Here is a 57,671-nt window from a genome sequence, read left to right on the forward strand (position 1 = left end):
TGAGCGTCGATGCCGAACCGGTCCTTGCCGTCCTTGCGGAAGAAGCCCGGGCCGAAGCCGATGGTCAGCGTCAACGCCGAGGGCGAAAGGCCAAGGGCCTCACCGGTATCCGCCGGCGGGGCGTAAGGATTGAGTCCGATGGCCCCGTGGGCGACGGCCTCTTCGCCGAGCGTCATGCGCTCGGCCATCTCGGTCCACTTCTTCAGCATCGCCACGACGTCGGCCTTCTTGTCCGTCGTGACGTCGAAGGTGGCGAAGTGCATGCGGTCCTGCGCCGCGGTGACGATGCCGGCCTGGTGAGTGCCGCGGAACGGCACCGGCTTACCCAGGCTGTCCTCGACGACGGCTGCGGAGGAGCGGCCGGCCAGCGCACCGGTGGCGGCGGCGCCGACGACGGCGGCCGTCACCCCGGCAGCGCCGAAGAGCTTGCGCCGGCTGAGCCCTCCGGACGCGGTCACGGTGGGCTCAGCGGCTGCCGGCTGCGGCTCACTGCTTGGCGACGACACCCTGCACCTCGCTGACCTCCTTGCTCAACGCGTCGATCGCTTGCGAAAGTTCTTGCCGCTGCGGCTCGGTCACCTTGTCGTAGGAGATGAAGCCGTCGCCCTCGCGGTACTTGTCGAGCAGCTGCTGGACCTTCTCGAAGGCCGCCTCGACGTCCTTGCCCAGCTGCGGGTTGCGCTCGTCGAGGATCGGGTCGACGGAGCCGACCGCGGTGCGCGAGCCCTCGATGTTGGCCTGGAAGTCCCAGAGGTCGGTGTGGCTGAAGATGTCTTCCTCTCCGCTGATCTTGGTCTTGGCGATCTCGTCCAGCAGACCCTGCGCGCCACCGGCGATCTTGGTGGAGTCGATGGTCCACTTCGGATCCTTGACGCCCGCGTCGAGCTCCTTGACGTCGGCGACCAGCTGGTCGGCCACGGCGCCGCTGTCGGGCTGTAGGCCGGTGACCCACAGCTCCTTCTCGAGACGGTGGAAACCGGTCCACTTGTCGCCCGGTTTCACGTCGGCTTCCCGGAGGTCGATCCGCGGGTCCAGGTCGTTGGGGAACGACTCGGCGACCGGCTCGATGCGCTCGTAGAACGTGCGGGCCTTCGGGTACTGCGCCTTGGCGGCGGGGACGTCGCCCTTCTTCACGGCGGCGGCGAACGCCTCGGTGGCGGGCACGAGGGCGGTGGTCTGCTCGACGACGTACTTCTTGTAGAAGTCCGCGGCGGCCTTGAACTTGCCCGTGTCGTCGATCTTGACGGTGTCGCCGGTGACGGTGAAGTCACCACGGATGCCGTCGCCGACCATGCCCGGCTTGCACGCGGTCTTGTAGGTGCCGGCTTCGGGCAGCTGCACGATCAGCTTGCGCTGCAGGCCGGGGGAGACGTTCTCGATCTCGCCCATGACCTTGTCGCCGGGGCCGTAGACGTAGAACTCGGTGACCTTGGTGCCGTTGTTGGTGACGACGAACGTGCTCGCGCCCGTCTTGGCCGACGTCGCCGACAGCTTGCAGGCGTTGTCGGTGGCGGTCACGGTGATCTCGCCCGAGGCGGACTTGTTCTCGTCCGACTTGGAGGTGCACGCGGAGACCGCGGTCAGGCCGGCGAGCAGGGCTACCGAGGCAGCTACGCCGGTCTTGACGTTGAGGGCGGCGAGATTCACTTGGCGGACCTTTCGAGGGTGGCAGCAGGGGCGGGTTTGGCTGCGACGGGTCGCAGGAACAGCGTCAGGACGATCAGCAGGTAGGCCAGCCAGCAGACGAACTGCAGGATGGTCGGGGTCGGGCTGACATTGAAGACGCCCTGGATCACCTGGCCGTACCAGGCTGACCAGTTGAATGTGCCGGTCAGGTCGAAGGCCTTGGCGCCCAGACCGGGCAGCCAGCCGACGGTCTGCAGCGCGCCGATGCCGTAGGACAGGATGCCGGCGGCGACGACGACCAGGAAGGCGCCGGTGTACTTGAAGAATTTGGCCAGGTTGATTTTCAGCGAGCCGACGTACATCGCGTACGCGAAGGCGATGGCGATCAGCAGGCCGATCACGAGTCCGGCCAACGGCCACGCGGTCGACGCGTTGGCGTAGCCGACCATGAACAGCGCCGTCTCGACGCCCTCGCGACCGACGGCCAGGAAGGCCAGGGTGGCGACGGCAATCCCGCCGGTCTCCAGGGCGCGCGCCATATCGCTGCGCAGCTCGCCGGAGATGGTCGCGGCGGCCTTTCGCATCCACAGCACCATGGTCGTGACGATGATCACCGCGACCAGGGACGCGACGCCGGCGATGGCCTCAGCTGCCAGGCCGGAGATGGTGTTCTCGCTGAGCTGGATGGACAGGAAGACGCCGATGGTCATCGCGATGGCGCCCGCGACCCCGAGCCAGACCCACTTGAGGGCGTCACGGCGGTCGGACTTCACGAGGAAGGCGATGAGGATGGTGACGACAATCGCAGTTTCGAGGCCTTCACGGAGCCCGATCAGCAAGCTGCCAAATAGCTGTGAGGAAATGCCGGGGCCCGCGGCGACCAGCGCTGTCGAGACCGCGAAAGTGGTGGTCATTCGCAATCCTTAGATAGACTAATCGGCAACACAGGTTTGCCTTGCCAAAGGAAGGCAAGCCAACCTTATCAGCGGATGGGCGACCGTCGTACCGTCGCGCCGGAAAGCTTGCGCTTCGGAGTGCACTCAGCTCGGCATGCGACGATGGCGGGACGACGAATCCGTCGAGAATCTCTGGGTATAGGGGAGTACCGGTGTTGCGAGCGCGTTGGCTGCGGGCGAGCGCTGTTGTCTCCGCGACGGCGCTCCTGATGGCCTCGAGCTGCTCATTTCAGCCCGGCTACCTGCGCGGAGTGCCGCCGCCGCCCGGGCCCGCGGTGCCCCCGATCAACACCCATGTGAAGGGCCGCGGCGCCGATCAGCTGCGTGACTGGGCCGAGCATCTGGCACCGCCACTCGGCATTCCGGTCATGGCGCTGGAGGCCTACGGGTACGCCGCGCGCGTGGCCGAGGTCGAGAACCCCAAGTGCCACATCGCGTGGACGACGCTGGCAGGCATCGGCATGGTCGAGAGCCACCACGGCACCTACCGCGGCGCGACCATCGCCCCGAACGGCGACGTCACGCCCCCGATCCGCGGCGTGCCACTCGACGGCACCATGAACAACCTGCGGATTCCGGACACCGACTCCGGCGGCATGGACAGCGATGACGCCGTCGACCGCGCCATGGGGCCCATGCAGTTCATCCCGGATACCTGGCGCTTGTACGGCGTCGACGCAAACAACACGGGCTTCGCCAGCCCCGACAACATCGACGACGCGGCGCTGTCTGCGGCGGGCTATCTCTGCTACCGCGGCAAGGATCTGTCCAGCCCGCACGGCTGGATGGACGCGCTGCACGCCTACAACCTGTCCGACGACTACGCCCGCGCCGTGCGGGACTGGGCGACGGCGTACGCCAACGGGCACCAGCGATAGGTTGCGATAGGTACCGGTAGCTGCCGCACTTCTACTACGGGCACCGTTTAGGCTGATGGGCGTTCGCACGAGTCCGTGACGCCAGAGGGAGACCCAAGTGCCAATCATCGAACAGGTCGGAGCCCGCGAGATTCTCGACTCTCGGGGAAATCCGACGGTCGAGGTCGAGGTCGCTCTGACCGATGGAACCTTCGCGCGCGCGGCGGTGCCGTCGGGTGCGTCGACCGGTGAGCACGAGGCTGTCGAGCTGCGCGACGGCGGCGCCCGCTACCTCGGCAAGGGCGTCGAGAAGGCCGTCGAGGCCGTGCTCGACGAGATCGCCCCCGCCGTCATCGGCCAGGCCGCCGACGACCAGCGCATCATCGACCAGGCCCTGCTGGACCTGGACGGCACCCCGGACAAGTCGCGCCTCGGCGCCAACGCCATCCTCGGCGTCTCGCTGGCCGTGGCCAAGGCCGCCGCCGACTCCGCCGGCCTGCCGCTGTTCCGCTACATCGGCGGCCCGAACGCCCACATCCTGCCGGTGCCGATGATGAACATCCTCAACGGTGGCGCGCACGCCGACACCGGTGTCGATGTCCAGGAGTTCATGGTCGCCCCGATCGGTGCCCCCACGTTCAAGGAATCGCTGCGCTGGGGCGCCGAGGTCTACCACTCGCTCAAGTCGGTGCTCAAGAAGCAGGGCCTGGCGACGGGCCTCGGTGACGAGGGCGGTTTCGCGCCCGACGTCGCCGGCACCCACGCCGCGCTCGAGCTCATCAGCACCGCCATCGACGCCACCGGCCTCAAGCTGGGCAGCGACGTGGCGCTGGCCCTGGACGTCGCGGCCACCGAGTTCTACACCGACGGAACCGGTTACGCCTTCGAGAAGCAGACCCGTACCGCCGAGCAGATGGCCGAGTTCTACGCCTCGCTGCTCGATGCGTTCCCGCTGGTGTCCATCGAGGACCCGCTGTCGGAGGACGACTGGGACGGCTGGGTCGCGCTGACCAACGCCATCGGTGACCGCGTCCAGCTCGTCGGTGACGACCTGTTCGTCACCAACCCGGAGCGGCTGGAAGAAGGCATCGAGAAGGGCGCCGCCAACGCGCTGCTGGTGAAGGTCAACCAGATCGGCACGCTCACCGAGACGCTGGACGCCGTCGCCCTGGCGCACGCCGCCGGCTACAAGTCGATGATGAGCCACCGCAGTGGCGAGACCGAGGACACCACCATCGCCGACCTGGCCGTCGCCTGCAGCTGTGGCCAGATCAAGACCGGTGCCCCGGCCCGCAGCGAGCGCGTCGCCAAGTACAACCAGCTGCTCCGCATCGAGGAGACCCTGGGCGACGCCGCGCGGTACGCCGGCGACCTGGCGTTCCCGCGTTTTGCGGTGGAAGCCAAGTAGTTTCGCGGGTCTGACCTACCGACATGGCCGAACCCAAACGGCGATCCCCCGCCTCTCGCCCCGCCAAACCCGGCGAGGCGAAGCGGGGGCGTGCCGGGGCCGGCACGTCGGCGGCCAAGGCGGGTAATCGGCCCAAGGCCGAGCCGCGGCGCGTCCCGGAGAACCTGCCGGTTCCGGTCACCGAGCCCATCCGGCAGGCCTATGCGGAGTCGGTCGAGCACCATGCCGAGCAGCGGCTGGGGTCGGCGGCGCGGCGCGCGGCGATTCTCGCCGTCGTAGTGTGCGTGCTGACCCTGACCATCGCCGGGCCGGTGCGGACCTTCTTCGCGCAGCGCACCGAGATGCAGCAGTTGGCCACCGCCGAGTCCCAATTACGTTCGCAGATAGCCAATTTGGAGCAGCAGAAGGTGAAGTTGGCCGACCCGGTGTACATCGCCGCGCAGGCCCGCGAGCGGTTGGGCTTCGTGATGCCGGGCGACATCCCGTATCAGGTGCAACTGCCTCCCGGCGCCGTCACGGCACCCGTCGCGCCCGCGCCGTCGCCCACCGCCAAGAGCAACCAGCCCTGGTACACCGCGCTGTGGCACACCATTGCCGATCAGCCCCACGGACTGACGCCGGCACCGGCCGTCGTCCCGCCCGGTCCGGACGGGGTCACCCCGGACCCTGACGTACCCCCGACCGATGTGCCCGCACCTCAGGCGCCGCCCGGTGGTTGACGCTGCTGATCTCGAAGCCGTTGCGGCCCAACTGGGGCGGGAACCGCGTGGCGTCCTGGAGATCGCCTATCGCTGCCCCAATGGTGAACCCGGCGTGGTCAAGACCGCGCCGCGGCTGCCCGACGGCACCCCGTTCCCCACGTTGTATTACCTGACCCATCCGGCGTTGACGGCTGCTGCCAGTCGCCTGGAGTCGTCCGGCCTGATGCGTGAGATGACCGAACGCCTGCAGGCCTCCGAAGAGCTGGCGGCGGCGTACCGGCGTGCGCACGAGTCGTTCCTCGCCGAGCGCGACGCCATCGAGTCGCTCGGCACGACGTTCTCCGGCGGCGGGATGCCCGACCGGGTCAAGTGCCTGCACGTCGTGATGGCGCACTCGCTCGCAAAAGGCCCGGGCCTCAACCCCTTTGGTGACGAGGCGCTGGCATTGTTGGCCGTCGAACCGGCGATGGCGGGGATTCTGGATCCGAAGGTGTGGGTGTGAGTTCGCGCGTCGCTGCTGTTGACTGCGGCACCAACTCGATCCGTCTGCTCATCGCGGACGTCACCGACGGCCGGTTGCAGGACGTCCACCGCGAGATGCGGATCGTCACCCTCGGTGAAGGTGTCGACGCCACAGGCGAATTCGCGCCCGCCGCGCTGGCCCGGACCGAAGCGGCGTTGGCCGACTACGTCGAGGTGATGCTGGCGCACGACGTGTCCAAGGTGCGGATGGTCGCGACCTCCGCGGCCCGCGATGCCGGCAACCGCGACGAGTTCTTCGCCATGACGGCACGGCAACTGGGCCGCGTGATGCCGGGTGCGGTCGCGGAAGTGATCAGCGGCACCGAGGAAGCTGCGCTGTCGTTCCGTGGCGCTGTCGGCGAATTGGACCCGGCCACAGGGCCTTTCGTCGTCGTCGATCTGGGTGGCGGCTCGACCGAGGTGGTGCTCGGCGGTTCCGGTGCCGAGGCCGCCGACGTGGTGGCCAGCTTCTCGGCCAACATCGGCTGCGTGCGTCTCACCGAGCGGTGCCTGCAGACCGACCCGCCCACTGCCGACGAGGTCGCGGCCGCGCGTGCCGTCGTTCGCGAGAAGTTGGCGGAGGCTCTGGGCGTCGTGCCCATCGAAGGTGCCCGGACGTGGGTCGGTGTGGCCGGCACGTTCACCACGGTTGCCGCCCTGGCGCTGGGGCTACCGGAGTACGACTCCGAGGTGATTCATCTGTCCCGCATCGGAATTCCCGATGTGGTCAAGGTGTGCGACGAGCTGATCGCGATGCCGCGGGCGCAACGCGCCGAACTCGGCCCCATGCACCCGGGCCGGGTGCCGGTGATCGGCGGCGGATCGATCGTCGTCGAGGAATTGGCCCGCGAATTCGGTCAGCGGGCGGGGATCACGGAATTGGTGGTCAGCGAGCACGACATCCTGGACGGCATCGCGCTGTCGGTCTGACGCCGAGCGTGGGGGCTTACGCGGAAAATCGAAGCAAATCCCTCGTCAACCCCCACGGTCGACGGTCGAGATTTCTGGCTAGACCTTGCAGTTCGGGCGGTTGTGGCAGTGGTGTCCGTCGCGGCAGGCGTTGCACTGACAGCCACAGGTCGACACGTTCTTGGTGGAAACCTTCATTACTGATCACCCCTGTTGTCTCGGCTTATCGAGATATGACTACCTCACCATAGTTCGATCGCGGGGCGGAGTGAAGGTCGCAGAGGAGCCCGAACGGTGTCATGACAGACCGACGGCCGGAACCAGTCCTCGTGAGACTGACTCCCGGCCGTCGGCAGGGGGGTGATTCAGTTGGCTGTGTCGTCCGACGCCTGGACCATCGGGGCTGCCGGAGCGGCAGGCGCACCCAGCTGGCGGGCGACGAAGTCAGCGGCCTGGTTGGCCATGCCGTTGAACTTGTAGGCACTGTGGGCGGAACGATCCAGGCCGCCGCCGCAGATCGGGTCGCCGGGGGCGCACAGCTGGATGGTCTTGCCGGCGTAGGCGCTGCCGATGTTGATGGCGGGCGCGGTGCGGTCGGCGACGCTCAGCACGAACGGGCTGGGGGTACCGAACAGGACGACGGCGGCGACGTGCGACGCGACCGAGGCGGGCATCGGGCCGGAGATACCGGCGGGCAGGACGAATCCGGCGGGAACGCTGCTCATGGTGCTGTAGCCGGCGACGGCCGCGCCCTGCGAGTAACCACCGATGACGATCTTGGTGGCGGGGCACGAGGCCGCGATGGACTCGATGCGGTTGGTGGCATCGGCGACGCCGTCGGCGGCTGCACCGAAGTCCAGCGAGGCCGGGTAGTTCACGCCGTAGGCGTCGATGTTGCGGCCGGGCATCCGGGCGTTCAATGCGTCGACGAAGGCTTGGCCGGTGGCACCGACGCCAGGGCCTTCGAAAGTGCCGCGGGCGAAGACGACCTCGACGTTGGCACAGGAGTCGTCGGCGGCGTTGGCCGTGGCGACCGGGCCGGCGATGGCGCCGGCGATGATCGTGAAGGCGGCCACGGCGGTCAGTGCCACCTTGCCGGCCGCGTTACGAATGGCGCTCATGTTGTTTTCCCCGTCCCTTGGAAGTACCAGTTGCCTGGTATAAGCCGAACGAGCGAGCTGCGATTCCGGCGGGCGGTGTGACGTACCGCATACGTAGGGCAACTAAGCATCGGGGATGATCTGCGGGCTCTGATGCGTTGGCCTCGGGCCGCGCAAATCAGGGTGTCGTCGTTCGCGCCACGGCGAGCGCGGCTGGTCGACCCGGTGACGGATAAAAATCAGTCGAACTGTGTGCGCCGAATTGTGAGGATGAAGCCGTGATCGACGACTGGCGCAGCATGAACCTGGCGAACTGGGAGGCGCGGGTACCGCTGCACACGGCGCCCGATGGATACGATCTGGCGGCCTTCGACGACCCCGAATACCTTTCGGCCGTAGTGCGTTACGACCTGCCGCGGCTCGGGCGGTTGGACGGCAGCGACGTGGTGCACCTGCAATGCCACATCGGTACCGACACGGTGTCGCTGGCCCGGCTTGGCGCTCGGTCGGTCACCGGCCTGGACTTCTCGCCGGCCGCACTCGACGCGGGCCGCGCCCTGAGCCGTCGGGCCGATGCGGACGTGCGCTTCGTCGAATCCGATGTGGACAGGGCGGTCCGCGCGCTCGGTGCGGCGTGCTGCGACGTGATCTATACCGGCATCGGCGCCCTGTGCTGGTTGCCCGACATCCGCCGGTGGGCGGCCGTCGTCGCCGACCTGCTGAGGCCGGGAGGCCGGCTGTTCATGCGTGAGGGCCACCCGGTGTTGTGGGCGATGTGCGACCCGCGGCCCGACGGACTGCTGGTTCTGGACTATCCGTACTTCGAGACGGCGGGAACGGTTTTCGTCGACCACGAGAGCTACGCGGGCTCGGGTGTCATCGCGGCGCCGGAGTCGGTCAACTTCAACCACGGTCTCGGGGAGATCTTCACCGCACTCACCGCGGCCGGACTCACCGTCACCGCGCTGGAGGAACACCGCGAGGTGCCATGGAACCCGTTGGGCGAGGCGATGATTCCCAGCCCTGATTTCGCGGAGGAGTACGTGCTCGCCCACGGGCGTGACCGGGTGCCGATGACCTACACCCTGCAAGCAGTGAAACGCTGACCTACTCCTGGAAGCGATAGCCCATCCCGGCTTCGGTCAGCAGGTGCTTGGGGTGCGACGGGTCGACCTCGAGCTTGCGACGTAGCTGCGCGAGATACACCCGTAGGTAGTGGGTCTCCTTGGCGTAGGCCGGCCCCCACACTTCCTTGAGCAGTTCCTCGCGGCCCACGAGCTTGCCGCGGTTGCGCACCAGCATCTCCAACATGCCCCACTCGGTGGGCGTCAGGTGCACCTCATTGCCGCTGCGCGTGACCCGCTTGGCCGCCAGATCGACCGTGAAAGAAGACGTCTCGACGACGGGCTCGTCGGTCTCGGACGCTGCCGCCCCACGGCGCACCGCGGCGCGGAGCCGGGCCAGGAACTCGTCCATGCCGAACGGTTTGGTGACGTAGTCGTCGGCGCCCGCGTCGAGGGCCTCGACCTTGTCCATCGAGTCGGTGCGCGCCGACAGCACGATGACGGGCGCGGTGAGCCAGCCGCGCAGCCCGGCCAGCACGTCGATGCCGGACATGTCGGGCAGGCCGAGGTCCAGGATCACGACGTCGGGTTTGTGCTCGGCGGCCGACTTCAGCGCCTCGGCGCCGGTGGCGGCGACAGAGACGTCGTAACCGCGCACCGACAGGTTGATGCGCAGGGCCCGCAGAATCTGTGGTTCGTCGTCGATGACCAGAACCCGTGTCACGCCCGATCCTTTCCGGCGGCTGCCAGGTCAACCACGACGGTCAGCCCACCGCCCGGGGTGTCGGTGGCAGAAATGGTGCCACCCATCGCTTCGACAAAACCGCGCGCCACCGAAAGGCCAAGTCCCACACCGGTGCTGTTGTCATGATCGCCGAGCCGCTGGAACGGCGCGAACAGCTCCTCCTCGGCGCCACGCGGAATGCCGGGCCCCTCGTCGACGATGGTGATGAGCACCCGCTCGCCGACCTGTCCGGCATTCACGCGCACCACACTGCCCGCCGAGTACCGCAGCGCGTTGTCGATGAGGTTGACCAGCACCCGCTCCAGCAGGCCCGCATCGGCGAGCGCGACGGCGTCGCCCACTTCGACCTTCACCCGGTCGAGCCCGCGGTTCGCGTAACCGGTTGCTCCACGGCTGATTCCGAGCAGCGCCCGCTGCACGACCTCTTCCATGTACACCCGCCGCAGCTCCGGTTTCACCACCCCGGCGGCCAGTCGCGACGAGTCGAGCAGATTGCCCACCAAGGCGGTCAGCTGGTCGACCGATTCCTCGACGGTGGCCAGCAGTTCGGCGGTGTCCTCGGGTGAGAACCCGACGTCCTCGCTGCGCAGGCTCGACACCGCCGCCTTGGCCGCGGCCAGCGGGGTGCGCAGATCGTGGCTGACGGCGCTCAGCAGGGAGCGGCGCAGCTCGTCGGCCTTGGCCAGCGCTTCGGCGCGGCCGGCTTCCTCGGCCAGGGCGCGCTGGCGCACCAGTCCCGCCGCCTGCCGCGCGACGGCGCCCAGCACCCGGCGGTCGCGGGCCTCGGTCTTGCGGCCCGCCATCAGCAGCCAGTATTCATCGTCGCTGACCTCGATGGCGGTGTCGGCGGAATCGACTGTCACACAGGGGTCTTTGCCGACGCAGGCGACGATGCCGTCCTCTTCGTGCAGCAGGCTGACGGCCCGCTGCGCATACGTCTCGCGGACGCGTTCGAGCAGCGTGGTCAGGTCGGCGCCGCGTAGCACGCTGCCGGCGAACAGGGCCAGCAGCTCGGCTTCCTGCGACGCGTGCCGGGCTTCCCGGGACCGTTTGGCGGCGCCGTCGACCAGCGCGGCGACAGCGACCGCGACGGCCAGCAGCACCACGATGGTCAGGGCGCTGTCGGGGTCGGCGATGGTGAAGCTGTACCGCGGCGCGACGAAGAAGTAGTTGAGCAGCAGGCCCGACAGTACGGCCGACAGGGCGGCCGGGGCGACGCCACCGAGCAGCGCGACAACCAGCACGCCGATGAAGAACACCGCGCTCTCGCCGCCGATGTGCAGGAACGGATCCAGCAGCGCGGTGACGGCGGTGATGACGGCGGGCACGACGATGGCGGCCAGCCACGACGCCAGGTGCCGCTGCCCGCGGGTCGCCGTCGACCACGACCAGCCCGGCTGGGACTGCTCATGGGTGACCATGTGCACGTCGATCTTGCCGGAGTTCTGGACGGTCTTGGCGCCGATGCCCTCGTCGAAGAGCCGGGCCCACCGCGACCGTCGCGACGTGCCCAGCACCAGCTGGGTCGCGTTCATCTCGCGCGCGAAATCCAGTAGGGCGCTGGGGACGTCACCGTCACTGCCGCCGACGACGGTGTGCAGCGTGGCGCCGAGGCTGGCCGTCAGCTCGCGCACTTTGCCCATCTGCGGGGCGGAGACGCCCGTCAGGCCGTCGCCGCGGACGACGTGCACCACCATCAGTTCGGCGCTGGATTTTGAGGCGATGCGCGACGCGCGTCGTACCAGTGTCTCGGATTCGGGGCCGCCGGTGACCGCGACGACGACGCGTTCGCGGGCCTCCCAGGTATCCGAAATGTTGTGCTCGGCGCGGTATTTCGCGAGCGCGGCGTCAACCTGGTCGGCCAGCCACAGCAGTGCCAGCTCGCGCAGGGCGGTGAGGTTGCCCTGCCGGAAGTAGTTGGACAGCGCCGCGTCGACGCGTTCCGGTGCGTACACGTTGCCGTGGGAGAGCCTGCGGCGCAGGGCTTCCGGTGTGATGTCGACCAGTTCGATCTGGGCGGCGCTGCGCACCACGGAGTCCGGCACCGTCTCCTGTTGCTCGATCCCGGTGATCTGGGCGACGACGTCGTTGAGGCTTTCCAGGTGCTGGACGTTGACAGTGGAGATGACGGTGATGCCGGCGTCGAGCAGCTCTTCGACGTCCTGCCAGCGTTTGGCGTTCTTGCTGCCAGGCGTATTGCTGTGCGCCAGTTCGTCGACCAGCACCACCTCGGGGTGGCGGGCCAGCACGGCGGGGACATCCAGCTCGGCGAACGTCCCGCCGCGGTAGTCGATGAACCGCGGCGGGATCCGTTCGATGCCCTCCATCGCCTCGGCCGTCTTCTTGCGGCCGTGCGTTTCCACCACAGCCGCGACGACGTCGGTGCCACGTTCGAGGCGACGATGCGCCTCGCCGAGCATCGAGAAGGTCTTGCCCACGCCGGGTGCCGCACCCAGGTAGATGCGTAGCTCGCCCCGCTTGTCCGGCGTTCCCATGTCTCCCATCATCCAATACGGGCTGGGTACTTCTGGTCCAACGCGAGATTCAGCTGCAGGACGTTGACCCGCGGCTCACCCATGAAGCCCAGGGCGCGGCCGGTGGTGTTGTCGCGCACCAGCGCCCGGACCTGGTCGGCGGAAAGGTGTCGCGCCTTCGCGACCCGGTCCACCTGCAGGTCGGCGTAGTCGGTCGAGATGTCGGGGTCCAGGCCACTGCCGCTGGCGGTGACGGCATCGGCCGGCACCTGCGGATCGGCCGGGGCCGCGCCGCGGATGGCGACGATCTGCCCGGCGGTGTAATCCGCGCCGTCCGTGGCGCATTCGACGCGCACGCCCTCGTACGTCGCCAGGAAGGGCACCTTGGTGGTGGCGCACGGCTGATTGACGCTGACCACCTTGGTGGGGTGGGAGACGTTGCCGGTGGCGTCCCGCGGGCCGATCACCGACAGCACCGCGCCCACGCCGTCGGCGGTGCAGAACGGGCGGGCGCCGGCCGCGTGATCCAAGCCCTCGGCGTCGGCGACGGCGTAGCTGCGGGTGCACACCTGGGTCAGCAGGCTCGGCTTGTTGGGCGCATCGACGATGCTCTCGGGGCCGAGATTGCCCGCGCCGCTGGCCATCGGGTCGTACCCGGTGCCGGCATTGGACGGCCGGCTCTGGAAATACTGCGGCAGCGCATTGCCTTTGGCATCGGTGAACAGCTGGCCGATCAGGGAGCTGCCGACGACCTTGCCATTGACTGTGACGAGCGAGCCGTCGGCATTGTCCTTGAGTCCGGGCAGCTGGGCGATGGCCCAGACGAGGACCGGGTAGGCCAGACCGGTGATGACGGTCAGGACGAGCAGTGCGCGCAGGGCGGCACTGTGTACGCGAATCAGGTTGCCGATGTTCATGATTAAGACATCCCCGGGATGAACTGGATGAGCAGGTCGATGAGTTTGATGCCGATGAACGGGGCGATGATGCCGCCCAGGCCATAGACGTAAAGGTTGCGGCTCAAGAGCTTTGACGCACTGCTGGGCGTGTACCTCACACCCCGCAGCGACAGCGGGATCAGCGCGATGATGACGAGGGCGTTGAAGATCACCGCCGACAGGATCGCCGACTGCGGGCTGTGCAGCCGCATGATGTTCAGCAGATCGAGTCCGGGGAACAGGGCCACGAACATCGCCGGGATGATCGCGAAGTACTTCGCGATGTCGTTGGCGATGGAGAACGTGGTCAAGGCGCCGCGGGTGATGAGCAGCTGCTTGCCGATCTCGACGATCTCGATGAGCTTGGTCGGGTCCGAGTCGAGGTCGACCATGTTGCCGGCCTCTTTGGCCGCCGAGGTGCCGGTGTTCATCGCGACGCCGACGTCGGCCTGGGCCAGCGCGGGGGCGTCGTTGGTGCCGTCACCGGTCATCGCGACGAGCTTGCCGCCGGCCTGCTCCTTTTTGATCAGTGCCAACTTGTCCTCGGGCGTGGCCTCGGCCAGGAAGTCGTCGACCCCGGCCTCGTCGGCAATCGCCTTGGCGGTCAACGGGTTGTCGCCGGTGATCATGACGGTGCGGATGCCCATCTTGCGCATCTCGTCGAACCGTTCGCGCATGCCCTGCTTGACGACGTCCTTGAGGTGGATGACGCCCAGCACTTCGGCTTTGTCGGCGAGGATCCGGCCCACCACCAGCGGGGTACCGCCGGCCGCGGAGATGCCGTCGACGATCTCGCCCAATTCGATGGGTACCGTGCCGCCGTGGCCGCGAATCCAGTCCGCGACGGAGTTGGCCGCGCCCTTGCGGAGCTTCTGGCCGTCGTGCAGATCGACGCCGGACATGCGGGTCAGTGCCGTGAACTCGACCCATGTGGCATCGGTCAGTTCGCCCGGGGTGCGCGCTCGCAAGCCGTGGGTCTCCTTGGCGTACACCACGATCGACCGGCCCTCAGGTGTCTCGTCGGCGAGGCTCGACAGCTGCGCCGCGTCGGCGAGCTGCTCGTCGGTGACGCCGGGCACCGGGATGAAGCCCGCGGCCTGCCGGTTGCCGAGCGTGATGGTGCCGGTCTTGTCGAGCAGCAGGGTGTTGACGTCACCGGCGGCTTCCACGGCCCGACCCGACATGGCGAGCACGTTGCGCTGCACCAGCCGGTCCATGCCGGCGATGCCGATCGCCGACAGCAGTGCGCCGATCGTGGTGGGTATCAAACAGACCAGCAGTGAGACCATCACGATGCCGGTGACGCCGAAGCTGTCGAGCGCCTCGGTGTCGGGCACGCCCGGGTTGTTGGCCTTCGAGTAGATGGCCAGCGGCTGCAGCGTCGCGACGGCGAACACGAAGATGATCGTCAGCGCGGCCAGCAGGATGTTGAGTGCGATCTCGTTGGGGGTCTTCTGGCGGTTGGCGCCCTCGACCAGAGCGATCATGCGGTCCACGAAGCTTTCGCCCGGCTTCTGGGTGATCTGCACGACGATGCGGTCGGACAGCACCGTGGTGCCGCCGGTGACCGCTGACCGGTCGCCACCGGACTCCCGGATGACGGGTGCCGATTCGCCGGTGATCGCCGACTCGTCCACGGAGGCAATGCCTTCCACGACGTCACCGTCACCGGGGATGACCTGACCGGCTTCGACGACGACGATGTCGCCCTGCTGCAGCAGGGGAGCGGCGACCTCCTCTTCGGTACCGGCACTGCCCGGCGCCCACCCGACCAGCTTGCGGGCCATGGTGTCGGACTTGGTTTTTCGCAGGCTGGCGGCCTGGGCCTTGCCGCGTCCCTCGGCGACTGCTTCGGCGAGGTTGGCGAAAACGACTGTCAGCCAGAGCCAGAACACGATCAGCCAGGCGAACCAGCTGGAGTTCAGCACGGCCAGGACCGTCGACCAGACGGCGCCGACCTCGACGATGAACATCACCGGGTTGCGCCACAGGGTGCGGGGGTCCAGCTTGCGCAGGGCGTCCGGCATGGACTTCCACAGCATCTTCGGGTCGAGCAGGCCGCCCTTTACAGCGGTATCGGACATCAGTGGATTCCTTCAGCAAGGGGGCCGAGCGCCAGCGCCGGCAGGAAGGTCAGGGCGACGAGGATCAGCGTCACGCCGGCGACCATGCCGACGAACTGCGGACGGTGCGTCGGCAGCGTGCCGATCGACGGGGGCGTGCTGCCCTGTTTGGCCAGTGAACCGGCGAGAGCGAGCACCAGGATCATCGGCAGGAAGCGGCCGATGAGCATCGCCAGGCCCAAAGCCGTGTTGTACCAGACGGTATTGACCGACAGACCCGCGAACGCCGAGCCGTTGTTGTTGGCCGCCGACGTGAAGGCGTACAGCACTTCGGACAGGCCGTGCGGGCCCGCGTTCAGCATCGCCGCGCGCTCACCCGGGAGTGCCATGGCAAAAGCGGTGCCGGTCAACACGATCAGCGGTGTGACAAGGAAATAGCTTGCGGCCAGCTTGATCTCTCGCGGGGTGATCTTCTTGCCCAGGTACTCCGGCGTGCGCCCAACCATCAGGCCGGCCACGAACACTGTGATCACCGCGAGGATCAGCATGCCGTACAGGCCGGAGCCGGTACCGCCTGGCGCGACCTCACCGAGCTGCATGTTGAACATCGTCATCAGGCCGCCGAGGGACGTGTACGAGTCGTGGAACGAGTTCACCGCACCGGTGGAGGTCAGCGTGGTGGCGGTGGCGAAGACCGCCGAATTGGCCACGCCGAAGCGCTGTTCCACGCCTTCCATCGACGCTCCGATGGCGGTGGGCACGGTGCCGTGGTGCTGGTTCTGGAACACCAGCATGAGGCTGCAACTGATGACGGCTAGCACGGACATCACGGCGACGATCGCGTATCCCTGCTTGCGGCTGTCGACCATCCGGCCGAACGTGCGCGGCAGCGAGAACGAGATCACCAGCAACAGAAAGATCTCCACCCAGTCGGTCCAGGCCGTCGGGTTCTCGAACGGGTGGGCCGAGTTGGCGTTGAAGAACCCGCCACCGTTGGTACCCAGCTCCTTGACCACCTCCTGGCTGGCCACCGGACCACCGGTGAGGGTCTGCTGCGCACCGGCCAAGGTGTTGGCGACCTGGTCGTGCAGGTGGAAGTTCTGGATGGCCCCGCCGGCGATGAGGATCAGCGCGGCAATGACGGCCAGCGGCAACAGGATTCGAATGGTGCCGCGCACCAGGTCGACCCAGAAGTTGCCCAGTTCGGTGGCGTGCCGGCGGGCGAACCCGCGCACGAGTGCGACCGCGACGGCCATGCCGACCGCAGCCGACACGAAGTTCTGCACCGACAGACCGGCCATCTGCACCAGGTGGCCCTGGGTGGTCTCACCCGAGTAGGCCTGCCAGTTGGTGTTGGTGACGAAGCTGACGGCGGTGTTCCACGCCAGGTCGGCCGTCATCGGGGTGGCCGGATCGTGCAGGTGCAGCGGCAGTACACCCTGCACCAGCTGGAAGGAGAAGAGGAACAGCAGTGAGACGGCCGAGAACGCGAGCGCGCTACGGGCGTACGCGCCCCAGTTCTGCTCGGCCTCCGGGTCGGCGCCGATCACCTTGTAAATGAGACGTTCTGCACGCGAGTGCTTTTCGGACGTGTACACGCGGAACATGTAGTCGCCCAACGGCACATGGACGGCGGCGAGCGCAACGATCAACGAGAGCAGGAACGCGATTCCCGCGGCGGTGGGGCTCACTAGAACCGCTCCGGAAACAGCAGTGCGGCGACCAGGAACAGTGCGATGACCAGACACAGCACCAGGCCGATGGCGTTGGCGTAGTTCACAGGCGTTCCACCGCCTTCTGGATTACGCCGAGCAGGGCGAAGATCGCCACTGTCAGCACCACGAACACCACTACAGACATGGGTTCTCCCACACGTAAACGGGTCGCCGGCCCTCGGCGACCTCGCCAGCATCGACCCGTGGGAGAGGGCTTCCGGCGATCTTGACGCCTTCTTTACGGCCTGCCCGGCTTCCTTTACGGAATTCCGCTTCGGTCGCCGGCGCCAGGATGCGCGCGGCGCGACAAACGCCTGGTCATGTGATGTTTTGCACAACGCGAGCAGGCGGTGCCAGGGCATTTACGGGCAGCCCGGCCGGTGGGAGTCGAAAGCAGTTGATGTCGCGTGAGCGCACAACCGGCTAACGTGCCATGCGTGTGGGGCCGATCACCCCTCGAACCTCGGGAGGCATGTGGTGTTGGACGTCGTCGGTGGAGTGCAGCAGAAGCTGGGCCGCATAGCGGAATCCGCAACCGCGGTACGCAGGCTGTTCGAGACCGGCTTCCTGGACCTCGCCAACCCCGGGGCCATGATCGAGACCGCGAAGAATGCGCCGATATTCGGACCGCAGGCGACCATGGCCATCCAGGGTGGACGTAAGTACGCGGGTCTGCCGGCATTGGTGGATGAACGCGGCACGTTGACCTACCGGCAGGTGAACGACCAGTCCTGGGCGCTCGCGCGCGGCCTGCAGAGCCTGGGCGTCACCGAAGGCTCCGTGGTCGGCCTGCTGTGCCGCGACCATCGTGGCCTGATCCTGGCCATGGTGGCGTGCGGCAAGCTCGGGGCCCGGCTGGTGCTGATGAACACGGGCTTCGCCAAGCCGCAGTTCGCCCAGGTCTGTGAGCGTGAGGGCGTCAAGGTGGTCCTGCATGACAGCGAGTTCCTCGGGCTGCTCGACGCGCTGCCGGCGGACATGCCACGCGTGTTGACCTGGGTGGACGAGGGCCATGACGTGCCCGAGTCGGCGCAGACCCTCGACGCGATCGTCGCGGCCAACTCCACCGAACCGCTGTCCCCGCCGAGCAAGGCGGGTGGCTCCGTCATCCTCACGAGCGGGACGACGGGCCTGCCGAAGGGTGCGCCGCGAAGCTCGGTGTCGCCGTTGGCGACGGCACAGATCATCGACCGAATTCCGTTCCCGCGCAAGGGAACCATGGTGATCGTCTCGCCGATCTTCCACAGCACCGGGTGGGCCACCTACACCGTCGGCGCGGCGTTGGGCAACAAGGTGGTGACCGCCCGGCGGTTCAATGCCGAGCGGACCCTGCAGCTCATCGCCGAGCACAAGGCCGACATGCTCGTCGCGGTGCCCACGATGCTGCACCGGATCGTCGAACTGGGGCCCGAGGTCATCGGCAAGTACGACACCTCGTCGCTGAAAACGATCCTGATCGCCGGGTCGGCGTTGAGTCCGGAACTGTCCAACCGGGTGCAGGACACCTTCGGTGATGTGCTCCATAACCTGTACGGCTCAACAGAATGCGCCATCGCGAGCGTCGCCACCCCGGCCGAACTGCGGCTCGCGCCGGGCACCGCAGGGCGAGCGCCGGTGACGTGTGAGGTGGTGCTGTACGACGAAAACGACAAGCGCATCACCGGCAACAACAAGCGCGGCCGCATCTTCGTCCGCAATGGCGCCCCATTTGCCGGATACACCGATGGCCGGTCAAAGCAGATCATCGACGGTTACATGTCCAGCGGCGACATGGGGCACTTCGACGACCACGGGCTGTTGTTCGTCGACGGCCGTGATGACGACATGATCGTTTCCGGCGGCGAGAACGTGTTCCCGCAGGAAGTCGAGGAACTGCTGGCCGAGCGCGACGACATCTTCGACGCGGCCGTCGTCGGGGTCGACGACGTCGAGTGGGGAAAGCGGTTGCGGGCCTTCATCGTTTCAAAACCGGGCGCTGCGCAGGACGCCGACGAGATCAAGGCGTTCGTCAAGAACAACCTGGCTCGGCACAAGGTGCCGCGCGACGTGGTGTTCATCGACGAACTGCCACGCAACACCACCGGCAAGCTGCTGCGCCGCGTGCTGATCGAGATGGACGTCTAGGGCAGCAATGCCAACCGAACTCAGTGCCGAGCAGGCTGCTGCCCGGCTGGGGCCTGTGGACACCCTGGGCATCACGCTCGGCCCGGGCCAGCCTCCGGCGATACTGAGGGCGCTCGGTGCACGGCAGGACTGGTCGAATCTGCGGGTGTTCGGGGCGCTGCTGGCCGTTGGTACCGAACTGTTTTCGCGGCCGGGCGTGCACTACGTCTCCGGCTTCTACGGGCCGATCGAGCGGGCGCTGCGGGACATGGGCGCCGACATCGAGTTCGCCGCCGCGGACTTCCGCCGGTTCGCGCCACTGCTGGAACGGCAGGCGCCACGGGTGATGACGACCGTCGCCACACCGCCCGATGCCGACGGCTGGTGCTCGTTGTCGCTGCATGCCGGCGGGACGGTCGGCGAGTTGCGCCGGGCCGGGGCGGACCCGCAGCGCCTCCTCATCGTCGAGGTATCCGACTCCTACCCAAGGACTTTCGGGTACGGCTCGCGGCGGCACGCCCTGCACATCGACGAGATCGACATCCTCGTGCGCTCGACCGACGCACCGCTGGCCCTGCCCGGCGGCGACGTGCCGCCGACCGAGGTCGAGCGGTCGATCGCGCGGCACGCCGTCGGCTTCATCGGTTCCGGGGCGACGCTGCAGACCGGAATCGGCGCAATTCCCAACCAGATTGCCACCTTGCTGGCCGAGGGCGACGGCACCGGGTACGGCCTGCACACCGAGATGTTCACCGACGGCTGCATGCACCTGCACCGCGCGGGCAAGATCACCAACACCGGCAAGGGCCAGTACGACGGCGTCAGCGTCACGACGTTCGCGTTCGGGTCCCAGGAGCTCTATTCGTGGCTCGACGGCAACCGCGACGTCGCGTTCCTGCCCGTCGACATTGTCAACTCGCCCGAGGTGATCGCCGCGAACACGGACATGATCTCCATCAATGGCGCACTCGCAGTGGACATTCAGGGACAGGTGATCGCCGACACCATCGACGGGGGACAGTTCAGCGGGATCGGCGGCGCCGAGGACTTCGTGGCCGGGGCCGGGCTGGAACTGTCGGACCGCTCGCTCATCTGTCTGCCGTCGACTTTCGTGAAAGACGGCGAATTGCGGTCGCGCATCGTGCCGTGGTTCGGACCCGGAGCCGTGATCACCACGCCGCGGCAGCAGGTCGACGTCATCGTCACCGAATACGGTGCCGCGGAGCTGGAAGGCAAGACCGTCCGGGAGCGCGGTGAGGCACTGGCCGCGATCGCCCACCCGCAGTTCCGTGACGCCCTGCTGGCGGCAGCACTGCGCGCCGCGAAGGGACGTTCGCCGGTCGGCTAGTCCCGGCTCGCGTTCGGCGGTGTGCCCGCGCAGGCACGCGATCCGTGATTCACTGCCGCCATGACGAGCGACCAGCCGTGGTGGATCTCCGCGCCCGTTGCTGAGCTCGCGGCCGCCATCCTGCCGATGTTCGGGCAGTCGTCGTTCGACAGCGAGCGGGCGGCGATGGCGGACGTCGTGTCATGGCTGCGGACCGGCGCCCGCGCTCCCCGTAGCGCGTTCTCCGCGGGCGTCTCCACGCGCGGTGACGTCTTCCAGAATCCCGACCTGCGGGCCGTCGCGGAGGCCATGCAGTTGCTCGAACGCTCGGGTCTGATGCTTCGGGTCCTGGTCCCGTCGAGCCATTCCAGCTTCGACGTCGGTTTGACGCGCCTCGGGTGGCACGCCGTCCAGACCGGCACGGTCCGGCAGCATCTCGGTTTGGGAGACCGCTAGCCGAACGTGGACTCGATGGTCACGATTGACGATCTTCTTCACGCTCGGCGGTGGAGCGACCCTTGACAATCATGTGGGACCGGAGGTCCCATATAACTGGTCGGGCAACGGTGCTCGCGTGGGAGGTTGATGTCATGGCAGCTACGAAGATGATCGGCCGGTGGCGCGCCGGTATGGACGTACGTGATGACGTCGACTACTGCGCGAACCTGGAGACGCTGTCGGCCGGTTCTGTGCGCCGCAACTTCAATCCCTATCTGGACGTTTCGTGGGATTCGCCCGAGTTCCGGGTGACCGAGAACGATCCGCGCTGGGTGCTGGCCAAGAGCGACCCCATCGGTATGAGCGCGTGGTATCAGGCGCAGCCGCTGGACAAGCAGATCGCGATCGGCATGTGGCGCCAGGCCAACGTCGCCAAGGCCGGCCAGCAGTTCGAGAGCATGCTGATCCGCGGGCTCCTCAGCTACACGTTCTGGGTGCCCAACGGCAGCCCCGAGTACCGCTACTGCCTGCATGAAGCGATCGAAGAGGGCAACCACACCCTGATGTTCCAGGAGATGGTGAATCACGTCGGCGTGGACGTCCCGGGCCTGCCGCGCTGGGTCAAATGGATCAACTGGCTCTTCCCGCTGTTCGCCAGCCCGATGCCGGCGTTCTTCTTCATGATGGTGCTGTGCGGCGAGGAGCCCATCGACCACATGCAGAAATCCATTCTGCGCGAAGGCAGTTCGATACACCCGATCATGGAGCGCGTCATGGCGATCCACGTCGCCGAGGAAGCGCGGCACATCTCGTTCGCCCACGAGTTCCTGCGCCGGCGGATCCCGGAGATGCGGCCGTTCAACCGCTTTGTGCTGTCGCTGTTCTATCCGCTGGGCTTCCGGGTCGCGGCCTCACTCATCGCCAAACCGCCCCGCGTCTTCTGGCGTGAATTCGACATCCCCAAGTCTGTGAAGAAGGAAATCTTCTGGCGGGCGCCCGAATCCAGGACGATGCTGCGCGAGTTCTACGGTGACGTGCGCATGCTCGCCGAGGACACCGGTCTGATGAACCCGGTCGCCAAGGTGCTGTGGCGGATGTTCCGGATCGACGGTCCGTCCTCGCGCTACCGCAGCGAGCCGGTGCGCCAGGCCGTCGTCCCTGTGGCCTGACCGAGGCTGTCGCCGTTCGGCGCTGACACAATGTCGCTCTGAGAGCGTCGCTGAGCCTATATATGCTCAGCGACGCTCTCAGGCGGACGTTGTGTCGCCAAAATCTTTTTCTCGAGCCGTGTCGAAATCCGCCCCGCCCGTTCGACGTGTGTGTGAAGGATTGACACAACGACGAAAGGTCAGGCAATGCGCTACATGGGTTTGGTCATCATGGATCCCAACCAGGGTCCGCCGCCGCAGGCACTGATGGATGCGATGGAGGTCTACGTCGGCAAGAACGCCGCGGACGGTATCTACCTCGACGGCGGCGGTCTGGGGCAGGGTGAGAACCGCATCGGCTACCAGGTCCGTTCCGGCCAGCTGAGCACCACTGATGGGCCGTTCACGGAGGGCAAGGAGATCATCGGCGGGTTCGCCATGCTGGAGTACCGCAACCACGCCGAGACCGTCGAGGGGGCCCGTTCCTTCACTGAACTGCACCGGGAGCACTGGCCCGAGTGGGAAGGGCGGGTCGAGATGCATCTGATCGAGGGCGCCCCCGACCAGGAACCGGGTGCTTGTCCCCGGTAGCCACAGCCGAGGCAGTGACCGCCGCCTGGCGCGCCGAATCGGCGCGCCTCGTGGCGGCGCTGGCCCGCATGACCCGCGACATCGAACTCGCGGAGGACGCCGCGCAGGACGCGCTCGTCGCGGCGCTGGAGGAATGGCCCGCGAGTGGAATTCCCACCAACCCCGCCGCATGGCTCATGACGGCGGCGAAGCGCCGCGCGATCGACCACATCCGTCGCGCGGAGACGCTGCGCCGCAAGACCGAGGAGATCGGACACCGCCTGGAGGAGGTCGACATGCCCGATTTCGCAGGGCAGGCCGACTTCATCGAGGACGACGTGCTCCGGCTGATGTTCCTGACGTGTCACCCGAGCCTGGCCCCGACGTCGCGTGCGGCATTGACGCTGCGGCTGGTGGCGGGGCTCAGTACCGCCGAGATCGCGCGTGCCTTCCTGGTGCCGGAACCGACGATGGCACAACGGATCAGCCGCGCGAAGAAGACCCTCATCGGTGCGGACATGGAGCTGCCGGTGGGGGCCGAGCGCGTCGCCCGTCTCGATGACGTGCTGGCCGCCATCTACCTCACCTTCAATGAGGGGTATGTGGCGACGTCCGGCGCTGACTGGACGCGCCCTGACCTCTGTTTCGAAGCCATCCGGCTGGCGCGCATGGTGGCCGCCATGGTGCCGGACATTCCGGATTCGCTTGGGCTGCAAGCGCTTCTCGAACTTCAGGCGTCGCGGATTCCCGCTCGCGTGGACCGTGACGGTGCGCCGGTGCTGCTGGACGATCAGGACCGGGCCCGGTGGGACCACCTGCTGCGCCGCCGTGGGTTGCAGGTGTTGGCCCGCGCCGAGCGGCTCGCCGAGGCTGGTGCGCCCGTCGGGACCTACTTCTTGCAAGCGGCCATCGCTGCGTGCCATGCGCGCGCGATCAGGGTCGAGGACACCGATTGGCAGCGGATCGCGGACCTGTACGACGTGCTGGCGGTCGCCGCGCCAGGCCCCGTCGTGGAGGTGAACCGCGCGGTGGCACATGGGCGTGCCTACGGGGCAGCAGCGGGGCTGGCGGTGCTCGACGCGCTCGGGCCCGATCCGCTGCCCCGATCACCGCTGCCGCATGCGGTGCGCGGAGATCTGTTGGAGCGCTTGGACCGAACCGCGGAGGCGTCGGCAGCGTTCACGCGTGCCGCCGAACTGAGCACCAACGAGGCGGAACGGTCGCTGCTGCTCCGTCGGGCCGAATAGCTGGGACGTGCACGGCGGTCAGGCCGAACAACTACACGTCAGGGCCGGTGGCGCGAGGCGGCGCGGCCTGCTTGCCCCAGAGCGTAATGATTGACCAGCGCGAGACATTGGGTCAGGATTGCCTCAAGCGACACAGCCTGATGTGATCGCGTGCTTCGATGCGGGGCGGGGGTGAGCAAGCCATCTCTGAACTCCTCATGGACCTTCGCCAGGCGATCGACCGCGACGAACTGTCGCTGGTCTATCAACCCAAATTCAACGCGCGCACGGCCGCCGTGGTCGGCGTCGAGGCGTTGTTGCGGTGGCGCCATCTGGACCGCGGTCTACTGCGGCCCGCCGATTTCCTGCCGTTGGTGCGTGAGCACGGCCTCATGGAACAAGCCACGGGTCTGGTGGTGAACATGGCACTCGACGATGCGCTGCGATGGTATGCCGCCGGGGCGGAAGTGCCTGTGGCCGTTAACCTTTTCGCTCCGTTGCTAAGCGATCTGAACCTGCCCGACCACCTGTGTCAGGCGCTGAACGACCGCGGTTTGCCGCCGTCGGCGCTCTCGGTCGAGATCACCGAAGACCTGTTCGTCGACAATATGGAAGACACCCGGACGGTGCTGACGGGCCTGCTCGACCGCGGCATCAGCATCGCCCTCGACGATTTCGGCACCGGGTACTCCGCGCTCACCTATCTCTCCGACCTGCCGATCGACGAGATCAAGCTGGACCACGACTTCATCGCCCGGGTCACCGTCGATGAGCGCGCCGCACTGGTGGTGCGCACCATCATCGACCTTGCGCACAAGCTCGGGTTCGGGATCGTCGCGGAGGGCATCGAGAGCGCCGAATCAGCCGCACAGTTACGGGATTTCGGGTGCGATGTGCTGCAGGGGTTCTTCCTCAGCCCGCCCCTTCAGGCGTCCGAAGTCCTCGGTGTGGTCAGTGCCGGCGCTCGGGCCACGTTCTGAGTTGCACATTCTGGTGCTCTCGACTTGACGTGGGAGCGATTTCAACGGACAGTTGATTTGTTACTCAATCTGGTAACGGTCAGTTGAGTGATGCGCAGCGTCGCGCGCGGTTACGTCCGGCAGTGCTCACTGTGTTGGGAAGGCGCCCTCACTCATGTCCACGCTCACATCCACAGCCGTTCCCGTCGAAATGACGGCCACCGAAACAGGTTTCCTGCGGCGCAATGGTCCCGATGGTGCCCGAGTTGCGTATCAGACCTGGGGTCGGCGACGTCCGGGTGCGGTATGCGGCGATGTGCTGCTCGTACACGGGTCGTTGCAGTCGTCGAAAGTGTGGTCCAAGCACGGCTACGTGGCGCAATTGGCGCAGCGCTACCGGGTCATCACCATCGATGTGCGTGGCCATGGGCGCAGCGATAAGCCCGAGCATGCCGCCGGGTATGACATTCAGGCGTCGGTGCGTGACGTGTGCGCGCTGCTCGACCACCTCGGGATCGCCCAGACGCATTACCTGGGGTACTCGCTGGGAGGTCGCATCGGCTTGACCCTGGCGGCGGTCGCGCCGGAACGGCTCGCGTCCCTGGTGGTCGCCGGCTCGTCGTCCCGGCCGCAACGCGGTGCGGTCAACGTGGTGATGTTCCCCGATGCCATTGCGGTGACGGAGAAGTGGGGCGTCGAAGGATTCGTGCACGGCTGGCAGGAACATCGGGGCACGACGATGGGCACGGGATTTCGCGCCACGGTCGACGCCCTCGGCGCCCGAGGTCTGGTCGCCTTGATGCGGCAGTGGGATGCCGAACCCGGTGTCGCCGAGGATGTGCTGGCGCAGGTCCAGACGCCTTCGCTCTTCTTCGCCGGTTCCCGAGACATGTTGCGGTTGGCTGATTCCCGTCATGCGGCGGCAGTGATGCCACGCGCGTATTTCGCGCTGCTCGAGGGCGCCGACCACGGTCAGACCATCGCGATGCGTGACCGCATTCTGGACCGCGCCGAGGCATTCTTCCGGTTGGCGGAGTTCCCGGACATCCAGAAGCTCAGTGCCGTTGGATAAAACAGCGCCGTCGGTTGATTCACCGCCGCGAGATCGCCGGTGTCCTCAGCTCGCGGGACACCTCGAGGAGCCAGCTGAGTTCGTTGGTCTGCTCGGTTCCCCACGGTTCGCCGGCGATCTGGCCGTGCGAATCGCCGGCCGGAAGTTGCCGGGCGCGCTGATGCTGAATGGCACTGCGGATTTGTTGCGCCGCTGAGGTTTTTGCCGCGTCATCGCATACATAGGGGCGGATGGCGCTGAGCCCGTCGCGGATCTCGACGATGCGGCGGTACAGCCGATAGTCGTGGTCGCCGATCGGGGCCCGGGGCGGCGCGAGAGCGATGTGCGAATTGCCTTCGTAGAGTGCGGTCCACAGCGGCTCGAGTTGCCGGTGCCACCGGTAGATCTGTGCGCGGCGGACTGCTGCGCGGGCGAGCTGGGAAAAGGACGGTCCCGCAAGACCTATGACGATCAATACCTGACCCACCGCGGCGACGAATGGCGCCAGGTGCTGCCAGGACATGCTGCGGTTGGTGAGCAGACCGTAGATGGCCGAGTCCGCGCGCAGTAGACAGAAGACCAGGCACAGCGCGGCTCCAGCGGCAGTGAGCAGCAGACTGCGCCGCAGCCAGGCCACCTCGTGGTAGCGGGCGTACTGCAGGCAGCGCACGATAATGAGCACTGCGCCAAGGGCATACGTGCCCAGGTACAGCAGCATGTAGGTGACCCAGACGGGCTCGCCCCCGTGCGCGGCGTAGAAATCCACGGGGAGTTCGGCCTCCGGCGCGGCGATCCAGCAGACGATCAACGCGACGGCGGCCAGGCAGGCCAGAACGATCCACAAGCGCAATTGGCGATACGCGCGTCGGCCGGACTCGCCCCAGAAGGTGATGACGGCGAGAACGCACGCGGTCCAGGCCATGCCCCCGGTCAGGCTCAGGATGAGCCGGCAGATATTGTGCACGCCGATCGCGCGGTCCAGCCATGCCGATACGCTCGGAATGGACAGCGTGACCGCAATTCCTTTGAACAGGAACGACATCAGCAGCGCGATCGACGCGGGCGGCCGCACGGGGGACCGGCCGATGGCCAGGGCCACCACGATGACGGCGCCCCACATGAACGCTGCGGAGACCGCATAACTGAAGGCCGTGTTCTCGAGCATCTGGGCCACCGAAGACATCACGGGGTCGCCGAATTGCCCTCGAGTCTCAGCGACGCGAGTACGCGACCCAAGTTGGCGTTTGATAGCGAGACGGTTTGCGGCGCACCGCGTCTGACCCGTTGCCCCATGATGGAGGCGAGTGTTTCGGCCTCGATCTCCTGGCGGTCCATGTAGTTCTCCCGGCGCAGCACTTCGGCCGGGCCGGTTTGGCCGGCGGCCGAGTGGCCGCACAGCACGTGGCTGAGCTCGTGCAGGATGATGTGCTCGCGGTGCATCGTGGTGGTCTCGCTGTCGAAGACCACGTAGTCGGTGGGACCCGTCCGCACCAACATGCCGTGCACACCGCTTCCCGACAAGCGATACGGCAGCAGCTGGATGTCACGCCCGCTGATCATGCTGGCGATCGCGCGGATGTCATCGACCGTGGTGAGCTTGTCCAGCCCCAAATCCACCAGCTTGCGTGTGCAGTCACGGTGAATCGCCTTGAGCGCGCGCGTCGATCGCAGAACTGATGCTGCGTCACACGACGCGTCCATGACTACCGTTCGGCTTTCGCGGGGGCGATGGTCGGCAGGCCTTGCAGCGCGCGCACGTGATCCAGCACGGCGGCAACGGTTTCCAGGCTCTCCTTGTTGAGGCCGATGGCACGCAACGCAATCAGTTCGACGTCGTCGCGGACGGATTCATCGAGTGCGCCGAGCCGCTCGTCGAGTGAATGCGACCGCGCCGGATCGGTGATGGTCGACAACGGCACCTGAAAGAAGTCGGCCAGCGCACCGAGCAGGTCGATGCCCGGGCGCGCCCGCTTGCCGGTCCGCAGCGCGGAGAGATAAGCCCCGCCGACCTTGATATCGGGATGGGCCTGCTTGAGGGCGGTCGCGACTTCCTCGTTGGTCCACATCCGGCCGTCGGGACGCCGATGGGCGTCGAAGAGCGCGTTGATCCGCTCAGCCAGGCTGTCACCGGCGTCGTGTGCATCGGGCTGCCTGTTGGGTGTGGTCGGCGAAGTCGCCATCTCCCCAGTGAAGCATCGATACTCGATCGTCTCAACTCGTAGACGAGTGTTCTTGTGTAATTCAACTTGTGGTTGATCTCGCGATCTCGGCCGGACCGCTGCGTACGGTCGGACTGGCAGGCGCTACCGTCATGGCGGCGCCGGTTGAGTCGGTGCCCGCCCCCATAGCCCAATTGGCAGAGGCAGCGGACTTAAAATCCGCCAAGTGTCGGTTCGAGTCCGACTGGGGGCACTCACACATTGCCTGCCCTGGATGCGGCACCTCACCTCCCCGAGCGGCCTACCTCAGAAGCGAGTAGCGCGGTACTCGTGATGGTCGCGCGCCGTCGCGTGATGCTTCCTCGTGAGAGGAGGTGGGCCGCCATGGGTGCGCTACTTCCTCGCCGCTACGCGGGTGTGCTGACCCTCGGCTGCGCGATTGCGTTGACGATCCTGTTCGGGGGCGTCGGCGTGGTGTTCGCCGACACGGGGTCGACACCGACGACGTCGACCGCGCCCACAACGACCGCTTCGCCCGCGCTGAAGGCGTTACCTCCGGTGATCGCGGCACCCGCACCGGCCGCCGACTCAGCCACCCTCACGCTTGCGCCATCGCACGGCGGCTCGGGAACTCAGGTCACGGCCACCATCACAGGCTTCGATTACTGCCTGGACTCCCCACACCTGCTCTGGGACGGCGGGCCACTGTCCGCCGGTAGCGATCTGACGTTCACGGTGCCGGACAGCCCGGCCGGTGTGCACCGCGTGACCGCTGTGTGCAGACTCCTGGATGGGGCCCGCACGGTCGCCCCGGCGTCGTTCACGATCGATGTGACCGAGAAGCCCACCCTCACACTGGAACCCGGCAAAGGGCCCGCCGGCTCGCAGGTGACGGCCTCTCCCAAAGGCTTCGGGCGGTGCCTCGACGCCCCGCGTCTCCAGTGGGACGGCCAGCCTTTGACTGTCAAGGCCGTAGACCCCGCCGTCGGCAGTCTGGCGTTCACCGTTCCGGATGGCCCGGCAACCGGACACACCGTCACCGCGGTATGCGGGTCCCTGCGCAAATTGCCAGTGGCGGCATCTGCGCCCTTCACAGTGGTCGAAACCCCGAAGCCCACTTTGACTTTGAGCACCCCGAGGGGAACGGCGGGATCACAAGTGACGGCGACGGGTACGGGTTTTGCCTGTCCGGACAGCGGCGACGTGCTGTTGTTCTGGGACGGGGACAAGTCTCCGTCGACCAAGGCCTCGCCCTTCAGTTTCCGTGTCCCGTTCACCGTTCCCGCGACAGCGTCCGTTGGCGAGTACACGGTGCTGGCCGCCTGCGTCGACGATCCCGACGTCGCGGCCAGTGAGCAGTTCAATGTCGTCAGCCCGGTGACGAACCAGGGAGCCGCGGCGGCGTCGATCGCGCTCGACCCCACGCAAGGGCATGGTGGAGATGCGGTGCACATCGTCGGCTCGCAGTTCCTCTGTGTCGACCACGAGCGGACGGTGAAGCTGTCGTGGGATGGTGCCCCGCCCCGATTTGAGGTGGCTCTCGACGGGAACGGCCACTTTGCGACATGGTTTGCCGTCCCATCCGATGCCGCAGTGGGTAGTCACACGGTGCGTGCCTCGTGCGCGGATGGATCGGCTTGGGACACTGGTGATTTCGCCATTGTGACCGTAGGTCTGCCGGTGCCGCCACCCGTTACGACGCCGACGGCGCCACCGCCTCCCATCATCCCGCCACCGCCGCCGCACAAATGGTGGCCGCTCGTCCTGGTCGCCGCCGTCATCGCGGTGCTCCTGCTGGCTGCGGCCGTTCACGTCGGTCGCCGTGCACTTCGCACCCCGCAGGTCCGAGTAATCACGCGGCTCGGTGGCCCCGCGGCTGTCACGTTGCGTGAGACGCCGGCAGCCGGCGAGGCGACGTACGCCGTGCACGTGGCGGTGCATTCCAAGCCTGATGTCGTGACTTTGAGAGAGGTGGATGATGATCGCATCCGAGTTGACTGAGACGGTGACCGTTCGAGACCTCCTGTATTGCGATGCGGTGGCCGAACCGACTCGGGCGCTGACCGACTCGCTGCACCAGAGCGGCACCGTCAACAACCTCGTTGCGCGGTTCCCTGGGGTGACACCGCTCGTCGAGGGCGAGGTGGCCAGACAGACTGATGAACAACTCTCGCTGAGCCTGCTCGATCTGGCCGTCGACGGATGGAAGAAGTTCGACGAGCTCGTGGCGGCCGCTCGCCGTACGCGCGACAATTCGGCGGCCCGGGAGACCGTGAAGTTGGTGACGCACAAGATCGAATTCAGCCACCCGTGGACCGTGCAGGTGTTCGTCAATGGCAAGCCTGCCGGCACCGTCGAGGTGGAGTTGACCGTCTGCTTCGACATGGACTTAGTCGTTCTCGTCGTTCAGCAGGGCCGGATCACAGCCGTCGAATCCGGCCGTTGCACCATCACCGGTGCCTTGCAGATCGCGGGGGCCGAAGTCATCAAACGCCAGGCCCGGTTCGACTTGCGCCTTCGAATGTCCTTCGGCCATGGCCTGATTCTGGCCGGACCCGCTGCAGTGGCTGACCAACGGTTGGTAGCGGGCCGCTGACCGGGCCGCGGGGCGTCGACAGCGTGCTCGCTGCGGAACCGACGGTCGGCACGTTGCTCACTGCTCACCCCGCATCGCTGGGGCGCGCTGGTACTCGATCCATCTCGCACTAAAGATCGCTCTTCGGCCTATATCGCGGTGCGGTTTGACGGACAATCGTAGAGAGCGTCAACAGTTCGAATTCTCAGCCGACGAAGGCCCAGGCCGTGCGCCGGTACGGTGAGCACGGGAGAGAAGGCGCCATCATGATGTACGCGGAGTACGAAGTGGCGGCAGTGTTGGTGCTACTCGTTGGCGCCGCGTGCGAGGTGACGGCGACCCACCTGCGCCGGGCCCACCCCGCTCGGCTGCCGGATCGAAAAGCGGCGCCGCCGTTATCGAAAGCTCATGGAACCCGTTCGGCACCAACGGTTTACCGGACCGGCATCTCGGCCCCGCCGAAGGGATTGCGACTGGCCATGGAACGCTCGCATGCCCGGCGGATGGAACGGCGCCGCGTAAAGATGGAATTCCAAGCCTGGCTGGAGATCACCTCGCGGCCACTCTGATGACGGACCAAACCCATTGCGAAGCTGCGCCACCGTCCTACGATCGGTCGGTATGACCCGCAAGCTCGCGTTGCTCTCCGCCGTCGCCGCCTTGGCCCCCGTCATCCCGACCTACGCACCAGCCGCAATCGCCGCACCGTGCCCCGACGTCCAGGTCGTGTTCGCCCGCGGCACCACCGAGCCGCCGGGCCTGGGCAGTGTCGGTCGTCCCTTTGTCGAGGACCTGCGTGCCCGGGTGGCGCCGCGCACCGTTGAAGCGACGCCGGTCGACTACCCGGCGAGCAACGACTTCGCCGTCAGCACCCCCGCCGGCATCGACGCCGCGCGGTCGGTCATCGAGTCCACCGCCGCCAACTGCCCGAAGACCAAGATGGTGCTCGGCGGCTACTCGCAGGGGGCGGCCGTCATCGAAGGGGCCACCAATTCGACGTCGCCGCAGACTGCCAGTCGGGTCGCCGCCACCGCACTGTTCGGTGCGCCGCGGACCGGTTTCGCGGGCATGCTCGCCGGTGGTCCGCTGCCGGAGCTTGCGCCGCAGTACGTCGCTAATGCCATCGACCAGTGCGCCGAAGGCGACCCGATCTGCTGGGTGGGCGGCGGCTTCGACGTCGGTGCCCACGGTTCTTATGTGCAGTCCGGAAAGGTCACGCAGGCAGCTGATTTCGCGGCCGGCCGACTCTAGATCAGAGATATCCCAGCGCCACGCGCGGCTGGTGGGCTTGCTTTCGAAGCCGGTTCGGCATGCCTGCATCCTCGGTTCCGAGGTCTGGCGTCTCGCGGATTTTCAGGATGGTTGATATTCGTTAGTGCAATATCTTTGCGGCAATAGTTTTATGCATTTGATTACTTTCGGTGATTAACTTTCTGTTGATAAATTTCAATATGAAATAACGAATATTCCTGGCGCAATTCGCCCCACGCGGTGATCGGTGTGAAGTAATTTGCGGGTGCAGGTTACCGATTACTGAGGGGGAGTTATGCAAACGTGTGTCCGGGCCGGTATGACCAGCGGTGTGGCGCTGATCGGAGCGAGTGCCATTGCGTTGTCACCGATAGTGGTGGCACCGCAGCAGGTGCACCTGCCTGCGGTCCCGGTGTCGAGCCTCGCGACGACGTTGACCGCGTCGGTCAATCCCATCAGCGAATGGGGGAAGGTCCTCGCGACATCGTTCAACAACATTTCGGCCCTCGGCCAGCAGGTGTGGGCCGACCCCGCTCCCATTCTGAAGCAGATCATCGCCAACCAGATTGGCTACGCAAACACCATCGCCGCCGACCTGCGCAATGCCGGCAACAGCTTCGTCACGGCCCTGACGGCACTTCCACCGGCTTTCCGGCAGGCAGCTCAACAATTGGCCGCCGGTCAGGTCAGCGGGGGCATCACCACGGCATTCAGCGCCGTGCTCGCGCTGGTGATAAACCCCGGCTTCGCGCTGATACAGGGCCAGATGCTCAACATCCCCGGCCAGGTCATGCAGAACATCACCAACGTCGTCAAGTTGGCCCCCACCCTTCTTGGCACTGTGGGCTTTTCTCTGCTCGCCACAGTTTCCGGCGTCGAGAGCGCGTTTGGGGACACCGCGCAAGCGGTGTACGACGGGGTGCGCGCCGGCAACTTGGGGGCGGCCCTGAACGCGATCGTCAATGCACCTGCCGTGCTCACCAACGCCTTCCTCAACGGGTATGCACCGGCAGGGGGACCCTTGGGTGGGATTCTGACCCCGCTCAACGTCGGAATGGGACTTGTCCCCGTGATGGTCGCCATTCGCGGCCTCATCGCGCAAGCGTTGGGTGCACCGGCGCCAGCAGCGGCGAAGTTGGCCGATGTTGGACCGGCCGCTCTTCCGTCGGGCGCGGTGTCGGGTGCGACGGTCACGCTGGGCGCCGAGAAGGTGACGACCGATACCCCGAAGATTGCGGTGACGACGACCACCGCGGCAGAACCCGCCGCGACGGCGCCAGCCGCCACGAAACCAGACGCTGCGGCACCCGCCGCGACTTCGCCCGAAACACCTTCCACCGCAACCGAAACGAAGCCCGATTCGGGTTCGACCGCGGGCAGCACCACCACACCGAGCGGTGGCACCGAAACGACCAGCGGCACCAAGGCCGGTACACCTGGCACGACAGGTGAGCCCACGAAGCCCAGCGGATCGACGGGGAACGAGACCGGTTCGGGCGACACCACCACACCAAACGGTGGTACGTCAACCGGCCCGAAAGCCGGTACATCTGGCAGGGCTGGGAACGGCCTGACGAAGGCGATCAACTCAGCAGGGGAGAACCTGAAGTCCTCGTTGAATAAGTTCGGCGCCGGCCTCAAGAACGGTTTCGGCAAGCCCACCAAGCCCACCAAGCCCACCAAGCCCAGCAAGAGCGGCAGCGGCAGCAGCGCCGGCGCAAGCGGTACAGGTGCAAGCGGCGCAGGCGGCAGCAGCAAGTAACCGCATCAGTTGACCAATCGGCCCCTCCTTCAACGACCAGGGAGGGGCCGATTGCTGACGTTAGACAGGGCCAGTGCAGCAGGGCAAAGGGCGCATTTCGGCTGTCGCATCGCCGTTGGCCGATGCATGTTCGCGCTATTTCTGGACTCAATATCTTTGTATAAATAGCTTTCTATTTTTCAATTTCTGATACCGAATAACTAATCGCAAATAGTGAATGCGACACGGCAATCGAAACGTGTTGATTATGTGCGCGGAATTTAATTGGGGGCGAGTTATGTTTTCTTCGCATTACCGCGGCGCGGCACCCCGCCCACGTCGCTACCTTCACCTCTTGGAGATAACAATGCGATCGAATACGTCCATGTTGCGTCGCGTCGGCGCCATCACTCCGATGGCGCTTGCTGCCGCGCTCTGTTTCGCTGGAACGGCATATGCAGCCGTCCCGGTGAATTGGAGTTGTCAGGCTACGGTTGGGTCTGGCACCCAGACGTCGAGCATGACAACCTCGGTCACCACCACCGCGCCGGGTTCGGTGGCCGCGGGTTCTCCCGTGGCCATTACCATCGCCCCGGGTTCATCGACGGTTCCCCTTAACCCGGTCCCCGGTGTGACGGTCGTCAGCATCAGCAACATGAAGATGCTCATCCCGGTCCCCGCGAATTCGACTTATGTCTCTTCCAGCGCATCCGGCGGATCTGTCCCGGGCTCGACGGCCCTCGTGGGCAGTAATGTTGAGCTCACCGTTCCGGGTCCAATTTCCGGTGGCTCGACTTACACTCCGCCCCAAGTCACCATCAACGTGACGGCCAACGCTCCCGGCTCAATTACCAGCAACTATGCCGGCAGCAGCTATGCGAACCCCGGCATGACCTTCACGACCACCTTGAAACCAATAATTGGCCCGAACTTCAATACCGCAACCGCGTGCTACCCGAATCCTTCTCCGACTCTCACCACCACCACCGTCACCTAACTTCTGATGGCGCGCAAGAAGTAGCCGACTGTAGATAGGGCGGCGCTGGTGGGATAAGGGACAGATTCAGCGCAAGGCCTGGGGAAGTGCAGCGGTGAATGGCCCTCGACTGGGCTGAATGATCAGCCCAGTCGAGGGTCATTGCGATTTTCCAGTCGTGCCACGCTGGGAAGTTGAGTTTTACGACCGGCAGGTATCGCCGGCCAGGGCGGTGACAAAGTAGGCCATCGACAGATCTAGCCAAAGCGTCAATAATTCCATCCGGAACCACTCGGCCATCGCTATGATCAGGCCCAGTCAAAGGAAACCTTGGGGGAGGTCTTCGTCCGATGGCATCTGAACTGGCACGGATCGCAGCAGTCCTGAAGAGAACGATGGATTCTCTGCACGGATCGGTCGATGACTTGGCGCGTGAGTTGGTGAGGGTGCTCGGCGTCAATCACACAGATCGACGTGCCTTGGAGCTCATTCTCTTTGCGGGCGAGACGGTCACGACGCCGGGGCTGCTGGCCGATCGGCTCGGTCTCACTGCCGCCGGAACCACGATCGTCCTCAACCGCCTGGAGAAGCTGGGCTACGTCACTCGATCGCTACATCCCATCGATCATCGCCGAGTCACCGTGGTGGCCACGGATCTCGCTGCCAGCCGTCTCTCGGAACTCGTCTCCCCGCTGCTGGATCAGGGCGGCAAGATGTTGTCGCGCCATTACAGCGCGGCGGAGATCGACCTGATTGTCGGGTTCCTCGCTCGCACGGACGAAATACAGCAAGCCCATCTCAAACGGATGCGTGAATTGGAACCGTACCCACATTAGAAGTCGTCGTCGATCGACAGAACCGCAGTTGGTGCGGGCCGGAAAAGGCACGCAGGCAGCCGATTTCGCGGCCGCCAATTGACCGGGCGTACTCTTCAGGCGACGGTTCGACGAGCGGAGGCACACCGATGAGCGAAGTACCCGAATCCGCGTTGGAATTGCGGTCCCTGGTGACTCCGGACGGCACCCTCGAACTCTCGCTGCAGGACGTCGACATCCCCGCCCCGGCGGCGGACGAAGTCGTCGTCCGCGTCGAGGCGTCGCCGGTCAACCCGTCGGATCTGGGCCTGCTGATTCCCGGTGCGGACATGTCGGCCGCGACGGTCACCGGCACGCCGGAGCGGCCCGTCGTCACCGCGCCCTTGCCGGACGGAGCACTGGCACATCTGGCCGTCCGCGTCGGTCAGTCGCTTCCCGTCGGCAACGAAGGTGCAGGCACCGTGGTGGCGGCGGGGGAGTCGGCCGCGGCGCAGGCGCTCCTGGGCAAGGTGGTGGGTATCGCCGGCGGCGCCATGTATTCGCAGTACCGCGTCGTGAAAGCCGCGGCCTGCCTGGTGCTTCCCGACGGTGCGACGGCGAAGGACGGGGCGTCGTCGTTCGTCAACCCGCTGACTGCGCTGGGCATGGTGGAAACCATGCGCCGCGAAGGACATTCGGCCTTGGTGCACACGGCGGCGGCGTCGAACCTGGGGCAGATGCTGGTCAAGATCTGTCTCGCCGACGGGGTGCCGCTGGTCAACATCGTGCGCAAGGCGGAGCAGGAACAGATCCTGCGCGACCTGGGCGCCGAGTACGTATGTAACTCGGCCGCAACGACATTCGAGCACGACCTGTTCGAGGCGCTTAAGGCCACCTCAGCGACGTTGGCCTTCGACGCCACCGGTGGCGGCACGCTCGCCAGTCAGATTCTCAACGGCATGGAGCAGGCGGCCAACGCGACCGCGACGCAGTACTCCCGCTACGGGTCGGCCGTCCACAAGCAGGTGTACATCTACGGCGGCCTCGACACCGGCCCCACGATCCTCAACCGAAGCTTCGGTATGGCGTGGGGTATCGGCGGCTGGCTGCTCACGCCGTTCCTCGCCAGTGCGGGAGCCGAGGTCATCGGCAGGCTCCGGGCGCGCGTGGCCGCGGAACTCACCACCACCTTCGCGAGCAACTACACCCAGGAAGTCTCGCTGGCCGGTCTGCTCAAACCCGAGGCGTTCAACAGCTACCTCAAGAAGGCAACGGGCGAGAAGTTCCTCGTGACTCCGCAATCGGCACCGTAGCTGGCAAGTCCCTGTCAGGCACGCTGCAAGACGCGCGTACCAAATGAATCTCAGCTACCTTTCGGCTCATGATCTCCGTCGTCATCCCGTGCCGGGACGGTGCCGGCGTGCTCGCCAAACAACTGGATGCCGTACTGGCGCAGGAGACCAGTGCCGAGTTCGAGATCGTCGTCGCCGACAACGGGTCGACGGACGGCACCGCCGACTTGGTGCGCTCCTACTCGGATCCGCGTGTGCGCGTCGTGGATGCCAGTCGGGCACCCGGCGCCAATATTGCTCGCAACATTGGAATTACGGCGTCCACGGGTGAGTACATTCTGCTCACCGATGCCGACGATGTAGTCCACGCGGGATGGATCGAGGCGTATCACCGGGCCTTCATGGGAGGAGCGCAGGCCGTCGGCGGTGGACTTGACCGCATCCTCGCAGACGGCACGCTGCTGGCTCGGGAACGTCGGCTCTATCCGGCGCTGGGCCGCAAGGATGTGTTCGCGAATGGAACGAATTGCGGGTTCACGCGCGAGCTGTTCCACCGGGTGCACGGCTTCGATGAATGGTTCAAAGGCGGCGCTGACGAAGTCGACTTCTTTTGGCGGGTAGCCGAAGCCGGGTTCATGTTGGAGTTGGTGCCGGATGCTGTGGTGAGCAAGGTGCAGCGCACCGATCTGAAGGCGGCGTTCGTTCAGTATCGGAATTTCGGCCGCGGTGAAGCACGCGTCCTCGACAAGTTCCGTCCATGGTGGCTGGGTCCCGCTGTCGTGGGGGCTGCGTTTCAGTCGCTCGTATGGGGTGTGGCGTGGTTGTCCGGTGTCGGCCGCAGGAAGACGACATGCGCCCTGGCGTGGAACCTTGGTGCGCTGCAGGAAGCAGTACAGCTGCTGCGCGTACGTGCCGTCGGCCGAGCCTAGGTCAGGGCCGGGTCCACAGTCGCCGCCAATTTGCTGACGGCCGTCATCACATCGGTAACAGCCGCTGTGTGATGGCGAGATGGTTGCCACCGAATATCCGCCGCGTCAATTTACGGTTTGCTAGAGGTTTGTCATTTGCGTGCCGCCAGGGTGGTGGCAGTCGTACCCTGCATTTCAGTCTCGATCAAGGCCGGACAACGGCGCCCGGCCACACCTCGATCTGACGCTGGAGTGCCATGACGAAACCACGGCCGCCACTGCAGCCGTTGCCGCCCGTCGCTGCGGGCCAGGTCCATGCGCCGCTCAACAAAGATCGCACCCCGCCGTACAAGATCGCCGGCCTGATCCTGGCTCTTGTCGCCGCCGCGGGGATGACGCTCACCTGGCTCCAGTTCCGGGGCACCTTCGACGGCAAGGCCCAACTGTACGTGCTGGCCAGTCGCGCCGGCCTGTCGATGGACAACGGCTCGAAGGTCACCTACAACGGCGTGCCGATCGGCCGACTGAAGGGCAGTGAGGTGGTGGCTGCACCGGGCGAGAAGGCACAGGCCAAACTGATGCTCGACGTCGACCCGCGCTACCTCGCCGTGCTGCCGCGCAACGTGGACGTGAAGCTGCTCGCCACAACGGTATTCGGCAACAAGTACATCTCCATGACCTCGCCGCCGGACCCGGCGCCGCAGCGCCTCAAGCCTGGCGACACCGTCAACGCCGTCAGCGTCACCACGGAATTCAACACGCTGTTCGAGACCATCACTGCCATCTCCGAGCAGGTCGATCCGATAAAGCTGAACGCGACGCTGGCCGCCGCGGCCGAGGCCCTCGACGGCCTGGGCGACAAGTTCGGTCAGTCGCTGGTCAACGGCAATGTCATCCTGGCCGATCTCAACCAGCGCATGCCGTCCATCCGGCACGACAACCGCGCGCTGGCTGATCTCGCCGAGGTCTACGCGAACGCGTCCCCGGATTTGTGGGACGGCCTCAAGAACGCGGTGACCACCGAGCGCGCCCTGAATGATCAGCGCGGCAACATCGATCAGGCGTTGATGGCGTCGGTCGGGTTCGGCAACACCGGCGGTGACATCTTCGAACGTGGCGGGCCGTACCTGGTGCGCGGCGCTCAAGATCTGATTCCGACCGCCCAGGTGCTGGACAAGTACAGCCCCGAGATCGATTGCGGGATAAGGGCTCTCCCGCGCGCGGTGCAGGCTACCTCGTTCGCCGTGGGCGGTAACGGTTACTCGCTGATATCGCACACGGCGCTCGTCGGCTCGGCGAACCAGTACGTCTACCCGGACAATCTGCCCCGCATCAACGCCCGGGGCGGGCCCATGGGCCGGCCCGGCTGCTGGACCGTCACCCGGGACATCTGGCCCATGCCGTACATGGTGATGGACACCGGCGCGTCGATCGCGCCGTACAACCATTTCGGTCTCGGATCGCCGTTCGCGTCCGAGTACGTCTGGGGTCGCCAGGACGGCGAAAACACCATCAACCCGTGACCATTGATGCGAGAACCACCGCCGCGCTAGAGCCGTTCAGCGGTACCAGCGGCAGGGCCCGTTCCTGAGCGCGGCGTGGAAGCGCGACGTCCTTCCATCGGTTCCCGTCCGTCGATCACACGTGCCCGGAACGTTACCCGTGGCTAGAGCACGTTCTCCGGACCCACGGCGGCCCACACGGTCTTGCCCGCCGGGTTCGGCAGGTTTCCCCACACTCGCGCCAGCGCAGCCACCACCGCCAGACCCGATACCTGGTCAGCGCCGTGCGCGGCGTCCTCCTTGCGCTGTGCCAGTGCGGGACTGGCGTCCTCGACGGCAACGGTGACCACCTGGCCGTCGTACTCCACCCGCAGCGTGGGCGAAGAATCGGTGTGCCGCAACACGTTTTCGACCAACGCCGTGGCGATCGCAGCCGTCACCGGGACCATGGCCGGGCACGACCAGCCGGACAACCAGCCGTCGACCAATCGTTGTGCGTCGATGATGCTGCTGACATGGGGCGGCAGGTCCGCCCGTGCCCGTCGTCGCCGGCGGGGACGTTCGCTGCCCATCGTCTGCGTCGCGTCCTTCAGCGTGGGGAACACCGGCACATAGCGTGTGACGCCGCGGCCACGGATGACGGCCCGGACCGCATCGTCGGCGCACACCAGCAGGATCGGCACGTCGGGCCAGGTGCTGACATGCCAACGGGCACTGGTGAAGACCGACCACGCGGATGCTTCCGGCACCCGCAACTCGTTGACGTCGACGATCACCACCCGGGGTTCGTCGAGCGCCGCCTTGACCACCCTGTCACGCAATGTGCGATACGACAGACTGTCGAGCACGCCGGTGCAGACCAATGTGTACTCGCCACCCCCGCCGTAGAGAGGTGCGCTGATATGCAGCGGTTCAGTCACCGGCTCCCGCCACCGTGAGTCGTTCGGTCGGCCATCACGCCCACTCACTTCCAGCATCGGTGCGTTCAGTCTAGTTCTTTCAGGGGATTTCGATGAGGACGAGTCACGAGGGATCTCGACCTCGGTAGAGGGCTACCCGGTGACGGCGGAGTGAAACAGACGTTGACGGTGCCGTCACTTTCGCTGGACGCGTGGTAGAAACGGGTTTGCTGGATTCCGCCGACAGTGGGCCTTATGACCGGAAAATTGGAGACAGCCCGGTCACAAGGCCGGCTGTCGGAGTGCTCGGCGCGGTCAGCGCTTGCGGCTGCAGTTCGGCTGGGCCGGCTTGGCCGGCCAGGCGCACACGTTGAGGTACGTCTCGGTGCCCATGCCGCCGCCATCGAAGACGGCGTAGCTGTCGCCGTGCGTGCCGGTGTAGGTGGCACCGCCACCGCCTCCCGGCCCGCCGTCGGACGACACGATGGTGGTGACGGCCCAGCCCTTGCCCTCGAGCGCGGCCTTGTACGCCGTCACGACCTCGGTGGGTGCGCCCGTCACCTTGAAGCTGAGGTGAATCCCGTTGTCCGCGATGGTGTCTGGGCCCCAGGTCTGCGCGGTGCCGCCGGGTGTCGGGACCAGCGCCTGCAGCTCGGCGGGGCCGGCGGGCGCGGCGGCCGAGGTGGTGGCCGCCGCGGAGCTCGACGATCCTGTGGCGCCGGAGTCGGCCTTGCCCCCGCAACCTGCCACCAGGCCGATCACTGCCGCCGTGGCTGCCACGGCGCGGATTGTGTTGCCCATGGTCGCTCCCATCCTCGAGCGCACCGTATCAACGTATTCGACGCAGTGGTCAAAAATGGCGCGGTTGGGTGGACGCGGGGGACACACCTACGATGCCAAGGTGGCAGGGGAAGGCTGGGTAGCGCACATCCCGACGGCCACCTACGGCCCGCCCCGGCTGGGCGGTGCGGTCATCGCGCGGCCGGCGATCACCGGATTGCTGTCCGGCTCGGCTGCGGAACTGGTGGTGGTCATCGCGCCCGCCGGATACGGCAAGACCACGGCGGTGGCGCTCTGGGATGACGCCGACACCCGGCAGTTCGCCTGGGTGCGGCTCGACCATCTCGACAACGACCCTGCTCACCTGCTGTTGCATCTGGTGACGGCCGTGGACCAGGTTGCCCCAGTCGATCCCGCGACGTTCCAGTACCTGCGCGGCGCCGGCCGGGCCGTCGATACCCAACTGGTTCCCGCGGCGATCGCGGCGCTGGAGTCCGCCGGGCCGATTGTGTTGGTGCTGGACGATATTCATGAGCTGACACACGAAGCGGCGGTGTCGGCCCTGCGCGCCCTGGTCCAACTCGCCCCGGAATCGACGACGCTGACATTGATCGGCCGCACCGCGCCGCAGCTCGATCTGGCGCGGCGCCGGCTGCAGGGCGGCGTGCTGGATGTCGGTACCGAGGAGCTGAAACTCTCGGTGACAGAGGCGGAATCGGCCCTCGGCTCGGTCGGCGGACCGGTCGGTCCGACGGCCGCGCTCGTGGTCGACCGCTGCGAGGGCTGGGCAGCCGGCGTGGTGATGGCGGCCATGGCCTTGCGTGACGGTTCGTCTGCCGACGCGATCACCGGACGTCACCGCCTGGTCGCGGACTATCTCGTCGAAGAAGTACTGGGCCGGCTGGACCCGGCCGTCGAAGCATTCCTCGTGGAATCCGCGGTGCTCGACCACTTCACCGCCGACGATCTGAACTACGTTCTGCAGCGCGAAGATTCAGCTGACATGCTGAGCGCGATCCACGCCTCCGGCAACCTGTTCCTGGTCTCACTCGATGAGCGGGGCGTCGAATACCGCTACCACCGGCTGTTCGCCGACCTGCTTCGTGCGCGGCTGCGCAATCGCGATCCGGAGCGGTTCCGCGCCCTGGCGTCCCGGGCTGCGGAGCATCTCGAGCGGGCCGGCGACATCGACGGCGCCCTCTTGCAGGCGCTGGCGGCCGACGACCCGGCACACGCCGCGGCACTGGTGGAACGCGATGCCGTACGGCTCGGATTCGACGGCCGCGCAGGCATCTTGGAGCGCCGGCTGAGCCTGCTCGATGAGCATGTCTTCGCCGATCATCCCGATGCCGCGATCGCCCGGGCCTGGTTCGGGCTGACGCTGGGGGACGCCGACCTGATCCAGCGGTCCCTGTTGCTGGCCGCGGCCGCCGACCGTGGTGCGCCCTTGGCGGACGGTGCACCGTCGGTGAAAGTGGCTGCCGCCCTGGTCGGTTCACTCGTCGGCATCGGCGGGGTGCTCGAGGTGGTCCGGCATGCCGACACGGTCTGCGCCGCGGGCAATCACCTCGTGAACCCGTGGTGGGGCGCGGCGGCCTCGGTCAAGGGCGGTGCACTGTCGATGGCCGGTGACGCGGAAAGTGCCAGGGCGACACTGGAATCGTCGCTCCCGGTGCTCGACGACCTTCCCGGCTTCCGGGCCGTGGCGCTGGCACATCTGGCCCTGCTGGACCTCGACGACGGGGCCCTGCAGTCCGCGGCGCGGCGCAGCGCCCAGGCCCGCAGCATCGTCGACTCCCGCGACCTGTGCGACCTGGTGCCCATCGTCTTGGTGTACGCGGTGGACGGGTTGGTGCGGAGCCACCGCGGCGACGTCGCCGGGGCGCGAGATGCGGTGCGGGGCACCGAACGGCTGCTGGACCGGCTGGGCGACCTGGCGGCGCGCACGGCGGCACTGGGACATGCGCTGACGGCGGCTACCGCCCTCGAGATCGACGACCCGGAACTGTGCCGGCGGCATCTCGACGCGGGGCTGTTGGCCGCCCGGCGGGAGCCCGATGCGGCGTCGGTGCACCTACGGTTGGCGCGCGTTCGGGAATTGCTTGCCACACACGCGCAGCACGGGCCGCGGCCATCGCTGACCGCGGCCGAGCTGCGTCTGCTCCCGCACCTGGCGACCCACCTGTCCCTGCAGAAGATCGCCGGCGAACTGCACCTGGGGCGGGAAACCGTGAAGAGTCAGGCCAAGGCGATCTACCGCAAGCTGTCGGTGTCGTCGCGCGCCGAGGCCGTCGCCGAGGCGGCGCGCCTCGGTCTGCTCGACCAGCCCTGACCCGTCAGGCCTTCCGGGCGAGGAAGCGGGCGAACGGGATCAGCATCGTGAACTCGGCGATCAGCACCACCGTGATCATCACCGTGACGCGCGGATCGCCGAAGTTCTGGCCGGCCACCACGAAGGCGGCCGCCGCATTGCGTTGCGCGGTACCCAACGCGAGTACGGGCCGCGCGGTGGCGCTGAAAAACACCAGGGCCCAGCCGATTCCGGCGCAGATTGCGGTGTAGACGATGGCCGCCAGGATGCCCCGCGTGCCGTACACCGACAGCACCTCCCGGAAATTGGCGACGATGGTCAGGACGACCACCAGCACCATGCTGACGGTGCTCAGCAACCCGATGGCCGGCCTGACGCGCGCTGCCGACGCTTCAGCCTGCTTGCGCCAGAACAGCCCGATCGCCAAGGGGATCAGCATGAGAATCACCAGCGAGGACGCGATCGCGAGCGGATCGACCGCCGACCCCTTGAGGAAGATCGGCAGCACTATCGGCACATAGACCACCGTCGTGATCATCAGCAGCACCATCAGGCCGACACTCAACCCGGTGTCGGCCTTGGCGAACTCGGCGAGCTTGATCAGGAACGGTGCGCCCGCGGCCAGTCCGCACAGCAGCAGGCCCACGCCCAGCGGCTCGTCGAGGTCGAGCAGCCGCCACAGCGCGAGCGCAATCAGCGGCGCCGCAACGAAATTGGCGACCAGGGTCAGGCTCACCACCCGAATGTCCTTGAGTGGCGCCAGAATCTGGGCCGGGGTCAGGCTCAGCCCCACACCCAGGGTGCTGGACACCACGAACAGGACGACGGCGATGTTGGAACCGCGCGTCGCCAGATCGGTCAGCGTCACATCGTCACCAGGTTGCGCCAGAACGACTTCAGGCTGTCGCTGGCGCCGAACAGGGTCGTGAAATGCGTCGAGTCGACCAGCACGATGTCGCCCGCACGGTCACCCGTCGGCGGCATGTGGATCAGCGCGTTGAACTCCGTGTTACCCGCCAGGGTGAACGGGTGCGGTCGGGTCTGGTCGATCAGCTGCCGGCCCAGCACCCGAAGGTCGGCGCTCTCCGGGGCGGTGAGCTGGTAGTGCGGCAGGTGCGGGTGCAATGCCAAGGTGGTGACGTCGCGCAGCAGGCCCGCCGAATCCAGATCACGGAAAGTGGTCAGCGGCACGATCTGTTTGGTGCCCTCGACCGTCGCCGGGCGCAGACCCCACGTGTTGTGGATCGGGATGCTCAGGCCCTTCAGCAGTGACCGCGCGAATCCGCTGAAGTTCTGGACGCGCGGCGTCAGCGGGTCACCGTGATGCAGGTACTCCATCTGCTGCTGCTCTTTGTCGTCGGTGAAACCGACGTCGTGGTGCGGGGCCAGCATCAGGCACGTGCCCTCGCGCTTCAGCCACTGCTGGATCGCGGCCACCTCCTCCGGGGTGGCTTCCTCGTCGCCGAGCAGGTGGTCCAGCCCGAAGATCATCAGGGTGTCGGTGTCGTTCAGGATGCGTTCGTCGATCGGCAGCCGGTAGCCGGCCTGATCGACGCGCTGGAACACCGCCACCGGATGACCGGTCGCCGCACCGGCCACATCCTGAAAGGACAGCGACGAACGGTGGAACAGCTCCAGCGTGCCGTCGACGCCCTGCAGGAACTCCCGCGGGCTGTATTCGACACCTTCGTACGCCGGCCACGTGGCAGCGCGAACCTCGGTCATGGTGGAGAACCGGTTGTACAGCAGGGCCGGGTCGCGCTGGGCCTCCCACGGGTAGCTCCACGACCAGTAGATGCTGACGCGGCGGTTGCCGTTGTGCGGGCGCGTGATGTGGGCCTGGTTGTAGGTGCGGGCGTAGGTACTCATGATGCTCCTTGCTGTCCGAGTGTCGAGAGGTAACGCAGTGCGGTCAGGCCGGGCAGGAAGAAGTATGCCCCGCCGCGCAGCGTCGTGAATGCCGGTAACCCTTTGTGCACCTTGCGGATCGGCCGCTTGGGGATCGTGAAGTCGAGCGTGCCGTCCTGCGTGCCGCAGATGGGGTCGTGTTCGTTGCCGAGCTCCTGGAACGCGGTGTCGTTGATCCACACGTTCTGGGCGAACTCGAATTGCCGCACCAGGCTCGCGCAGATCAGGAACATCCCGACACCGCGCTCGACACCGTCGTCGACGGCGCCCTCGGGGAGCGCCGGGCCGTAGGTGCCGCTGCGCCGGATCATCCTGCGCCGATTGGGATTCGGTTCGGTATCGCGCGGGTTGAGCCGACGCGCGTGCGAGCCGACCGGGCACTTGTAGCCGTGTGGATCCATGGTTGCGTAGTCGAAGTCGTTGTTGCGCATCGGATCCGCGCCGAGTTCCGGATCGTCGTGTTCGGGCGCCAGGACCAGCGGCGCGCCGCTGCGCCACCGGCCCATGAACTTCGCGGCCAGCAGTTCCTGGCCCTCGGCGTCCTCGGCATGTTGCTTCAGGTAGTCGCGGAAGGTCCCGACATGTTCCTCCAGCCGGCGGTACGCCATGTAACTGCCGTTGCGTGAAAGCACCTCGAGGGCAGGCTGATTCGAGACCAGGCCCTCCTCGTCGGGATAGCCGAGGAGGAACTCGCCCGGGGCCAGCGCCCCGCCGGCGCCGGGGATCAGCGTCTCTCCGGAGCCGGCCATCTGCGGCTGCGACACCGGATCGCGGTAGCCGAAGTGATCGTGGTCGTACTCGAACGGTGCGGTGGCCGCCAGATCGAGATGCGACAGCGACCGCACACCGGGGCACCGGTCCAACAGCGCGTCGTGCTCGCCGACGCACCGCACCCGTTCGTCCTCGTCCCGCGCGAACAGGATGACGATGGCGTGCAGGTCGTCACCCGCGAGCCCACCGGCCCAGTGCTCCGGTGCGGCCGCGCCGGTATCACCCAGGATGTCGGCGCGGGCGGCCATGCCCTCGCGGAACTCGGCCGGGAAGCTGGCCAGCGTCTGCTCGTCAAGTCCCAACGCGCGCAAGCCGTTCCAGGTGAAAGCGAGGTTCACCCACCGCTTGAAGATGTTGACGGTCTTGCGGACGTCGGTGGCCGACTGTACGAGCGGAACCATCTCGGCCAGCCAGGCCTGCCCGGCTTCGGGGGTGTCGAATGACACGAACTCGTACCGACCGGTGAGGTGGGGTGTCCCGGTCAGCATGATGTGCTGAATATCGTCGAATTCGAGTGCTGTCACTGCATCTGGTCCAACATGTCGGAGAACGCGGTCTTGAGCCGCAGGGCCTTCTTGATCTCGACGGCAGTCACGTAGGGGTATTCGCCGTACTCCAGGAAGCTCGGCACCTGGTGCTCGCGGACGAACATGATGAACGCCTCGGGGTTGGTCTTCCAGTCCGCCGGGAAGCCCTCCAGATGGGTGAACGCCGTGGTGATGCCCGTCGAGCTGAACAGCTTGACGGCGTCCTCGGTGTACTTGTCGAAGTCGGTGTCGAAGATGCCCTGGTACTGGAAGTGCAGCCCCGACCCGACGTCGAACAGATTCCACCGCAGGTAATGCAGCTTCAGTGGGGCCAGCACGTCGGGCTGCGCCGCAACCGCGGCCTCGAGCTGCTTGCCGTAGTCGCGGATCGCCTGCTCATGGCCGTCGAGCACCTTGGCGATGATGTTGAAGCCGTAGCACGCCGGGGTGCGTGGGAAGACCGGCCCGTAGCGACCGCGAGTGAGCTCGAAGTAGCCCTCCTTGGGGATGGCCAGAGCTGCGGGTTGGGTCCAATCGTCATTTCCGTTGTGCGCCATGGCAACGAGATTATGGACGCGGCGAGGGCGCGTCGTCCCCCGATTCGGGGGAAATTAACGCGCCGGCGTCCTGGGCCGCGTCAGCCGCGGCTGACGGTGTTGGACCGGCCCGGATCAGGAACTTCCGGATTCCCGGAGTGGTAGGTCACGTGGTTGTCCATGCCCGACGTGACGATCTTGTCGGCGGAGTCGACCGTCACGGTGTTCTCGATGCCGGAGACCTCGACGGTCGAGCAGTGCCCGGTGATGGTGACGCTGTTGGACACCCCACTGATGCTGATCGGCCGGTCGTTGCACGCGACGGTGCGGTGGCCGCGCACACCCGCAACCTGAATGGGCCGGTTGGGATCGTCGGACTGCGGCGGCAATTCGACGAGGCCGGGACCGGACATGACCGCGGTGCCGTTGACGACGACCGAGGATTCGTCACCGGGCGGGGTCGGGACGGGGACCGAGGCGCTGGGCGGGGCCCCAGGGTTGGGCGTCAGAAACGTCGGGTGCTTCTTGCCGGTCAGGTTGGTGACGAAGATGATGGCGGCGACTACCGGGCCCACGATGACTGCGAGGACGACGACGCCCAAGATCATGCGGCGTGCCGCGGTGCTCGGCACGCCCGGCGGCAACGGTTGCGGCGGCCAGGGTGTTTGAGGCCGGTGGTATTGGGCGGGGTACGGATTGCTCGGCGCCGCCGCGCGGGACGACCACGCGTGGCCGGGCTCCGTCAGCTCCGAGGCCCGCGCCTGTTCGTTCATCGCGCGCTCGAGCTCGCGGATGCGGGCTTCTGGATCGTCGTCGCGACTCATGATCCGATGCTGTCACACCCGGCGAACTCAACGCCACAGGTAGCGGGTCTTGGGCCGGCCGGTCCCGCCGTATTCGCTTCGGCGCGTGACGGTTCCGTCGTCGGCCAGCCGTTCCAGATAGCGCCACGCGGTCACCCGGGCAACTCCGACGGCTTTGGCCGCCTCGTCGGCCGTCAGCCCGTCGGGACTGTCGCGCACCGCGCGGGCGATGTCGTCGTTCGTCAGTGTCGCGGCACCTTTTGGAGCCGTGGATTTGTCTGCGCTGGTGCGTAATTCGGCGAGGGCGCGGTCCACCTCGGCCTGGCTGGCGGCGTCCACCCCGGCGGGGAGGGCCGTCCGGTACCGCTGATAGCGGTCCAGCCGGTCCCGGAAGGCCGCGAAGGTGAACGGCTTCAACAGATACGCCAGTGCGCCGTGCGCGACGGCGGCGCGCACCATCTCCAGATCGCGCTCGGAGGTGATGGCGATGATGTCCGGCGCCGGCCGCAGCCCGGACAGTGCCGACGCCAGGCTGATGCCGCTGGCGTCGGGCAGTCCGAGGTCCAGCAGGACCAGGTCGATGGGCTCGTCGGTGGTGGTCGCCCGGGTCGCGGCCTGGATGGCCTCGCGTGCCGTGTGGGCCACCGCGGCGACGGAAAACCCTTCCAGCCGTTCGACATACGTGCGGTGCGCCTCGGCGATCAGGGGATCGTCGTCGACGATCAGCACGGTGGTCATGAGGCTGCCGCCGGAATCGTCACCGACACCACCGAACCGTAATTGACATCGGACGACAGCGTGCCGCCGTGCCGGTTGACCACCTGTGCCACCAGGGCGAGGCCCAGCCCGTGTCCCGGCGCCGATTTCGTCGAATAACCACGGCGCATGGCGTTTTCGAACGTCGCCGGGTCCATGCCGGTGCCGCTGTCGGCCACCCGCATGTGCAGTTCGGCGCCCGGCTCGCACCGCACCGTCACCTCGACCCACGGCTCGTCGCGGTCGCATGCGTCCATCGCGTTGTCGATCAGGTTGCCCAGCACCGTCACCATTTCCGGCCCGCTCAGCGGTAGTTGTGAAGTGTCCGAAGGTAATTGTGAGTCCACGGTGACGGTGAAGTCGATGCCACGTTCGTGGGCCTGGGCGCTCTTGCCCAGCAGCAATGCCACCAGGGCGGGCTCGTGGACCTCGCTGGACAGCCGGTCGACGAGTCGTTGCGACAGCTCCAGTTCGTCGGTGGCGAAGGCCACGGCGTCGGACGGGCGGCCCATCTCGACCATGGTGATCACCGTGTGCAACTTGTTCGCCGCTTCGTGTGCCTGCGCCCGCAACGAGTCGGTGAGGACCTTCAGCGAGCTGAGTTCGCCCAGGGTGCTTTGCAATTCGGTGCGGTCCCGGATCGTCACGACCTCCGAACCCGCCCGGCCCGACACCGGGGAGCGGCTGACCACCAGCACCCGGTCATCGGTCACGTGGACCTCGTCGCGCACACCGGGATCGGCCGCGCGCAGGAACTCCGGCAGGTCGGACAGGGCCACCGCGCCCGGTGGCAGGGCCAGCAGGCGCCGTGCCTCGTCGTTGGCCAGCACCACGCGCCCCTTCTCGAGCACCAGCAGGCCCTCGGACACCGAATGCAGGACGGCGTCGTGGTGCTCGTACATCACGCGCAACTGGTCCGGCCGCAGCCCGTGGGTCTGACGAAGCAGCCGGCGCCGGATGAACCACGTACCCAGCAGCGAAAGGGCAAGGGCGGCAAGGCTGATCACCGCGATCATCGGGATCTGATGGCGCCACTGCGCGGTCAGCGTCGTCTCGGTGATGCCCGCGGCGACAAGGCCCACAATCTGTCCGGAACCGTCCCGCACCGGGGTGATGGTGCGCACCGACCGGCCCAGCGTCCCGGTGTAGAACTCGGTGTGAGTCTGGCCTTTCAGGGCCTGCTCCGTGGTGCCCAGGTAGTGGCCGCCGATCTGGCGGGGGTCCGTATGGGTGAACCGGGTGCCGTCGGGCGCCATGACGGTGATGAAGGCGATGCCGGTCTGGGCCCGAACGGTTTCGGTGACCGGCTGCAGGACTTCCGTCGCGTTGCCCGCCCGGATGGCGGCAGCCGTCGACGGTGCGTCGGCCAGTGCCGTGACGATGCCGGTGAGCAGCTGTTTGGCGGCGGCGTCGTTGGTGCGGCGCGACTGCACCACGGCCAGAGCACTACCGGCCGCCACCACCACGATGATGATCGCGATCTGCAGGGCGACGATCTGGCCGGCCAGGGACCAGCGTGGCGCGGCCGGCCAACTGCGCATCACTGCGTCCTTCTGTAGTCCGCCTGTTCGCGTCGGCGGTGAACTTCGGTGAACGAAATGAACATATGCGTGACGTGCCTCACGTTCTGGACAAACATCCTTGCAGAAGTTTTCGACAACGAGGCCGGAGGACTGCCCGACATGACTGATCAAGCGCCCCGTCGCGACCGCACCCATTGGCTGTACATCGCCGTGCTCGTCGCCGTCGTCGGCGGTGTGGCCGTCGGCCTCATCGCGCCCGGGGTGGGCAAGGACATCGCGGTCCTCGGCACCCTGTTCGTCAACCTGATCAAGATGATGATCACCCCGGTCATCTTCTGCACGATCGTCCTGGGCATCGGTTCGGTGCGCAAAGCCGCGACGGTCGGCAAGATCGGCGGCCTCTCGCTCGGCTACTTCCTCGCCATGTCGACGGTGGCGCTGGCGATCGGGCTGGTCGTCGGCAACCTGCTGAGCCCGGGATCGGGCCTGCACCTGTCGGCGCAGGCGACCGGTCAGGGCGCGAAACTGGCGCAGAAGGCGCACGAGGCCGGCGGCCTCATGGACTTCGTCTCGCACATCATCCCCGAGACGCTGCTGTCGGCGCTGACCAGCGGAAACGTGCTGCAGGCCCTGTTCATCGCCCTGCTCGTCGGCTTCGCCGTCCAGGCCATGGGTACGGCCGGTGAACCCATCCTGCGGGGCGTCCAGCACCTGCAGAAGCTGGTGTTCCGGGTGCTGATCATGATCCTGTGGCTGGCGCCGATCGGCGCGTTCGGTGCCATGGCCGGCGTCGTGGGCCAGACCGGCTGGCGCGCCGTCACCCAGCTGCTGACCCTGATGCTCGGGTTCTACGTGACCTGCGTCGTCTTCGTCTTCGGCGTGCTCGGGGTGCTGCTGTGGTCGGTGACCCGGATGTCGATCTTCCGGCTGGTCCGCTACCTGGCCCGCGAGTACCTGCTGATCTTCTCGACCTCGTCGTCGGAGTCGGCGCTGCCTCGGCTGATCGCCAAGATGGAGCACCTGGGTGTGGACCGCAGCACCGTCGGCGTCGTGGTGCCGACCGGCTACTCGTTCAACCTCGACGGGACCGCGATCTACCTGACGATGGCGGCGCTGTTCATCGCCGACGCCATGGGGCGGCCGATGGCGATCGGGGAGCAGTTGGCGCTGCTGGCCTTCATGATCGTCGCCTCCAAGGGTGCTGCCGGCGTCACGGGCGCGGGTCTGGCGACGCTGGCGGGTGGCCTGCAGAGCCACCGGCCGGACCTGCTGGACGGCGTCGGGCTGATCGTCGGCATCGACCGGTTCATGTCGGAGGCGCGGGCCGTCACCAACTTCTCGGGCAACGCCGTCGCCACGGTGCTGATCGGATCGTGGACCGGGACACTCGACCGGGCAAAGGCCGCAGCCGTATTGCACGGCGCCGATCCGTTCGATGAGCTGACGATGCTCGATTCGGGTGTCGAGCACCCGTCCGGCAACACCGGTGTGACGGCGCTCACATCATGAACAAAATGTGAATTCGTCGATAACAGCGAATCTCGGGGCCCGCTCAGGCGGGCCTCCGGGCTGTCGTGATCTTGATGGACGGAAGTGGAACCTGGGTTTTATCGTGCGGGTGAGACGGATGGGATTGTTTGCGTTCGTGTCGCGGTGTGATGTTTCGCTCACTTTGCCAGGGAATGCCAGGAAACGCTGCTTGGAAACCCTCAGGAATGAGGCGGACCTATGTTTGCTCAATTTGAATTCAGCCGTTGTTTACGCAGGTCGGGACGTCGATCACCATTGATAACAAGTGCATAACAATTCACAACATAAGTAACTCCTAAGAGCTTCTGATCAATTCGTGACGAGGCGTCGCTGAAGCCGTCCGGAATGTCGGTGGGGATCACTACACTTCTTGAAAGCAGCGCTCATCCGGGCGCACCCGGACGGGCAATCGACTACCGGCGCGTTGCCGCGCTGGCGGAGGTACCGAAGATCGTGGCAAATAATAACGCTCGTGCAAAAGCGAAGCGGGCCGGCGCCAAGGCGCTGCGCGGAACCATGGACATCGCGCAGGTTGGCCGCGGCACCATCGCCGACATCGCCGAGAGTGCGGGCCAGTTGGTTGCGACCAGCTACGCCGACAACATGGTGTCGCTGATCGAGCCGCGCAGCCGCAGCATCCGCGATATCGCCGTCGACGGCGAGCCGTTCGCGGTCGTCGCCACCGCCGACCGGGCGTACGTCGCCGTGTCCGGTGCCGAGTTCGACGGCGTCGCCGTCATCGACGTCGCCACCGGTGCCGAGCTGGCCGCCTACCCGCTGGCCTCGGGCGTGAGCGCCCTCGCCGTCAGCCCCGACGGCAAGCGGGTGTTCGCGGGCCGCGCCGGCGACACCTACATCGACGTCGCCGTCATCGACATCACCGCCGACCGCGTCGGCACCATCGAGATCGCCACCGGCGCCGCCATCAGCATCGACGCCCTCGCGGTCGACCACACCGGTCGCCGGCTCTACGTCGCCACCACCGATGAGGTGGGCAGCCAGCTGGTCGTCGTCGACACCGAGACCACCCGCATCCGCAACACCATCGTCATCGGTGCCCCGATCCGCAGCCTGGCGCTCGGCCCGGACAACACGGCCTACGTGCTGACCTCGGACCTGACCGCCCGCGGTGAGGTGCACGTCGTCGACCTGGCCGCCGGTCGCGTGACCGGCCGCTTCGCCGTCGGCGACGCCCCGACCCAGCTAGTGCTCGGCGCCGACGGCACCCGTGCCTACGTCGTCGACTACGACCGCGTCTCGGTGTTCTGCACCCAGACCAACACGGTCGTCGACACCATCGCGGCCGACGTTCAGCCGTCGTGCGTCACCGTCAGCCGTGACGGCTCGCGGCTGTACGTCGCGGACGTCGTCGGTGACGTCACCGCGGTCGCCGTCGAGGCCCCCAAGCCGCTGCTCTACTCGCAGTTCATGGCAACCAAGTCCGTCGCCATGAACGAGGTGCGCGCGCTGGAGCCCGCGACCGTCTAGTCATTCCACAGAAAACGCCCCCGCCGGCCGGCGGGGGCGTTTTTGGTATCCGGGGACTACTGCCTGCCCGTGCAGTCGAGTGACACCGAAATGGTCCTGCTGGTTTGCGGCAGCAGGATGGAATTGCTGTTGCGGCCCAGCCCGGGGCCGACCCACGGCACCAACTGCGTCGTCTGCTGTGGATTGCGCACACTGGTCACCGTGCACTCGGACACCGGCGCCGTCCCGAGCTTGTCGATCGTGACCACGTAGCCCTCGGATTGCAGCCGGTTGATCGTGTCCTGCGCCGATTCGGCCGCGGCCAATCCGGCCGGCGCCAGCATCGCGGCCACCCCGCCGACAGTCGCCGCGGCGAGCGTCCAATTCCTGCGCATGATTTTCTCCTGTCGTGCCAACGCTAATCATCCTCCTACCTGGCACGGTCGGCTAGCATCTCGACATCCCAGCGGCAGCAACCCAGAGGCGAAATTCACGATGCTCAGTACGATGCAGGACGCCCCGCTCACGATTACGACGATCATGCGGCATGCGACCGGTCAGAATTCCCGCCGAACCGTCACCACGGCGCTCGGCGGTGGGCAGTACCGCACCACGACCTACGGCGAAGTCGGCCGGCAGTCCGCGCAGCTGGCCAACGCGTTGCGCGGGCTCGGCATCACCGGCGACCAGCGGGTCGCCACATTCATGTGGAACAACGCCGAACACACGGTGGCCTACCTGGCCATTCCGTCGATGGGCGCGGTGCTGCACACCCTCAACATCCGGTTGTCGCCGGAGCAGATCGCCTACATCGCCAACGAGGCCGAGGACTCCGTCGTCATCGCCGATCTCTCGTTGACCGCCCAGCTCGCCCCGGTGCTGCCGCAGATGAACACGGTGCACACGGTGATCGCCATCGGCGCAGGGGATTTGGCGCCGCTCGAAGCCTCCGGAAAAACGGTACTGCGGTACGACGAATTGTTGGCCGCCCAGCCCGTCGACTTCGACTGGCCGGAGATCGACGAGCGGTCCGCGGCGGCGATGTGTTACACCAGCGGCACCACCGGGAATCCGAAAGGTGTTGTCTACAGCCATCGTTCGAGTTTTCTGCACGCCATGGCGACGTGTACCAGCAATGCGCTGGACGTCGGCAGCGACGACGTGGCGCTGCCCATCGTGCCGATGTTCCACGCCAACGCCTGGGGGCTGCCGTACGCCGCCCTGATGGCCGGTGCCGACCTGGTGATGCCGGACCGGTTCCTCGACGGCGCTTCCCTGATCGACCTCATCGAGACGCACCGCCCGACCATCGCCTGCGCCGTGCCGACGATCTGGAACGACGTGATGAACTGTCTGGAAAAGAACCCGGGCCATGACATCTCGTCGCTGCGGATCGTGGGCTGCGGCGGATCGGCGGTGCCGCAGTCGATGATGCGCATCTTCCAGGAGCGGTACGGCGTCCACATCCGCCAGGCCTGGGGGATGACCGAGACCTCGCCGCTGGCGACCACTGCCAAGCCGCTGCCGAACGTGTCCGAGGAGCAGTACTGGGCCTCCCGCGCGACCGCCGGCCGTCCGATGTGCGGTGTCGAGATTCGGATCGTCGACGACGCCGGCAGCCCGCTGCCGCACGACGGAGAAGCGGTCGGGGAGATCGAGATTCGCGGCCCGTGGATCACCGGCAGCTACTACCTGGGCTACGACGCGAGCAAGTTCGACAGCGGCTGGCTGCGTACCGGCGATGTCGGACGCATCGACGACTGCGGGTTCGTCACGCTCACCGACCGGGCCAAGGATGTCATCAAGTCCGGCGGTGAATGGATTTCCTCGGTCGAGTTGGAGAACCACCTGATCGCGCACCCCGCGGTGCTGGAAGCCGCCGTGGTCGCGGTGCCCGACGATCGCTGGCAGGAACGGCCTTTGGTTGCTGTCGTGCTGCACGAGGGCGCCTCGGCGACACCTGATGAACTTCGAGAGTTCCTGGCGGACAAGGTGGTTCGCTGGTGGCTGCCCGAGCGGTGGACGTTCATCGACCAGGTGCCGCGCACCAGCGTCGGCAAGTACGACAAGAAGACCATCCGTGCCCGGTACGCCGACGGCGCGTACGACGTCGTCACCATCTAGTTCTCTCGCGAGCTAGGCACGCACCGCGAGGGTCGACATCAGGTCGGCGAGGCGGTCCGGGCGGTCGAGCATCGAGAATGTCCGTGCGCCGTCGATGATTTCGAGGCGGGAGTTCGGGATGATCTTCGCCAGCTTCTCGCCGTCGCCGACTTCGAAGAACACGTCGTCGGCCGACCACGCGATGAGCGTCGGCTTGTCGAATTCGTGCAGCCGTGCTGCGACGCCGGTGGTGACCTCGGTGCGCAGGGAGCTGGTGAACACTCGAAGGTCCTCGGCGACAGCAGGTTTGGACTGCGTGTTGTGCACCCACTCCCGGGTCAGGGCGTCGAGGTCGGTGTACGCGAGTCCGTCATAGGCGCGCTTGCGGACCAATGGGATCCGGAACACCTGCGAGCCCGCCCGGAATACTGCCTTGGAGCGCGACGCCAGGATCAGCGGCTTGAGGATCGGTGGCGGAAAGTGTTCGAACGCATCGCAACTCGTCAGCACCATGGCGCCGATGCGCTCCGGGTGGTGGACCGCGACCAGCTGCGTGACCACGCCGCCGGTGTCGTTGCCGACGATGACGACGTCGTCGAGGTCCAATGCGGCCAGGGTGTCGGCGACGATGCGCGCGACGCCGTGGATGCTCCGGTCGGCACCCGGGCGCAGCGCTTCGGGATGTGCGCCCAGCGGCCAGGTCGGGGCGATGCACCGCAGGCCGCGTTCGGCAAGGCGCGCGGCGACCCCGCGCCACAGCTGGCCACCCATCATGTATCCGTGCACGAAGACGACGGGCCTGCCGTCCTTCGGTCCGAATTCCTCGAAATGGATGGTTCCGGCGTTAATCTCGATGATCGACATGGATCACTCCTAGCTCGACACTCATTTACAAACAGGCTGTCCGCAACTTACCAACAGGGTGTATGGAAAACAAGAGGCGTACTCAGGAGGAGCGCTCCGCGGCTACCCGCGAAGCGTTGATCGTCGCCGCGCGGCGACTGTGGGGCGAGCGAGGTTATGCCGAGGTGGGCACGCCGGAGATCGCGACGACGGCCGGGGTCACCCGGGGCGCGATGTACCACCAGTTCGCCGACAAGGCAGCGCTTTTCCTGGCTGTGGTGGAAGTGGTGGAGCAAGATGTGATGGCCCGGATGGGGGCCATGGTGGCGGCATCGGGGGCGACGTCCCCGGCCGATGCGATTCGCGCCGCGGTCGACGCCTGGCTGGAAGTCTCCGGCGACCCGGAGGTGCGTCAGCTGGTCCTGCTCGACGCCCCGAGCGTCCTCGGCTGGGCAGGCTTCCGTGACGTCGCCCAGCGCTACAGCCTGGGTATGACGGAGCAGTTGCTCAGCGAGGCCATGAAGGCCGGCCAGCTGGCCCGGCAGCCCGTGCGGGCGCTGGCGCACGTGCTCATCGGGGCCCTCGACGAGGCGGCCATGCTCATCGCCACCGCGGACGACCCGAAGAAGACCCGCCGCGAGACCCGCCAGGTGCTGCGCCGCCTCGTCGATGCCATGTTCGACGGCTGATTACTTCCGCGAGCAGACGCAAAACTGTCGTTTTCGAAGCGAAAACGACAGTTTTACGTCTGCTCGCAAGTGGGAGGTGACTAGCGCTCGGCGCGCTGGTAGGCCGTCACGACGGCGGCGCCGCCCAGGCCGATGTTGTGCTGCAACGCGGCGGTGACGCCGTCGACCTGGCGCTTGTCGGCGGTGCCGCGCAGCTGCCACGTCAGCTCCGAGCACTGGGCCAGGCCCGTCGCGCCCAGCGGGTGACCCTTGGAGATCAGGCCGCCCGACGGGTTGACGACCCAGCGGCCGCCGTAGGTGGTGTCGTTGTTGTCGATCAGCTGCGGGGCCTCGCCCTCGCCGCACAGTCCCAGGGCTTCGTACAGCAGGAGCTCGTTGGCGGAGAAGCAGTCGTGCAGCTCGATGACCTGGAAGTCCTCGGGGCCGAGGCCCGACTGGTCGTAAACCTTCTGGGCTGCTTGGACATTCATGTCGTAGCCGATGATGTTGGCGGCGCTGCCGTCGAACGTCGAGGCGAAGTCGGTCGTCATGGCCTGGCCGACGATCTCGACGGCCTGCGACGCCAGGCCGTGCTTGTCGACGAACGCCTCGCTGGCGAGGATCGCCGCGCCCGACCCGTCGGAGGTGGGCGAGCACTGCAGCTTGGTCAGCGGGTCGGAGATCATCTTGGCGGCCAGGATGTCGTCGAGTGTGTACTCGTCCTGGAACTGTGCGTACGGGTTGTTGACCGAATGCTTGTGGTTCTTGTAGCCGATCTTGGCGAAGTGCTCGGCGGTGGTGCCGTACTTCTTCATGTGCTCACGGCCGGCCGCACCGAACATCCACGGCGCGACGGGGAAGGCGAACTCGTCGATCTCGGCCAGGGCCTTGACGTGCCGGCCCAGCGGCGATTCGCGGTCCTGCGCACCCGCCTGGAGCGAACCCGGCTGCATCTTCTCGAAGCCCAGCGCGATGGTGCAGTCGGCGAGGCCGCCGCGGATCGCCTGTGCGGCAAGGAAAAGCGCCGTCGACCCTGTCGAACAGTTGTTGTTGACGTTGACGATCGGGATGCCCGTCATGCCCAGCTCGTACAGGGCGCGCTGGCCGGAGGTCGAGTCGCCCGAGCAGTAGCCGACGTAGCCCTGCTC

Annotated in this window: 55 protein-coding genes and 1 tRNA gene (2 of these 56 running past the window's edge); 30 read left to right on the forward strand and 26 right to left on the reverse strand. The window is 66.7% G+C overall.

Features of this window, described 5'->3' with window-relative positions:
- The 3 genes in view from efeB to efeU are tightly spaced (at most 28 nt apart) and all read right to left on the reverse strand, a layout consistent with a single transcriptional unit that may run on beyond the window.
- Positions 1–458: the 5' end (the start) of an iron uptake transporter deferrochelatase/peroxidase subunit gene (efeB, locus tag H289_RS0102160; protein WP_036420024.1), read on the reverse strand. It extends 814 nt beyond the left edge of the window; the window shows 458 of its 1,272 coding nt (coding positions 1–458); it begins with the start codon at positions 456–458; its stop codon lies beyond the left edge, outside the window.
- A gap of 28 nt (positions 459–486) precedes the next feature.
- Positions 487–1,647 carry an iron uptake system protein EfeO gene (efeO, locus tag H289_RS0102165; protein WP_020099112.1) on the reverse strand — a complete coding sequence of 387 codons (1,161 nt, stop codon included), beginning with the start codon at positions 1,645–1,647 and terminating at the stop codon, positions 487–489.
- Complete coding sequence (gene efeU / locus H289_RS29495) at positions 1,644–2,540, reverse strand: iron uptake transporter permease EfeU (RefSeq protein ID WP_020099113.1); 897 nt, start codon at positions 2,538–2,540, stop codon at positions 1,644–1,646. Before efeU ends, efeO begins: the two co-directional genes overlap by 4 nt.
- Positions 2,541–2,734: 194 nt before the next feature.
- On the opposite strand from efeU, the gene H289_RS0102175 reads away from it, so the two are divergent.
- The 5 genes from H289_RS0102175 to H289_RS0102195 all read left to right on the forward strand — a co-directional run bounded on the left by H289_RS0102175 (position 2,735) and on the right by H289_RS0102195 (position 7,000).
- Positions 2,735–3,460, forward strand: coding sequence for a lytic transglycosylase domain-containing protein (locus tag H289_RS0102175; RefSeq protein WP_036419939.1), 726 nt, complete (start codon positions 2,735–2,737; stop codon positions 3,458–3,460).
- A 97-nt stretch (positions 3,461–3,557) separates the two neighbouring features.
- Positions 3,558–4,847, forward strand: coding sequence for a phosphopyruvate hydratase (gene eno / locus H289_RS0102180; protein ID WP_020099115.1), 1,290 nt, complete (start codon positions 3,558–3,560; stop codon positions 4,845–4,847).
- A 23-nt stretch (positions 4,848–4,870) separates the two neighbouring features.
- Positions 4,871–5,566 (forward strand): FtsB family cell division protein, encoded by a 696-nt coding sequence (locus H289_RS0102185; protein ID WP_020099116.1) that lies wholly within the window; start codon positions 4,871–4,873, stop codon positions 5,564–5,566.
- Positions 5,559–6,050, forward strand: a complete 492-nt coding sequence (locus H289_RS0102190) for a DUF501 domain-containing protein (protein WP_020099117.1) — start codon at positions 5,559–5,561, stop codon at positions 6,048–6,050. The genes H289_RS0102185 and H289_RS0102190 overlap by 8 nt, the downstream gene beginning before the upstream one ends.
- On the forward strand, positions 6,041–7,000 hold the full coding sequence (locus H289_RS0102195) for a Ppx/GppA phosphatase family protein (protein WP_020099118.1): 960 nt from the start codon (positions 6,041–6,043) through the stop codon (positions 6,998–7,000). Before H289_RS0102190 ends, H289_RS0102195 begins: the two co-directional genes overlap by 10 nt.
- A 344-nt stretch (positions 7,001–7,344) precedes the next feature.
- Here H289_RS0102195 and H289_RS0102200 read toward each other — a convergent pair whose 3' ends face one another.
- On the reverse strand, positions 7,345–8,100 hold the full coding sequence (locus tag H289_RS0102200; RefSeq protein WP_020099119.1) for a cutinase family protein: 756 nt from the start codon (positions 8,098–8,100) through the stop codon (positions 7,345–7,347).
- A gap of 257 nt (positions 8,101–8,357) precedes the next feature.
- Here H289_RS0102200 and H289_RS0102205 point away from each other — a divergent pair, with 257 nt between their 5' ends.
- Positions 8,358–9,185, forward strand: a complete 828-nt coding sequence (locus H289_RS0102205; RefSeq protein ID WP_020099120.1) for a class I SAM-dependent methyltransferase — start codon at positions 8,358–8,360, stop codon at positions 9,183–9,185.
- 1 nt (position 9,186) lies between these two features.
- Here the strand turns inward: H289_RS0102205 and H289_RS0102210 are convergent, their stop codons facing one another.
- From H289_RS0102210 to H289_RS33570, 7 genes are read right to left on the reverse strand one after another with little or no spacing between them, the layout of a single operon-like run.
- A complete protein-coding gene (locus tag H289_RS0102210; protein ID WP_020099121.1) occupies positions 9,187–9,867 on the reverse strand; it encodes a response regulator in 681 nt (226 codons plus the stop codon).
- Positions 9,864–12,392, reverse strand: coding sequence for a DUF4118 domain-containing protein (locus H289_RS0102215; RefSeq protein ID WP_020099122.1), 2,529 nt, complete (start codon positions 12,390–12,392; stop codon positions 9,864–9,866). The genes H289_RS0102210 and H289_RS0102215 overlap by 4 nt, the downstream gene beginning before the upstream one ends.
- Complete coding sequence (locus tag H289_RS0102220; protein WP_020099123.1) at positions 12,392–13,279, reverse strand: potassium-transporting ATPase subunit C; 888 nt, start codon at positions 13,277–13,279, stop codon at positions 12,392–12,394. Before H289_RS0102220 ends, H289_RS0102215 begins: the two co-directional genes overlap by 1 nt.
- Before the next feature lie 2 nt (positions 13,280–13,281).
- Entirely contained in the window at positions 13,282–15,384 is a 2,103-nt protein-coding gene (gene kdpB / locus H289_RS0102225; RefSeq protein ID WP_020099124.1) for a potassium-transporting ATPase subunit KdpB, read from the reverse strand.
- The gene (kdpA, locus tag H289_RS0102230; protein WP_020099125.1) at positions 15,384–17,054 is read right to left on the reverse strand and encodes a potassium-transporting ATPase subunit KdpA; all 1,671 of its coding nucleotides are present in this window, start codon (positions 17,052–17,054) and stop codon (positions 15,384–15,386) included. The genes kdpB and kdpA overlap by 1 nt, the downstream gene beginning before the upstream one ends.
- The gene (locus tag H289_RS33565) at positions 17,054–17,143 is read right to left on the reverse strand and encodes a K+-transporting ATPase subunit F (RefSeq protein WP_020099126.1); all 90 of its coding nucleotides are present in this window, start codon (positions 17,141–17,143) and stop codon (positions 17,054–17,056) included. The genes kdpA and H289_RS33565 overlap by 1 nt, the downstream gene beginning before the upstream one ends.
- Positions 17,140–17,235, reverse strand: coding sequence for a potassium-transporting ATPase (locus tag H289_RS33570; RefSeq protein ID WP_220098076.1), 96 nt, complete (start codon positions 17,233–17,235; stop codon positions 17,140–17,142). Before H289_RS33570 ends, H289_RS33565 begins: the two co-directional genes overlap by 4 nt.
- Before the next feature lie 320 nt (positions 17,236–17,555).
- Between H289_RS33570 and H289_RS0102245 the strand changes: the two genes are divergently transcribed.
- From H289_RS0102245 to H289_RS0102280, 8 genes are all read left to right on the forward strand, one after another.
- Positions 17,556–19,202: an acyl-CoA synthetase gene (locus tag H289_RS0102245; protein ID WP_029104696.1), complete on the forward strand. Its 1,647-nt coding sequence runs from the start codon at positions 17,556–17,558 to the stop codon at positions 19,200–19,202.
- 7 nt (positions 19,203–19,209) lie between these two features.
- Entirely contained in the window at positions 19,210–20,529 is a 1,320-nt protein-coding gene (locus tag H289_RS0102250) for an acetyl-CoA hydrolase/transferase family protein (protein ID WP_020099129.1), read from the forward strand.
- 60 nt (positions 20,530–20,589) lie between these two features.
- Complete coding sequence (locus H289_RS0102255) at positions 20,590–20,964, forward strand: hypothetical protein (protein WP_020099130.1); 375 nt, start codon at positions 20,590–20,592, stop codon at positions 20,962–20,964.
- Between the two features lie 134 nt (positions 20,965–21,098).
- On the forward strand, positions 21,099–22,115 hold the full coding sequence (locus H289_RS0102260; protein ID WP_029104697.1) for an AurF N-oxygenase family protein: 1,017 nt from the start codon (positions 21,099–21,101) through the stop codon (positions 22,113–22,115).
- Between the two features lie 186 nt (positions 22,116–22,301).
- The gene (locus tag H289_RS29510) at positions 22,302–22,685 is read left to right on the forward strand and encodes a YciI family protein (protein ID WP_020099132.1); all 384 of its coding nucleotides are present in this window, start codon (positions 22,302–22,304) and stop codon (positions 22,683–22,685) included.
- Between the two features lie 14 nt (positions 22,686–22,699).
- Complete coding sequence (locus tag H289_RS0102270) at positions 22,700–23,911, forward strand: RNA polymerase sigma factor (protein WP_020099133.1); 1,212 nt, start codon at positions 22,700–22,702, stop codon at positions 23,909–23,911.
- 197 nt (positions 23,912–24,108) lie between these two features.
- The gene (locus H289_RS0102275) at positions 24,109–24,870 is read left to right on the forward strand and encodes an EAL domain-containing protein (protein ID WP_020099134.1); all 762 of its coding nucleotides are present in this window, start codon (positions 24,109–24,111) and stop codon (positions 24,868–24,870) included.
- 154 nt (positions 24,871–25,024) lie between these two features.
- Complete coding sequence (locus tag H289_RS0102280) at positions 25,025–25,921, forward strand: alpha/beta fold hydrolase (protein WP_029104699.1); 897 nt, start codon at positions 25,025–25,027, stop codon at positions 25,919–25,921.
- 19 nt (positions 25,922–25,940) lie between these two features.
- Here H289_RS0102280 and H289_RS0102285 read toward each other — a convergent pair whose 3' ends face one another.
- From H289_RS0102285 to H289_RS0102295, 3 genes are read right to left on the reverse strand one after another with little or no spacing between them, the layout of a single operon-like run.
- Entirely contained in the window at positions 25,941–27,074 is a 1,134-nt protein-coding gene (locus tag H289_RS0102285) for an MAB_1171c family putative transporter (RefSeq protein ID WP_155944007.1), read from the reverse strand.
- An 8-nt stretch (positions 27,075–27,082) separates the two neighbouring features.
- Positions 27,083–27,601, reverse strand: a complete 519-nt coding sequence (locus tag H289_RS0102290; protein WP_020099137.1) for a hypothetical protein — start codon at positions 27,599–27,601, stop codon at positions 27,083–27,085.
- 2 nt (positions 27,602–27,603) lie between these two features.
- On the reverse strand, positions 27,604–28,080 hold the full coding sequence (locus H289_RS0102295) for a hypothetical protein (protein WP_020099138.1): 477 nt from the start codon (positions 28,078–28,080) through the stop codon (positions 27,604–27,606).
- 158 nt (positions 28,081–28,238) lie between these two features.
- Here H289_RS0102295 and H289_RS0102300 point away from each other — a divergent pair.
- The 11 genes from H289_RS0102300 to H289_RS0102355 all read left to right on the forward strand — a co-directional run bounded on the left by H289_RS0102300 (position 28,239) and on the right by H289_RS0102355 (position 39,119).
- Positions 28,239–28,312: transfer RNA gene (locus H289_RS0102300), tRNA-Leu, on the forward strand.
- A gap of 131 nt (positions 28,313–28,443) precedes the next feature.
- Positions 28,444–30,060, forward strand: a complete 1,617-nt coding sequence (locus H289_RS0102305; protein WP_155943991.1) for a hypothetical protein — start codon at positions 28,444–28,446, stop codon at positions 30,058–30,060.
- A complete protein-coding gene (locus tag H289_RS0102310) occupies positions 30,038–30,655 on the forward strand; it encodes a hypothetical protein (protein ID WP_020099140.1) in 618 nt (205 codons plus the stop codon). The genes H289_RS0102305 and H289_RS0102310 overlap by 23 nt, the downstream gene beginning before the upstream one ends.
- Before the next feature lie 245 nt (positions 30,656–30,900).
- Positions 30,901–31,203 (forward strand): hypothetical protein, encoded by a 303-nt coding sequence (locus tag H289_RS0102315; protein WP_155943992.1) that lies wholly within the window; start codon positions 30,901–30,903, stop codon positions 31,201–31,203.
- Positions 31,204–31,255: 52 nt separating this feature from the next.
- A complete protein-coding gene (locus tag H289_RS0102320) occupies positions 31,256–31,885 on the forward strand; it encodes a cutinase family protein (RefSeq protein WP_020099142.1) in 630 nt (209 codons plus the stop codon).
- A gap of 433 nt (positions 31,886–32,318) precedes the next feature.
- Positions 32,319–33,647, forward strand: a complete 1,329-nt coding sequence (locus tag H289_RS0102325; protein WP_155943993.1) for a hypothetical protein — start codon at positions 32,319–32,321, stop codon at positions 33,645–33,647.
- A 499-nt stretch (positions 33,648–34,146) separates the two neighbouring features.
- Positions 34,147–34,623: a hypothetical protein gene (locus H289_RS32755; protein ID WP_155943994.1), complete on the forward strand. Its 477-nt coding sequence runs from the start codon at positions 34,147–34,149 to the stop codon at positions 34,621–34,623.
- A 329-nt stretch (positions 34,624–34,952) separates the two neighbouring features.
- The gene (locus H289_RS0102340) at positions 34,953–35,438 is read left to right on the forward strand and encodes a MarR family winged helix-turn-helix transcriptional regulator (protein ID WP_110772220.1); all 486 of its coding nucleotides are present in this window, start codon (positions 34,953–34,955) and stop codon (positions 35,436–35,438) included.
- A 128-nt stretch (positions 35,439–35,566) separates the two neighbouring features.
- Positions 35,567–36,709, forward strand: coding sequence for a zinc-binding dehydrogenase (locus tag H289_RS0102345; protein ID WP_020099147.1), 1,143 nt, complete (start codon positions 35,567–35,569; stop codon positions 36,707–36,709).
- 68 nt (positions 36,710–36,777) lie between these two features.
- A complete protein-coding gene (locus H289_RS0102350) occupies positions 36,778–37,617 on the forward strand; it encodes a glycosyltransferase family 2 protein (RefSeq protein WP_020099148.1) in 840 nt (279 codons plus the stop codon).
- Between the two features lie 236 nt (positions 37,618–37,853).
- A complete protein-coding gene (locus H289_RS0102355) occupies positions 37,854–39,119 on the forward strand; it encodes an MCE family protein (protein WP_020099149.1) in 1,266 nt (421 codons plus the stop codon).
- 143 nt (positions 39,120–39,262) lie between these two features.
- Here H289_RS0102355 and H289_RS0102360 read toward each other — a convergent pair whose 3' ends face one another.
- Positions 39,263–40,075 carry an STAS domain-containing protein gene (locus tag H289_RS0102360; protein ID WP_020099150.1) on the reverse strand — a complete coding sequence of 271 codons (813 nt, stop codon included), beginning with the start codon at positions 40,073–40,075 and terminating at the stop codon, positions 39,263–39,265.
- Between the two features lie 237 nt (positions 40,076–40,312).
- A complete protein-coding gene (locus H289_RS0102365; RefSeq protein WP_020099151.1) occupies positions 40,313–40,798 on the reverse strand; it encodes a hypothetical protein in 486 nt (161 codons plus the stop codon).
- Here H289_RS0102365 and H289_RS0102370 point away from each other — a divergent pair.
- On the forward strand, positions 40,797–43,109 hold the full coding sequence (locus H289_RS0102370) for a winged helix-turn-helix domain-containing protein (protein ID WP_231387946.1): 2,313 nt from the start codon (positions 40,797–40,799) through the stop codon (positions 43,107–43,109). The two genes, H289_RS0102365 and H289_RS0102370, sit on opposite strands and share 2 nt — an antisense overlap.
- 4 nt (positions 43,110–43,113) lie before the next feature.
- On the opposite strand, the gene H289_RS0102375 is transcribed toward H289_RS0102370, so the two are convergent.
- From H289_RS0102375 to H289_RS0102405, 7 genes are all read right to left on the reverse strand, one after another.
- Positions 43,114–43,956 (reverse strand): bile acid:sodium symporter family protein, encoded by an 843-nt coding sequence (locus H289_RS0102375; RefSeq protein WP_020099153.1) that lies wholly within the window; start codon positions 43,954–43,956, stop codon positions 43,114–43,116.
- On the reverse strand, positions 43,953–44,957 hold the full coding sequence (locus H289_RS0102380; protein WP_020099154.1) for a hypothetical protein: 1,005 nt from the start codon (positions 44,955–44,957) through the stop codon (positions 43,953–43,955). The genes H289_RS0102375 and H289_RS0102380 overlap by 4 nt, the downstream gene beginning before the upstream one ends.
- On the reverse strand, positions 44,954–46,291 hold the full coding sequence (locus H289_RS0102385) for a Dyp-type peroxidase (RefSeq protein WP_020099155.1): 1,338 nt from the start codon (positions 46,289–46,291) through the stop codon (positions 44,954–44,956). The genes H289_RS0102380 and H289_RS0102385 overlap by 4 nt, the downstream gene beginning before the upstream one ends.
- Entirely contained in the window at positions 46,288–46,851 is a 564-nt protein-coding gene (locus H289_RS0102390) for a hypothetical protein (protein WP_020099156.1), read from the reverse strand. The genes H289_RS0102385 and H289_RS0102390 overlap by 4 nt, the downstream gene beginning before the upstream one ends.
- A gap of 80 nt (positions 46,852–46,931) precedes the next feature.
- Positions 46,932–47,654 (reverse strand): DUF3060 domain-containing protein, encoded by a 723-nt coding sequence (locus H289_RS0102395; protein WP_020099157.1) that lies wholly within the window; start codon positions 47,652–47,654, stop codon positions 46,932–46,934.
- 27 nt (positions 47,655–47,681) lie between these two features.
- Complete coding sequence (locus H289_RS0102400; RefSeq protein ID WP_020099158.1) at positions 47,682–48,371, reverse strand: response regulator; 690 nt, start codon at positions 48,369–48,371, stop codon at positions 47,682–47,684.
- The gene (locus tag H289_RS0102405; protein ID WP_020099159.1) at positions 48,368–49,930 is read right to left on the reverse strand and encodes a sensor histidine kinase; all 1,563 of its coding nucleotides are present in this window, start codon (positions 49,928–49,930) and stop codon (positions 48,368–48,370) included. The genes H289_RS0102400 and H289_RS0102405 overlap by 4 nt, the downstream gene beginning before the upstream one ends.
- Before the next feature lie 141 nt (positions 49,931–50,071).
- Here H289_RS0102405 and H289_RS0102415 point away from each other — a divergent pair, with 141 nt between their 5' ends.
- Both H289_RS0102415 and H289_RS0102420 read left to right on the forward strand, forming a co-directional pair.
- Positions 50,072–51,421, forward strand: a complete 1,350-nt coding sequence (locus H289_RS0102415) for a C4-dicarboxylate transporter DctA (protein ID WP_020099161.1) — start codon at positions 50,072–50,074, stop codon at positions 51,419–51,421.
- 474 nt (positions 51,422–51,895) lie between these two features.
- On the forward strand, positions 51,896–52,930 hold the full coding sequence (locus tag H289_RS0102420; RefSeq protein ID WP_029104704.1) for an MmpL3/TtfA transport complex stabilizer: 1,035 nt from the start codon (positions 51,896–51,898) through the stop codon (positions 52,928–52,930).
- A gap of 56 nt (positions 52,931–52,986) precedes the next feature.
- Here H289_RS0102420 and H289_RS0102425 read toward each other — a convergent pair whose 3' ends face one another.
- On the reverse strand, positions 52,987–53,304 hold the full coding sequence (locus H289_RS0102425) for a hypothetical protein (RefSeq protein ID WP_029104705.1): 318 nt from the start codon (positions 53,302–53,304) through the stop codon (positions 52,987–52,989).
- A gap of 100 nt (positions 53,305–53,404) precedes the next feature.
- Between H289_RS0102425 and H289_RS0102430 the strand changes: the two genes are divergently transcribed.
- A complete protein-coding gene (locus H289_RS0102430; RefSeq protein ID WP_020099164.1) occupies positions 53,405–55,033 on the forward strand; it encodes a fatty acid--CoA ligase in 1,629 nt (542 codons plus the stop codon).
- Positions 55,034–55,045: 12 nt separating this feature from the next.
- Here the strand turns inward: H289_RS0102430 and H289_RS0102435 are convergent, their stop codons facing one another.
- A complete protein-coding gene (locus H289_RS0102435; RefSeq protein WP_020099165.1) occupies positions 55,046–55,876 on the reverse strand; it encodes an alpha/beta fold hydrolase in 831 nt (276 codons plus the stop codon).
- Positions 55,877–55,938: 62 nt separating this feature from the next.
- Here H289_RS0102435 and H289_RS0102440 point away from each other — a divergent pair, with 62 nt between their 5' ends.
- Entirely contained in the window at positions 55,939–56,544 is a 606-nt protein-coding gene (locus H289_RS0102440; protein ID WP_020099166.1) for a TetR/AcrR family transcriptional regulator, read from the forward strand.
- Positions 56,545–56,624: 80 nt separating this feature from the next.
- On the opposite strand, the gene H289_RS0102445 is transcribed toward H289_RS0102440, so the two are convergent.
- A protein-coding gene (locus H289_RS0102445) for a lipid-transfer protein (RefSeq protein WP_020099167.1) crosses the window boundary here: on the reverse strand, positions 56,625–57,671 show its 3' portion. 147 nt of this gene lie beyond the right edge of the window; 1,047 of the gene's 1,194 nt are visible here — the last part of the coding sequence; its start codon lies off the right edge, out of view; it ends in the stop codon at positions 56,625–56,627.

Source organism: Mycobacterium sp. 360MFTsu5.1 (genome assembly GCF_000383495.1).
Classification (GTDB): domain Bacteria; phylum Actinomycetota; class Actinomycetes; order Mycobacteriales; family Mycobacteriaceae; genus Mycobacterium; species Mycobacterium mucogenicum_B.

Coding starts and splice junctions, on each gene's coding strand:
- H289_RS0102280 (WP_029104699.1), top strand. CDS start 25,025: ATGTCCACGCTCACATCCACAGCCGTTCCCGTCGAAATGACGGCCACC.
- H289_RS0102380 (WP_020099154.1), bottom strand. CDS start 44,957: ATGAGTACCTACGCCCGCACCTACAACCAGGCCCACATCACGCGCCCG.
- H289_RS0102435 (WP_020099165.1), bottom strand. CDS start 55,876: ATGTCGATCATCGAGATTAACGCCGGAACCATCCATTTCGAGGAATTC.
- H289_RS0102260 (WP_029104697.1), top strand. CDS start 21,099: ATGGCAGCTACGAAGATGATCGGCCGGTGGCGCGCCGGTATGGACGTA.
- H289_RS0102200 (WP_020099119.1), bottom strand. CDS start 8,100: ATGAGCGCCATTCGTAACGCGGCCGGCAAGGTGGCACTGACCGCCGTG.
- H289_RS0102440 (WP_020099166.1), top strand. CDS start 55,939: ATGGAAAACAAGAGGCGTACTCAGGAGGAGCGCTCCGCGGCTACCCGC.
- H289_RS0102315 (WP_155943992.1), top strand. CDS start 30,901: ATGATGTACGCGGAGTACGAAGTGGCGGCAGTGTTGGTGCTACTCGTT.
- H289_RS32755 (WP_155943994.1), top strand. CDS start 34,147: ATGACAACCTCGGTCACCACCACCGCGCCGGGTTCGGTGGCCGCGGGT.
- H289_RS0102320 (WP_020099142.1), top strand. CDS start 31,256: ATGACCCGCAAGCTCGCGTTGCTCTCCGCCGTCGCCGCCTTGGCCCCC.
- H289_RS0102345 (WP_020099147.1), top strand. CDS start 35,567: ATGAGCGAAGTACCCGAATCCGCGTTGGAATTGCGGTCCCTGGTGACT.
- H289_RS0102415 (WP_020099161.1), top strand. CDS start 50,072: ATGACTGATCAAGCGCCCCGTCGCGACCGCACCCATTGGCTGTACATC.
- H289_RS0102355 (WP_020099149.1), top strand. CDS start 37,854: ATGACGAAACCACGGCCGCCACTGCAGCCGTTGCCGCCCGTCGCTGCG.
- H289_RS0102255 (WP_020099130.1), top strand. CDS start 20,590: ATGACGAGCGACCAGCCGTGGTGGATCTCCGCGCCCGTTGCTGAGCTC.
- H289_RS0102310 (WP_020099140.1), top strand. CDS start 30,038: ATGATCGCATCCGAGTTGACTGAGACGGTGACCGTTCGAGACCTCCTG.
- H289_RS0102305 (WP_155943991.1), top strand. CDS start 28,444: ATGGGTGCGCTACTTCCTCGCCGCTACGCGGGTGTGCTGACCCTCGGC.
- H289_RS0102365 (WP_020099151.1), bottom strand. CDS start 40,798: ATGGGCAACACAATCCGCGCCGTGGCAGCCACGGCGGCAGTGATCGGC.
- H289_RS0102185 (WP_020099116.1), top strand. CDS start 4,871: ATGGCCGAACCCAAACGGCGATCCCCCGCCTCTCGCCCCGCCAAACCC.
- H289_RS0102430 (WP_020099164.1), top strand. CDS start 53,405: ATGCTCAGTACGATGCAGGACGCCCCGCTCACGATTACGACGATCATG.
- H289_RS0102360 (WP_020099150.1), bottom strand. CDS start 40,075: ATGCTGGAAGTGAGTGGGCGTGATGGCCGACCGAACGACTCACGGTGG.
- H289_RS0102215 (WP_020099122.1), bottom strand. CDS start 12,392: ATGGGAGACATGGGAACGCCGGACAAGCGGGGCGAGCTACGCATCTAC.
- H289_RS0102275 (WP_020099134.1), top strand. CDS start 24,109: ATGGACCTTCGCCAGGCGATCGACCGCGACGAACTGTCGCTGGTCTAT.
- H289_RS0102340 (WP_110772220.1), top strand. CDS start 34,953: ATGGCATCTGAACTGGCACGGATCGCAGCAGTCCTGAAGAGAACGATG.
- H289_RS0102295 (WP_020099138.1), bottom strand. CDS start 28,080: ATGGCGACTTCGCCGACCACACCCAACAGGCAGCCCGATGCACACGAC.
- H289_RS0102425 (WP_029104705.1), bottom strand. CDS start 53,304: ATGCGCAGGAATTGGACGCTCGCCGCGGCGACTGTCGGCGGGGTGGCC.
- H289_RS29510 (WP_020099132.1), top strand. CDS start 22,302: ATGCGCTACATGGGTTTGGTCATCATGGATCCCAACCAGGGTCCGCCG.
- H289_RS0102350 (WP_020099148.1), top strand. CDS start 36,778: ATGATCTCCGTCGTCATCCCGTGCCGGGACGGTGCCGGCGTGCTCGCC.
- H289_RS0102220 (WP_020099123.1), bottom strand. CDS start 13,279: ATGAACATCGGCAACCTGATTCGCGTACACAGTGCCGCCCTGCGCGCA.
- H289_RS0102370 (WP_231387946.1), top strand. CDS start 40,797: ATGGTCGCTCCCATCCTCGAGCGCACCGTATCAACGTATTCGACGCAG.
- efeU (WP_020099113.1), bottom strand. CDS start 2,540: ATGACCACCACTTTCGCGGTCTCGACAGCGCTGGTCGCCGCGGGCCCC.
- H289_RS0102405 (WP_020099159.1), bottom strand. CDS start 49,930: ATGCGCAGTTGGCCGGCCGCGCCACGCTGGTCCCTGGCCGGCCAGATC.
- kdpB (WP_020099124.1), bottom strand. CDS start 15,384: ATGTCCGATACCGCTGTAAAGGGCGGCCTGCTCGACCCGAAGATGCTG.
- H289_RS0102400 (WP_020099158.1), bottom strand. CDS start 48,371: ATGACCACCGTGCTGATCGTCGACGACGATCCCCTGATCGCCGAGGCG.
- H289_RS0102390 (WP_020099156.1), bottom strand. CDS start 46,851: ATGGCGCACAACGGAAATGACGATTGGACCCAACCCGCAGCTCTGGCC.
- H289_RS0102250 (WP_020099129.1), top strand. CDS start 19,210: ATGCCAACCGAACTCAGTGCCGAGCAGGCTGCTGCCCGGCTGGGGCCT.
- H289_RS0102395 (WP_020099157.1), bottom strand. CDS start 47,654: ATGAGTCGCGACGACGATCCAGAAGCCCGCATCCGCGAGCTCGAGCGC.
- H289_RS0102290 (WP_020099137.1), bottom strand. CDS start 27,601: ATGGACGCGTCGTGTGACGCAGCATCAGTTCTGCGATCGACGCGCGCG.